The organism is Peptacetobacter sp. AB800 (genome assembly GCF_047807365.1).
Taxonomy (GTDB): domain Bacteria; phylum Bacillota; class Clostridia; order Peptostreptococcales; family Peptostreptococcaceae; genus Peptacetobacter.
Genome location: NZ_JBLOUI010000012.1, coordinates 1 through 52,922, shown reverse-complemented (window position 1 = coordinate 52,922; position 52,922 = coordinate 1). Strand labels below are relative to the sequence as shown.

At 29.7% G+C, this 52,922-nt stretch carries 50 protein-coding genes, 1 pseudogene and 2 other annotated features; of the genes and pseudogenes, 5 read left to right on the top strand and 46 right to left on the bottom strand.

Going from position 1 to position 52,922, the window contains the following annotated elements; all coding sequences use genetic code 11:
* Positions 1–162: 162 nt before the first annotated feature.
* The 18 genes from ACK2WN_RS05550 to ACK2WN_RS05465 all read right to left on the bottom strand — a co-directional run bounded on the left by ACK2WN_RS05550 (position 163) and on the right by ACK2WN_RS05465 (position 17,909).
* Positions 163–966: a Nif3-like dinuclear metal center hexameric protein gene (locus tag ACK2WN_RS05550; RefSeq protein ID WP_330000156.1), complete on the bottom strand. Its 804-nt coding sequence runs from the start codon at positions 964–966 to the stop codon at positions 163–165.
* Positions 967–990: 24 nt separating this feature from the next.
* Positions 991–1,677 (bottom strand): tRNA (adenine(22)-N(1))-methyltransferase, encoded by a 687-nt coding sequence (locus ACK2WN_RS05545; RefSeq protein WP_416155037.1) that lies wholly within the window; start codon positions 1,675–1,677, stop codon positions 991–993.
* Between the two features lie 116 nt (positions 1,678–1,793).
* Positions 1,794–2,960: an RNA polymerase sigma factor RpoD gene (gene rpoD / locus ACK2WN_RS05540; protein ID WP_300527940.1), complete on the bottom strand. Its 1,167-nt coding sequence runs from the start codon at positions 2,958–2,960 to the stop codon at positions 1,794–1,796.
* A gap of 13 nt (positions 2,961–2,973) precedes the next feature.
* Positions 2,974–4,803 carry a DNA primase gene (gene dnaG, locus ACK2WN_RS05535; protein ID WP_416155036.1) on the bottom strand — a complete coding sequence of 610 codons (1,830 nt, stop codon included), beginning with the start codon at positions 4,801–4,803 and terminating at the stop codon, positions 2,974–2,976.
* Positions 4,804–4,918: 115 nt separating this feature from the next.
* Positions 4,919–6,199: a 3-deoxy-7-phosphoheptulonate synthase gene (gene aroF, locus ACK2WN_RS05530; protein ID WP_331683502.1), complete on the bottom strand. Its 1,281-nt coding sequence runs from the start codon at positions 6,197–6,199 to the stop codon at positions 4,919–4,921.
* Positions 6,180–6,557, bottom strand: coding sequence for a dihydroneopterin aldolase (folB, locus tag ACK2WN_RS05525; protein ID WP_300527944.1), 378 nt, complete (start codon positions 6,555–6,557; stop codon positions 6,180–6,182). The genes aroF and folB overlap by 20 nt, the downstream gene beginning before the upstream one ends.
* 24 nt (positions 6,558–6,581) lie before the next feature.
* The gene (folP, locus tag ACK2WN_RS05520; RefSeq protein ID WP_416155035.1) at positions 6,582–7,370 is read right to left on the bottom strand and encodes a dihydropteroate synthase; all 789 of its coding nucleotides are present in this window, start codon (positions 7,368–7,370) and stop codon (positions 6,582–6,584) included.
* Positions 7,371–7,383: 13 nt separating this feature from the next.
* Entirely contained in the window at positions 7,384–7,989 is a 606-nt protein-coding gene (gene folE / locus ACK2WN_RS05515; protein ID WP_300527948.1) for a GTP cyclohydrolase I FolE, read from the bottom strand.
* A 19-nt stretch (positions 7,990–8,008) separates the two neighbouring features.
* Complete coding sequence (locus tag ACK2WN_RS05510) at positions 8,009–8,389, bottom strand: hypothetical protein (protein ID WP_300527950.1); 381 nt, start codon at positions 8,387–8,389, stop codon at positions 8,009–8,011.
* Positions 8,390–8,623: 234 nt separating this feature from the next.
* Complete coding sequence (locus tag ACK2WN_RS05505) at positions 8,624–9,835, bottom strand: hypothetical protein (RefSeq protein WP_330000153.1); 1,212 nt, start codon at positions 9,833–9,835, stop codon at positions 8,624–8,626.
* Between the two features lie 153 nt (positions 9,836–9,988).
* Complete coding sequence (locus ACK2WN_RS05500; protein ID WP_300527955.1) at positions 9,989–10,855, bottom strand: YitT family protein; 867 nt, start codon at positions 10,853–10,855, stop codon at positions 9,989–9,991.
* Between the two features lie 384 nt (positions 10,856–11,239).
* Positions 11,240–11,929 carry an LrgB family protein gene (locus ACK2WN_RS05495; protein WP_330000150.1) on the bottom strand — a complete coding sequence of 230 codons (690 nt, stop codon included), beginning with the start codon at positions 11,927–11,929 and terminating at the stop codon, positions 11,240–11,242.
* Positions 11,922–12,290: a CidA/LrgA family protein gene (locus ACK2WN_RS05490; RefSeq protein WP_300527960.1), complete on the bottom strand. Its 369-nt coding sequence runs from the start codon at positions 12,288–12,290 to the stop codon at positions 11,922–11,924. The genes ACK2WN_RS05495 and ACK2WN_RS05490 overlap by 8 nt, the downstream gene beginning before the upstream one ends.
* A 101-nt stretch (positions 12,291–12,391) precedes the next feature.
* Positions 12,392–13,771 (bottom strand): aldehyde dehydrogenase family protein, encoded by a 1,380-nt coding sequence (locus ACK2WN_RS05485; RefSeq protein ID WP_416155034.1) that lies wholly within the window; start codon positions 13,769–13,771, stop codon positions 12,392–12,394.
* Positions 13,772–13,873: 102 nt separating this feature from the next.
* Positions 13,874–15,349 carry a VanW family protein gene (locus tag ACK2WN_RS05480; RefSeq protein ID WP_416155033.1) on the bottom strand — a complete coding sequence of 492 codons (1,476 nt, stop codon included), beginning with the start codon at positions 15,347–15,349 and terminating at the stop codon, positions 13,874–13,876.
* A gap of 88 nt (positions 15,350–15,437) precedes the next feature.
* Positions 15,438–16,865 (bottom strand): UbiD family decarboxylase, encoded by a 1,428-nt coding sequence (locus ACK2WN_RS05475; protein ID WP_300527967.1) that lies wholly within the window; start codon positions 16,863–16,865, stop codon positions 15,438–15,440.
* Between the two features lie 131 nt (positions 16,866–16,996).
* Positions 16,997–17,332, bottom strand: coding sequence for a hypothetical protein (locus ACK2WN_RS05470; RefSeq protein ID WP_416155032.1), 336 nt, complete (start codon positions 17,330–17,332; stop codon positions 16,997–16,999).
* A 103-nt stretch (positions 17,333–17,435) separates the two neighbouring features.
* Positions 17,436–17,909: a pyridoxamine 5'-phosphate oxidase family protein gene (locus ACK2WN_RS05465; protein WP_330000143.1), complete on the bottom strand. Its 474-nt coding sequence runs from the start codon at positions 17,907–17,909 to the stop codon at positions 17,436–17,438.
* A 206-nt stretch (positions 17,910–18,115) separates the two neighbouring features.
* Positions 18,116–18,372: a binding site (T-box leader), on the top strand.
* 123 nt (positions 18,373–18,495) lie between these two features.
* On the opposite strand from ACK2WN_RS05465, the gene ACK2WN_RS05460 reads away from it, so the two are divergent.
* Entirely contained in the window at positions 18,496–19,062 is a 567-nt protein-coding gene (locus ACK2WN_RS05460; RefSeq protein ID WP_416155031.1) for a tryptophan transporter, read from the top strand.
* A gap of 104 nt (positions 19,063–19,166) precedes the next feature.
* Here ACK2WN_RS05460 and ACK2WN_RS05455 read toward each other — a convergent pair whose 3' ends face one another.
* The 4 genes from ACK2WN_RS05455 to ACK2WN_RS05440 all read right to left on the bottom strand — a co-directional run bounded on the left by ACK2WN_RS05455 (position 19,167) and on the right by ACK2WN_RS05440 (position 22,900).
* Entirely contained in the window at positions 19,167–19,763 is a 597-nt protein-coding gene (locus ACK2WN_RS05455; RefSeq protein WP_416155030.1) for a viroplasmin family protein, read from the bottom strand.
* Positions 19,764–19,911: 148 nt separating this feature from the next.
* Positions 19,912–21,297, bottom strand: a complete 1,386-nt coding sequence (locus ACK2WN_RS05450) for an MATE family efflux transporter (protein WP_416155029.1) — start codon at positions 21,295–21,297, stop codon at positions 19,912–19,914.
* A gap of 79 nt (positions 21,298–21,376) precedes the next feature.
* On the bottom strand, positions 21,377–22,189 hold the full coding sequence (locus ACK2WN_RS05445) for a MerR family transcriptional regulator (RefSeq protein WP_416155028.1): 813 nt from the start codon (positions 22,187–22,189) through the stop codon (positions 21,377–21,379).
* A 42-nt stretch (positions 22,190–22,231) separates the two neighbouring features.
* Positions 22,232–22,900 (bottom strand): diphthine--ammonia ligase, encoded by a 669-nt coding sequence (locus tag ACK2WN_RS05440; protein WP_416155027.1) that lies wholly within the window; start codon positions 22,898–22,900, stop codon positions 22,232–22,234.
* A gap of 187 nt (positions 22,901–23,087) precedes the next feature.
* Between ACK2WN_RS05440 and ACK2WN_RS05435 the strand changes: the two genes are divergently transcribed.
* On the top strand, positions 23,088–24,059 hold the full coding sequence (locus ACK2WN_RS05435) for a TIGR01212 family radical SAM protein (RefSeq protein ID WP_300527986.1): 972 nt from the start codon (positions 23,088–23,090) through the stop codon (positions 24,057–24,059).
* Positions 24,060–24,115: 56 nt separating this feature from the next.
* Here ACK2WN_RS05435 and ACK2WN_RS05430 read toward each other — a convergent pair whose 3' ends face one another.
* The 15 genes from ACK2WN_RS05430 to ACK2WN_RS05360 all read right to left on the bottom strand — a co-directional run bounded on the left by ACK2WN_RS05430 (position 24,116) and on the right by ACK2WN_RS05360 (position 39,394).
* Entirely contained in the window at positions 24,116–24,904 is a 789-nt protein-coding gene (locus ACK2WN_RS05430) for an ABC transporter permease (protein WP_416155026.1), read from the bottom strand.
* Positions 24,898–25,599 carry an ABC transporter ATP-binding protein gene (locus tag ACK2WN_RS05425; protein ID WP_416155025.1) on the bottom strand — a complete coding sequence of 234 codons (702 nt, stop codon included), beginning with the start codon at positions 25,597–25,599 and terminating at the stop codon, positions 24,898–24,900. The genes ACK2WN_RS05430 and ACK2WN_RS05425 overlap by 7 nt, the downstream gene beginning before the upstream one ends.
* A 2-nt stretch (positions 25,600–25,601) precedes the next feature.
* A complete protein-coding gene (locus ACK2WN_RS05420; RefSeq protein WP_006439125.1) occupies positions 25,602–25,967 on the bottom strand; it encodes a GntR family transcriptional regulator in 366 nt (121 codons plus the stop codon).
* A gap of 144 nt (positions 25,968–26,111) precedes the next feature.
* The gene (locus ACK2WN_RS05415; RefSeq protein ID WP_416155024.1) at positions 26,112–28,049 is read right to left on the bottom strand and encodes an ABC transporter permease subunit/CPBP intramembrane protease; all 1,938 of its coding nucleotides are present in this window, start codon (positions 28,047–28,049) and stop codon (positions 26,112–26,114) included.
* Positions 28,039–28,836, bottom strand: a complete 798-nt coding sequence (locus tag ACK2WN_RS05410) for an ABC transporter ATP-binding protein (RefSeq protein WP_330000131.1) — start codon at positions 28,834–28,836, stop codon at positions 28,039–28,041. The genes ACK2WN_RS05415 and ACK2WN_RS05410 overlap by 11 nt, the downstream gene beginning before the upstream one ends.
* Before the next feature lie 45 nt (positions 28,837–28,881).
* Entirely contained in the window at positions 28,882–30,378 is a 1,497-nt protein-coding gene (gene glpK / locus ACK2WN_RS05405) for a glycerol kinase GlpK (protein ID WP_118548439.1), read from the bottom strand.
* Between the two features lie 185 nt (positions 30,379–30,563).
* Positions 30,564–31,316: a copper homeostasis protein CutC gene (locus tag ACK2WN_RS05400; RefSeq protein ID WP_330000129.1), complete on the bottom strand. Its 753-nt coding sequence runs from the start codon at positions 31,314–31,316 to the stop codon at positions 30,564–30,566.
* A 32-nt stretch (positions 31,317–31,348) separates the two neighbouring features.
* Entirely contained in the window at positions 31,349–32,233 is an 885-nt protein-coding gene (locus tag ACK2WN_RS05395) for an alpha/beta hydrolase (protein ID WP_416155023.1), read from the bottom strand.
* 202 nt (positions 32,234–32,435) lie between these two features.
* Positions 32,436–34,286 carry a hypothetical protein gene (locus tag ACK2WN_RS05390; protein WP_416155022.1) on the bottom strand — a complete coding sequence of 617 codons (1,851 nt, stop codon included), beginning with the start codon at positions 34,284–34,286 and terminating at the stop codon, positions 32,436–32,438.
* A gap of 104 nt (positions 34,287–34,390) precedes the next feature.
* Complete coding sequence (locus ACK2WN_RS05385) at positions 34,391–35,140, bottom strand: hypothetical protein (RefSeq protein WP_416155021.1); 750 nt, start codon at positions 35,138–35,140, stop codon at positions 34,391–34,393.
* Positions 35,141–35,145: 5 nt separating this feature from the next.
* Positions 35,146–35,298 (bottom strand): zinc-ribbon domain-containing protein, encoded by a 153-nt coding sequence (locus ACK2WN_RS05380; protein ID WP_416155020.1) that lies wholly within the window; start codon positions 35,296–35,298, stop codon positions 35,146–35,148.
* Between the two features lie 133 nt (positions 35,299–35,431).
* Positions 35,432–36,277, bottom strand: coding sequence for a MurR/RpiR family transcriptional regulator (locus ACK2WN_RS05375; protein WP_416155019.1), 846 nt, complete (start codon positions 36,275–36,277; stop codon positions 35,432–35,434).
* A gap of 64 nt (positions 36,278–36,341) precedes the next feature.
* Positions 36,342–37,007, bottom strand: coding sequence for an N-acetylmannosamine-6-phosphate 2-epimerase (locus tag ACK2WN_RS05370; protein ID WP_118548453.1), 666 nt, complete (start codon positions 37,005–37,007; stop codon positions 36,342–36,344).
* Between the two features lie 226 nt (positions 37,008–37,233).
* The gene (locus ACK2WN_RS05365) at positions 37,234–38,436 is read right to left on the bottom strand and encodes a hypothetical protein (RefSeq protein WP_330000123.1); all 1,203 of its coding nucleotides are present in this window, start codon (positions 38,434–38,436) and stop codon (positions 37,234–37,236) included.
* Positions 38,437–38,506: 70 nt separating this feature from the next.
* Positions 38,507–39,394: a LysR family transcriptional regulator gene (locus tag ACK2WN_RS05360; RefSeq protein WP_416155018.1), complete on the bottom strand. Its 888-nt coding sequence runs from the start codon at positions 39,392–39,394 to the stop codon at positions 38,507–38,509.
* 325 nt (positions 39,395–39,719) lie between these two features.
* On the opposite strand from ACK2WN_RS05360, the gene ACK2WN_RS05355 reads away from it, so the two are divergent.
* Positions 39,720–40,616 (top strand): NAD(P)/FAD-dependent oxidoreductase, encoded by an 897-nt coding sequence (locus ACK2WN_RS05355; RefSeq protein WP_416155017.1) that lies wholly within the window; start codon positions 39,720–39,722, stop codon positions 40,614–40,616.
* Positions 40,617–40,656: 40 nt separating this feature from the next.
* Entirely contained in the window at positions 40,657–41,688 is a 1,032-nt protein-coding gene (locus tag ACK2WN_RS05350) for a YeiH family protein (protein ID WP_416155016.1), read from the top strand.
* A 148-nt stretch (positions 41,689–41,836) separates the two neighbouring features.
* Here the strand turns inward: ACK2WN_RS05350 and asnS are convergent, their stop codons facing one another.
* Positions 41,837–43,234: an asparagine--tRNA ligase gene (gene asnS / locus ACK2WN_RS05345; RefSeq protein ID WP_040410202.1), complete on the bottom strand. Its 1,398-nt coding sequence runs from the start codon at positions 43,232–43,234 to the stop codon at positions 41,837–41,839.
* Between the two features lie 50 nt (positions 43,235–43,284).
* Positions 43,285–43,528, bottom strand: a binding site (T-box leader).
* 252 nt (positions 43,529–43,780) lie between these two features.
* Here asnS and ACK2WN_RS05340 point away from each other — a divergent pair.
* A complete protein-coding gene (locus ACK2WN_RS05340; RefSeq protein ID WP_416155015.1) occupies positions 43,781–44,926 on the top strand; it encodes an AI-2E family transporter in 1,146 nt (381 codons plus the stop codon).
* 49 nt (positions 44,927–44,975) lie between these two features.
* On the opposite strand, the gene ACK2WN_RS05335 is transcribed toward ACK2WN_RS05340, so the two are convergent.
* From ACK2WN_RS05335 to ACK2WN_RS05300, 8 genes and pseudogenes are all read right to left on the bottom strand, one after another.
* Entirely contained in the window at positions 44,976–46,214 is a 1,239-nt protein-coding gene (locus ACK2WN_RS05335) for a hypothetical protein (protein WP_416155014.1), read from the bottom strand.
* Between the two features lie 100 nt (positions 46,215–46,314).
* Complete coding sequence (locus ACK2WN_RS05330) at positions 46,315–46,668, bottom strand: cupin domain-containing protein (RefSeq protein WP_201416937.1); 354 nt, start codon at positions 46,666–46,668, stop codon at positions 46,315–46,317.
* A gap of 88 nt (positions 46,669–46,756) precedes the next feature.
* Positions 46,757–47,824, bottom strand: coding sequence for a peptidylprolyl isomerase (locus ACK2WN_RS05325; RefSeq protein WP_416155013.1), 1,068 nt, complete (start codon positions 47,822–47,824; stop codon positions 46,757–46,759).
* 101 nt (positions 47,825–47,925) lie between these two features.
* Complete coding sequence (locus ACK2WN_RS05320) at positions 47,926–48,504, bottom strand: hypothetical protein (RefSeq protein WP_330000110.1); 579 nt, start codon at positions 48,502–48,504, stop codon at positions 47,926–47,928.
* Positions 48,505–48,531: 27 nt separating this feature from the next.
* A pseudogene (locus ACK2WN_RS05315) lies at positions 48,532–49,928 on the bottom strand (DNA topoisomerase).
* Positions 49,929–50,095: 167 nt separating this feature from the next.
* Positions 50,096–50,275, bottom strand: a complete 180-nt coding sequence (locus ACK2WN_RS05310) for a hypothetical protein (RefSeq protein ID WP_300528057.1) — start codon at positions 50,273–50,275, stop codon at positions 50,096–50,098.
* Positions 50,276–50,648: 373 nt separating this feature from the next.
* Entirely contained in the window at positions 50,649–51,023 is a 375-nt protein-coding gene (locus ACK2WN_RS05305; protein ID WP_416155012.1) for a hypothetical protein, read from the bottom strand.
* A 249-nt stretch (positions 51,024–51,272) separates the two neighbouring features.
* Positions 51,273–52,766, bottom strand: a complete 1,494-nt coding sequence (locus ACK2WN_RS05300; RefSeq protein ID WP_416155011.1) for a phosphomannomutase/phosphoglucomutase — start codon at positions 52,764–52,766, stop codon at positions 51,273–51,275.
* Between the last annotated feature and the right edge of the window lie 156 nt (positions 52,767–52,922).

Here is a 52,922-nt window from a genome sequence, read left to right as displayed (position 1 = left end):
AAAGCGACCACACATTTTTTAATTCTTGTCAACATTTTTATAAAATAAAAAGACCCCATATTATTTCTAATATTGAGGTCTTTATGTTTTTCTACTAACTTAATGACATTGTCAAAAAAACTCTCCTTTTTTTATTTATTAACTTTTAATATAATCTTCTAATTATAATATTTGGAATGGATTTAGATTAGTTTCACTCTTGATTACTTCTACCCCAGCCAATTCATTTGATAAAAAGTTGTACATAACATCTTTAAATATATTTTCACTGTCAAAATGCCCGCAATCCACCAAATTCATTCCCATATCGAATACATCCTGAGCTTCATGGTATTTAACATCTCCAGTTAAAATAACATCTGCGCCTTCTTTGGCAGCTAGTTTTGCAAATTCAGATCCAGAACCAGTTACAACAGCAACCTTAGATATTTCTTTTCCTAAATCTCCAACAACTCTAAGGCACTCTATATTTAATACACTTTTTAACTTTTCACAAAGTTCTTTTAAACTAACATATTCTTCTAATTCGCCAATTCTACCAAGACCATACACTTTTCCTTCACAGTAGTTTTCATCTGAGCTTATTTTATCTAATACTTTTGTATTTTTAAAGTCCATAACTTCCATAAAATAATCATTTAATCCATCAAATGCTATATCAAAATTAGTGTGCATTGAGTAAACTGATATGTCATTTTTTATCAGCTTGTGGATTAATTTTCCTTTAAAATCTCCAGTATTTACTCTATTTATTTTACCAAATATAAACGGATGATGAGTGACTATAAGGTCTACACCTTTTTCTATAGCCTCTTCTACAACAGCTTCATTTGCTTCTATTACTGTCATCACTTTTTTAACATCTGAGTCAAAATCTCCAACTAAAAGTCCTACATTATCCCAATCATATGCTAGACAAGTTGGATATTTATTTTCTATTTTTTTAGTTATATCTTTTAATTTCATTATTATCACCTTTTCAACAAAATTTTATAACATCTTTTCTAATTTTTCTATTTTAGACTCCACTTCTTCTCTTCTTTTTCTTATATTTTCATTGTCTATGCCTTCAAATTTTTCTAAAATAGCTTTATTTGTTCTTATTTTCTTTTCTACAAATTCTGTAAATAATTCATTTTTATTATTTAATAGTTTTTCTCCAACTTCGTAGTATATTTCATCAGAAGGTGTATTATTTTTTCCAATATATCTAGCAGTCATTATTTCATATATTCTAAAGTCCTCGTTCTCTAAAACTTCTTCCATTATTTCATATCCATTGTTTAGTAGATATTTTCTAAGCTCTTCCTGTGCCTGCATTGGCTGAAGTATTAATTTTTCAGCGCTCTGGGCAACTTCTTTTTTAGCTTCTAGTATTTCTGCTATTAAAGCTCCTCCCATTCCTGCTATTATAATTTCATCTACTTCGCCTTTTTCAAGAACTTCTATACCAGAACCAAGTCTTAATTCCGTTTTAGCTTCTAGTCCGTTATGTCTTACTTCTTTTCTAGCATTTTCTAAAGGTCCTTTATTTATATCTGCTAAAATAGCAAATGGTATAGTCCCTTTATTTAATAAATAAACTGGTATATATCCATGGTCTGTCCCTATATCTGCTACTCTTTTTCCTTCAGATACAAAAGAGGCTATTTTGTATAATCTATCTGTTAATTTCATAAATTTATTCCTTTCAATACATTTATAATTTTTTATAATTTCACTTTATTTTAGATAGAAAAAATACGCCTTTTTTCAAGACGTATTCTTTCTGTATTTTATTAATCAAGAAGTTATTAATCAAGATAATCTCTAAGTTTTTTAGATCTACTTGGATGTCTTAATTTTCTAAGTGCTTTAGCTTCTATCTGTCTTATTCTTTCTCTTGTTACATCAAACTCTTTACCAACTTCTTCAAGAGTTCTAGCTCTACCATCTTCAAGACCAAATCTTAATTTAAGAACTTTCTGTTCTCTTTCATTTAATGATCCTAATACCTCTTCTATCTGTTCTTTTAATAATGAGTATGCAGCTGATATATCTGGAGCTGGAGCATCATCATCTGGTATGAAATCTCCTAAATGAGAATCTTCTTCCTCACCTATTGGAGTTTCTAATGATACTGGATCCTGAGCTATCTTCATTATTTCTCTTACTTTTTCTACTGAAAGATCCATTTCTTTAGCTATTTCTTCTGGTTTAGCATCTCTACCTAATTCCTGAAGTAACTGTCTTGAAACTCTCATAAGTTTGTTTATTGTTTCAACCATATGTACAGGTATTCTTATTGTTCTCGCCTGGTCAGCTATAGCACGAGTTATAGCCTGTCTTATCCACCAAGTTGCATATGTACTGAATTTGAATCCTTTTTCGTAGTCGAATTTTTCAACTGCTTTTATAAGACCTAGGTTCCCTTCCTGTATTAAGTCTAGGAATAACATTCCTCTACCTACATATCTTTTAGCTATACTTACAACTAGTCTTAAGTTCGCTTCTACTAGTCTCTGTTTTGCTAATTCGTCACCTTCATGCATTCTCTTTGCATATTCAACTTCTTCATGTGGTTTAAGTAGTGGGATTTTACCTATTTCTTTAAGGTACATTCTAACTGGGTCGTCAATACTTATTCCTTTTGGAAGCGATAAATCTAATGCTTCTGAATCACCATCTTTATCGTCATCATCAGAATCAGGATCGTCTATATGATCAAATCCCATATCGTCATTATTTCCAACTGCAAATGTTGCATTGTTTTTCTTAGATTTTTCATCAACTAGTTCGATTCCTACACTCTGAAGTGTATCGTAAAGGTTATCCATCTGCTCTTTATTCATTTCAACTGTTTCAAAAGCATCACCTATTTCTTCAAATGTAAGAGACCCATTCTTCTTCCCTTTTAATATCAGTGCGTTTGCCTTTTCTTTTAGCTCTTTGTTTTTGTTTTCTGCTTTAACTTTATCCACACTTAAACCCCCTTTATAAATTTCTTAATCGTTTATTTAAATCTACTGATTGTAAGGCTAAATTCATTATTTCTAAATCTAGCTCTTTAGCTGCCTCTTTATCAGATTCAGCTAAAATTTTACTTTTAGCACCTAGTTCTTCTTGCTTAATTCTAAGTTTATCTATAGTTTTCTTTAAAGAGTTTCTTCTGACACTCCTTACAGTTTCTTCTATTTCTTTCATATTTTTTATATTTATACTTTCCAAAGACGTTTTCTTTAAAGACTCGATGTATTTTTCATCTATATCCTCTAATTCATCTGGATTAATAACTTTTTCTGAATCTACCTTTGAAAAATAATTTAATATTTTCTTACTATCTTCCATTAAAAGCTCTTTTTCATCTATTTTTAATAATATTTTTTCTCTAGCTGCTGGGATAGTCATCATTATTTTAATTAACATTATTTCAGTTAATTCTTCGCCATGTTGGATTGCATCCATTTTTTCTATAGGCTTTTCTTCTTTTTTATTAAATTTATTATTGAATTTTCCATTAGATAAATTTTTAGAACTATATGATTTACCGTATATTTCTCTCTTTACCGCATCTTCATCTAGCTGAACTATTTCGCTTAAATATTTTATGTAGTAATCTATCTCTACAGGACTCTTTAGCTGTTTTATAATATTAACCGCTTCCTGAGCAAATTTTATATTATCCTGATCCTTAGATAAGTCGAAAGTTGACTTTAGATTATCTATTTTAAATTTAATCCGAGGTACAGCATCCTTCATTGCATTTCTATACTCATCAGTTCCATATTTTCTAACGTATTCGTCTGGATCCTTTGCATCTTTTAAATCAAGTACCTTAACTGATAATCCAGCCTCTACTAGTATATCAATAGCTCTAAGGCTTGCTTTTGTTCCTGGTCCATCAGAATCGTATGATATTATTACATTATCCGCATATCTTTTTATCAATCTAGCCTGCTGACTAGTAAGGGCTGTTCCCAATGTAGCAACAGCTATTTTTATACCGTATTGATACAGAGATATTAAATCCATATATCCTTCTACAAGTATTACAGTTCTTGAAGAAAGATTTTTTCTAGCAAAATTTAAACCATATAAATTATGTCTTTTATTAAATATCAATGTATCTGGTGAATTTAAATATTTTGGTAGTGAGTCATCCAACACTCTTCCACCAAATCCTATTACATTGCCCCTATAATCAAATATAGGAAACATTACTCTATTTCTAAACTTATCGTAATATTTATCTGTTTTTGTACTTTTTCCTATCAAGCCACATTCTAAAAGCTCTTCTATACTATAACCTTTTTCATCTATTAAATAATCCATTAAGCTACTCCAAGCATCTTGAGAGTATCCTAATCCGAATCTTTTTATGGTTTTATCATCTAGACCTCTATTTCTTAAATAATCGTATCCTCTGTTTTTTGATTTTACGAGATTAGCAAAATAGAATCTAGCCGCTTCCGTATGTATATCTTGATATTTTTTACTTAATTCAATTTTTTGTTTTGTTTCTTCGTCGATGTTAAAATTTATGTCAATTCCGCATCTATTTGCAAGCAGTCTAACTGCATCCATAAAGTCTAGATTTTCCATTTTCATGACAAAATTTATAACATCTCCACCCTCCCCGCAACCAAAACATTTATAAACCTGTTTTGCTGTGCTTATGTGGAAAGACGGTGTTTTTTCGACATGAAAAGGACATAAGGCTTTGTAGTTTTGACCTGAAGGCTGTATCTTTATATAGTCACCTATTACGCTGGCTATATCGCATCTAGCCTTGATTTCCTCTATAATCTCTTTCATATCGTTCATATTAACACATCCCTCTGTTTTTTGTCTTAACATTTCTATTTTACACGAATTTTTATCTTTGTCAATGTTAATAATATAAATAATTCTACTTTTTTTTAGAATATCCTTCTTTTATTTATAAATTTTTATAATTTTTTTTAATTTTTTCCATCAGCTCTTTAAAATTATCAAAATCTAAAGACTGTTCTCCATCAGAAAGAGCTTCATCTGGATTTGGATGAACCTCAACCATTATACCATCGGCTCCACATGCTAAGGCAGCATATGACATTGGAGCTACTAAATCCCTTATACCTGTTCCGTGACTAGGATCTACTATAACTGGTAATCCTGTTTCTTTTTTAATTATAGGCACTGCTGCTAAATCCAATGTGTTTCTAGTGTAATCGTCATAAGTTCTGATTCCTCTTTCACACATTATAATTTTTTCGTTTCCTTCCACAGCTATATATTCAGCTGAGCAAATCCATTCATTTATAGTCGCTGCTAATCCTCTCTTTAACATAACAGGCTTGTCCTGCTTTCCTGCTTCAGATAAAAGCGGGAAATTCTGCATATTTCTAGAGCCAATCTGAATTATATCAGTAGAATCGTATACTTTTTCTAAATCTCTAATATCCATAAGCTCTGTTATAACAGGCATTTTAGTTCTTTTTCTTACTTCCTTTAAAATTTCAAGTCCTTCTTCCTTAAGACCATTAAAAGAAAATGAAGATGTTCTAGGTTTATACGCTCCACCTCTTAAAATATCAGCTCCCTGACTTTTAACAAACTCGGCAGTCTTTAAAAACTGTTCATAGCTTTCTATTGCACAAGGCCCAGCTATTACAATATTATCCTTGCCAAATTCTACTCCCTTTTCTCTATTTACAATAATTTTTTTCTGCTGAGAAAATGGATTTTCTGCATCTATTTCAAATTCTTCTATATTTCTTTTTTCTTCATCTGGTAAATTGTTAAATGCATCTAATATATTTTCGCCATTTATATCTAAATCTTTACCTAAATCCAACAATGGTCTAAGCACAAAGGCTCTTTCTTTCATTAACGGATGTGGAACCTTTAAATCTTCTGTATCTATAACTTCATTATTATAAAGAAGTATATCTACATCTATTGTTCTAGGCCCCCATTTTATTATTCTTTTTCTATTTAATCTTGTTTCTATGTTCTGACAAAATCTAAGCATTTCGTGTGGATTAAAGCTAGTATCCACTTCTAAGCATATATTTAAGAAATCTGGCTGCTCTGTATATCCCCATGCTTTTGTTTCGTATATCTTTGACTTTTTAACAGAAAAAACATATACACTATCTTCTATCATATCGCACGCCCTATTCAGATAGCCAAGTCTATTTCCCATATTTGTTCCAAGACTAAGATAAACTTTGTTCATTCTGATATCTCCTTATTTCTACTCCCATATAATCAAAAATTCCCTTAACAGGAGCTTCTTTTTTTCTTATTCTAACCATAACTGAGTGAGCAATATCAAATCTATTTAACACTTCTGCTGCTATATTTTCAGCTAATGCTTCAATTAAATTAAATCTCTTATCCTCTGTAAACTCTCTAGTTATTTCATAAACTTCTGCATAATTTATAGTTTTTGTAAAATCGTCGTTTATTCCGGCCTCTTTAGTACTTGTTTCTATCTCTATATCTATAAAAAATTTCTGTCCTAAAACACTTTCTTCTTTTAAAAGTCCATGGTATCCGTAAAATGCCATATCCTTTAAAATAATTTTATCCATAACCATCACCTCAAATAAAGTCTACTATCTGTATATAGCATCTGCCATCTTTGCAGCTCTTAGGTTTTCAGTTACATCGTGAACTCTTACTATATCTACACCATCTCTAACTCCAAGCACAGTAGTTGCAACAGTTCCTTCGACTCTATCCTTTGGCTCTAAGTGCAGTACATTTCCTATAACAGATTTTCTTGAAGTCCCTAAAAGTATTGGATACCCTAAATCTCTAAGTTCACCAAGTCTTCTAAGTACTTCCAAATTCTGTTCAAATGTCTTACCAAACCCTATTCCTGGATCTAGTACTATTTTTTCTTTTTTAACACCTGCGTCTAAAGCCATTTTTATACTTTCATTTAAGAAATATTTTATAGCTTCCATTATATCTTTATCATATTCAGTTCCATCCTGATTGTGCATTATGCAAACCTCAGCGTCGTATTTAGCTATTACGTTTGCCATATTTTCATCTCTTCTAAGTCCCCAAACGTCATTTACCATCTCAACACCTAGCTTTAATGCTTCCTCAGCAACATCAGCTTTATATGTATCTATTGACATAGGAAGTGATATTTCTTTCTTTAATGCTTTTATAACTGGTACAACTCTTCTTATTTCTTCTTCACTATCTACATAAGTATGCCCAGGTCTTGTAGATTCTCCACCGATATCTATCATATCAGCTCCCTCTTCAACCATTTCTTTTGCATGTTTTAAAGCCTTCTCTACTGAATCAAAATCTCCACCATCAGAAAAACTATCTGGTGTAACATTTAATATTCCCATTATATAAGTTCTTTTTCCATAATCTAACATCTATCTACTCCTCCTATTTCATAAGTATTAAATTCATCGCTTCTGTTCTAGTAGCTATATCTTTGGCAAATACTCCTCTAACCGCTGAAGTCACTGTTTTTGACCCTGGTTTTTTAACACCTCTCATAGTCATACACATATGTTCAGCTTCTATAACAACCATTACCCCATAAGGTCTTAATTCTTCCATTATTATATCCGCTGTTTCTTTTGCGATTCTCTCTTGTAGCTGTGGTCTTTTAGCTATAGTTTCAACTACTCTAGCCAACTTTGAAAGTCCTGTAAGTCTTCCACCTTTTGGAATATAAACAACATGAGCTTTTCCAAAGAAAGGTACTAGATGATGTTCACAACAAGAATAGAATGGTATATCCTTAACTATAACCATTTCCTCGTGTGATTCCTCTGGGAAAGTAACTTTTAAATGCTCTCTTGGATCCTGGAAAATACCGCAGAATATCTCTTCATACATTCTAGCAACTCTGTCTGGAGTTTCTTTAAGACCTTCTCTATCTGGATCCTCTCCAATAGCTTCTAAAATATCTCTAACCGCTCTTTTTATTTTTTCCTTGTCCATTTTTCCTTCTTTTAATTCCACATTTTCTTTTGAATCTAACATTTAAAACACTTCCTTTTTATTAGTTTTTATTTATTTTTTCATACATTATTTTACATTTTTCAATGATATCCTCAGAAATTTCCTCTCTTTCAAAGACTAATACAGGCTTAGAAATAGCCTTTACAAAGAATTTTTCTCCTTTTTCTATATATTTATACGCACTTTCTATAGAAAAATAATTGATGTCAAATTCTACACCAAAGTAGTTTGGAAATTCTCTTATTTGATCAGAAATCTGATTTTTTCTTATAACAAATAAATCTATATCATTTATAGATAAATTTTCGTCAGATAAGTCCTTATACTTTGCAGAACCTACCAGCATAATAGAGATGTTATTCTCATCACTTTTTAATTTATCTACAACAAAATCAAATGCTTTTTGTTCTTTTTTTCCCATTTTTACACCTCCTAAATTATATTCTATTTTAGGCAGTACTATATACACTTCTATAAAAAATTTTTATTTCCTCTTTTTATTTTCAATTTTTTTATTTTATTTTTGTTTTTTTGCTCTCTTCCAATTTTCTATACTTTTCAAATCAAGAATTATACCTTTAAATAAAAAAATAGGGAACCTATATTTAATAAATTCCCTATTTCTTTTATTATTTAACATTTTTATTTTTCTTTATTATTCTCTGCTTGAGAAAACTTCTTCAAAAGACATTCCAAAAATTACTGGCTTGTCATTTTCCCAAGTTCCACTGTATAGTATATCTCCATCCTCATCATAGAAAGTTCCTTCTCCATGTTTTCTTCCATCTTTGAAATCTCCCTCATAGCTCTTTCCATCTTCCCAGATAAATCTTCCTTTTCCATTTATCACGTTATTTACCCATTGACCTTCATACACTAGTTTTCCATTTCTATCAAAGCAGCTTCCTCTTCCATTGAATTTTCCCTGTTTAAACTCACCTATGTACATATCTCCATCTTTCCACTGATAGAAACCATATCCATCTTTTCTGCTGTCTTTCCATTCACCAAGATACTCGGAACCACTATTGTATATCATTCTACCTATACCATTTGCCATTTCTCTTTTGAAATTACCTGTATACTCATCGCCATTAGAGAATTTATAAACACCTTTACCTTCTCTATTGTTGTTTTTAAACTCTCCAACATATTCATTTTTTGTTTCTCTTTCAGAATAGAAAATATAATTTCCCATTCCATGCATTTTATTATTTATCATCTTTCCTATGTATATATCACCATTGGTAAACTCGTAAATTCTTTCCACAGGTTTTACATTTTTTCCATCTGGATTAGGTGTATATGCATCGACTTCCATATCCATTCCATATTCTCTTTCCGGCTCTAATTCATCGTCATAATCATCGTATTCTTCATATTCTTCATCGCCAATATTTTCTATATTATTATCTAAATCATCTAAATAAAGAAGATCATCATCTAAAAGTTCTTCATCGTATTCTATATCTTCATCTGAACTATTGTCTAATATATCTATATCATCCCAGAACTCATCCTGCGTTTCGTCCTTTAAAAGACTCAAAGCTTTTACTACATCCTCAGCGTTCATTCCATAGTCATCATCTACATCTATATCTACTTCTTCATATACACTTTCTTCAACCTCATCTGCTTTATCTATATAAAACTCAGATTTTTTGAAATATTCTTTTTCTATTTCCTCTTCTTCCTCATAAGTTCTTCTCCGTGTTTCTATTTCATTGACTTCAAATTCAGTTGCGTATTCTTCTCTTCTTATTAGCTTTTCTCTTTTTATTTCAAAATTTCTAACTTTCTTTTCAACTATTGCTATCTCTCTATTATATCTATTAAATATTTCTTTATATCTTCTAGGCAGATTCATAACTTTTCCCTCCAAAGTAAAATGTCTTTATTATATTATTTAAATTACTTTCTTATATTATTATAATACTAAATTCTTATATATAAAAGCAAAAAAATAAATCCTCACGCTTTTAACATGAGGATTTTATTTCCTAAAATATGTATTTTAATTTTAAAGATCTTTTGCTTTGAATCCTCGACCTTTTACCTCTGTAATATCATTTACAGAAATAAACGCCTTATTATCGCAGCTAAGAGAAATTTCTTTTATCTGAGGAATTTCACTTGTAGAAACTATAGTGTATATTATTTTTTTCTTCTGATGAGTATATGCACCTTCCGCTTCAAGGAATGTAACACCTCTTACTAATTTTTTCATTATTATCTCAGAGATTTCTTCAGCTTTATCAGATACAACCATAACAGCTTTCTGTGAGTTCATCGCATCTTTTACGAAGTTCATAGCTGTTGCATTCATAAATATATCTATTAGTGTATAAAGCGCTAAGTCTAATCCAAATAAGAAACTTCCTATAAATACTATTACTGCATTTATCGCCATAGCAGTATCTTTTATCTCTATATTCTTTTTAACCTTTAAAATAGCTGCTATTATATCAGTTCCTCCAGTAGATGCTCTTGCTCTAAACACAAGTCCAACACCTGCTCCTGATAATAATCCCCCGTATATAGCCTGAAGAATTATATCATTTATTGATATAAACTGTGATATATCAGATGTTACACCTAATAAAAATGAAAATATCGCCATATTGATAAGACTCAATATACAGAATTCTTTTTCAAGATATATAAAACCTAGTATAAACACCGGTATGTTTACTACAAATGTTAAGAACCCTATATTCATCCCTGTAAGGTAGTTTATCGCAGTTGATATCCCTGTAGCTCCTCCACTTAGAAGTCCTGCAGGTCTTAAAAATCCATTTACTCCTATAGATGTTATCAACATTCCTACTATCATTGTTAAAAGTCTTAAACTAGGATGCTCTTTTAGAGTATCTTTTACTTCACTCATTTTTTTCTCCCTTCAATTCCCTCAATTTAATAATTTTCTACTAATACTTTACTATAAATCAGTCTTTCCTGACTTCACATATATATTATAATCAAATTTTTATTATTGTCTAGTCTAAAAAATCTATACTTTTTTAGCAATAAGAGCATTTTTTACTTTGTTTATTACATAATTTATATTTTTTTATTAAATTAATGAATTTTATTTTTCACATCTTGCAATTTTTTGCCCTTATTTTTGTCGTTATACAGTTTTATTGAAATTATTTCTAGTAGCTTTTCAATTTTATAAATTGAAGGTAAATTTAATTATCTTAAAAATTTTTTATTTTTCTTCCTAAAAAAATTTTTATTTTTCTATTTTACAGTAATACTCATACAAATTTTATAAGAATTTTATTAAAATAGGAATCAATATGACTGTTAGTGTTCCCGATATTCCTATTGATAATCCACTCATAGCACCTTCAACCTCACCCATTTCTATGGCTTTTGTTGTTCCAAGCGCATGTGATGCTGTACCAAGAGCTATTCCTCTGGCTATAGGATGCTTGATTCCACCTATTTTAAATACTAGTGGAGATATTATAGCACCTAATATTCCTGTACAAATTATCGCAACAACTGTTATCGCTTCTACACCACCAAGAGAATTTGTAAGAGATATACCCATTGGAGTAGTTATAGATTTTGGTATAAGTGAGTTTAAAAGAGATGAATCCGCATTTAAAGCTCCTCCAAGTATTTTTATAGATATAAAAGATACTAAAACCCCTGCTGTTATACCAATTATTATCTCCATCATATTTTCTTTGAACAGTTCAAACTGTTTATAAAGTGGTACTGCTAGTACGACTGTTACTGGAGATAAAAAAAAGTTTATACTATCTCCACCTATCTTATACGCCTCATAAGGTATTTTTGTAATACTTAAAAACGCTATTATACATATGATTGCTATTAATAGCGGATTAAATATAGGATTTCCTGTTTTACGCTGAATATATCTTCCAAGATTATAAAAAATTATAGTCAATAGAAGTCCAAATATCGGCGTCTGTGTTATATCATACATTAGATTTCTTTTCCTTTCTTTTCATCATTATTTCCACCACAATTCCTGTAAACCACATAACTATTGCTGTAGTTACAAATATTGCTAAAACTAAAAGTATTATATTTTGCTTTATAAGATCCATAGATTTTATAAGCGATACTCCAGCTGGTACGAAAAATAATGCCATATTATCTAAAAAGAAACCAGATATGCTATCTATGCTCTCTATGCTTATAATTTTAAACTGAAGCATTAAAAATAACAGAATCATACCAATTATACTTCCTGGAATTAAGACAAAACTAGATATCATAGAACTTATATACTCTCCTACTGCCCAAATTCCAAGAATGATTGCTAACTGATTAAATACTTTCATTAATCATTCCTCCTTTCCCCTCAACTAAAATACCATATATTGTATACAATAGTCAAAGATATATTAATTACAACATTGTATTCTTTTTCTTTTGCTAAATGTTACAATATATTAAACACTTTTTTTATTAAGTTTAGTTTCTTTTTATTAAACGGTGGATATTTCATACTTATATCCGCAAATTTTTTAGATTTTACAACAGATTTCTTATGACTAAATGCATCAAAGCTAGCTTTTCCATGATAATTACCAAGACCACTCATTCCTATTCCACCAAATGGAAGTCCCTCAGATGTACAATGGATTATAGTATCGTTTACACATCCTCCACCAAAAGATACCTTTTCTATTATTTCTTTTTCAAATGAGCTATCATCGGTAAATAGATACAATGCTAAAGGATTTTTATTTTTATATATTATTTCAAATATCTCACTTTTACTTTTGTAGACAATTATAGGAATTATAGGTCCAAATATTTCTTCTTGCATTATTTTTTCATCCATACTAGATACTTCTAATATCGTTGGCTCTATCTTTAAACTATCATCATCGTATTTTCCACCAAATATAAGTCTTTTCCCCTCGATTAAATTTAGTATTCTATCAAAATTCTTTTTATTTATTATCTTAGGATAGTCATCTGACTCAATTGGATTTTCTCCATAAAATTCCTTTATATAGTGTATTAACTTATCTCTAAGTTCTAAAAATACAAGTCTATCCGCTATTATATAGTCTGGTGCAACACATGTTTGTCCAGCATTCATAAATTTTCCCCACACTATTTTTTTAGCTGCATTATCTAAATCTGCCTTCCTATCAATTATACAAGGGCTTTTCCCACCAAGTTCTAACACACAAGGTATCAATCTTCTACCAGCTGATTCTGCAACAGATGCACCTATTTTAGGATTTCCTGTATAGAATATAAAATCTATATCAGATTCAATTAAATTTATTGCCTCATCTGCTTCCCCAGAAAATACCGCAATATACTCCTCATCAAATATTTCTTCTATTATTTCCCTAACTATGCCAGATGTAAATGAAGATATTTCTGAAAGTTTTAATATGCTAGTATTTCCCGCTGCTATACTTCCTATAAGCGGCATAAGAGCAAGCTGAAACGGATAATTCCAAGGAGATAGTATTAAGCAAACTCCATATGGTTGATTGTAGATTCTATTATCTGAAAATGGATTCATAATAGATGCTCTAACTTTTTTAGGTTTTGACCACTTTTCTAGATTTTTTATAGTATTTTTTAACTCACTTTTTACTATTCCTAATTCTGTTTCATATCCCTCAAATTCCGATTTTCCTAGGTCTAGCTTTAATGCATATAAAATCTTTTCTTCATACTTATCAACAGTATCTCTCAATTTTATTAAAGCTTTTTTTCTATAATTTATATCAATAGGCTTTCCAGTTTTAAAGAATCCCTTCTGCTTCTCGACAACTTCTTTATATCTTTTCATTTCCTCACCTCTAAATTAACTTCTTAATACTATTATTATATTTATTCAAACAAAAAGAAAGGGGTTGCTGATTTTTTTCAACAACCCCTATTGATTTTTTATTTAGTTTTTATTATTTTCTTTTGGTGTTGCTTCTGGCTTTTGAGTTTCTCCACCTGAATTTCCTGTATTTCCTGCATTTCCGTCTGGTTTTTGAGTTTCTCCTCCACCATTATTTTCTGAGTTATTTTCTCCAGGATTCTGTGGTTCTGCTGGTTTTTCCTCTACAGGAGCAGTTCCTACAAATATAACACCATTCTGCTTTGGATAACTTGATGTTGCAATTTTTTCCTTTTTAATCTGTTTTCCATTTTTGTCCTTGTATATTCTATATGTTTCAACAACATATCCATTTCTACTAGCCTTGTCTACTTCTTCTTTACCTGCTGGTAAATCACTTTTTTCTATCTTCTGAAGTGTAGCCTGTGAAACAGATACAGTCTTAGTCTGTATTTCTATGTTCTGTTCATCTGCCTTGCTTCCAAATACCTGACATACTATTGATCCACCTGTTACATAGTTCTGAATATAGACATTATGTTTATATGGATTCTTAAATACAAAATCTGTTCCACTATCTGTAACAGTAGCATCTCTACCCATTCCAGCATAAGAAGAAGGTATTGTATGGTTTTTAACATTTACAATTTCCATTCCTGATTTAAGTGCTGCATTGTATAAAGTCGATGATACCTGACATACTCCACCACCTAGATCTTCCTGCATTTCTCCCTGTACTATAACAGGCGCACTTTTATATCCATTGGCCTTATTTCTTTTTCCAACTATAGTATTGAAAGAGTATTCCTGACCTGGTTTTAAAATTACACCACTAGACGCATTTGTAGCTATTTTTATATTCTCTGTTCTATTATAGTTGTTCTTAAATGTAGTTACAGATGTTCCTAGAGCTTTATCCATACCTTCAAGGTCTGATTTTTTTATCTTAGGCTCATCAAGCTTAACAACAGCTTCAGTCTTAAATTTATTTGCAGATAACCGCTTTTCAATAGCCTTATTTGTTTCAGCTTCATTAAGGACTACTCCATTCTTTTCTGGAACTATAGTTATCTTGTCATTATCTGTGTTTATTTTTGCATTTTCTTTTTCTCTATCGACATCTTTTCTAATTTTATCAAGTTCTTCTTTTGCCTTAGCTTTATCGTATTCTATTGCCACACGTACATTAGTTTCGTGTCCCATCATAGATTTAGCCATATCGAACATATTAGAAAATATATTTCCACTTCTATCAACTTTGTATGCATTTTCAACTGTCTTATTTATGTCATATTCAAAGTTTAGCTCATCTAAATTAAGTTTCCAACTTCTTTCCTCGCTGCTTAGTGTAAACTCATTAGTATCAAATACCTTTATTTTATTTTTTGCCTCTTCTTTTGTCATTCCTCCAACATTTATCCCATTTACTATTACGTTTTCAGCTATTTTATCGCTTTTTACTTTTGAAAACATAAATCCTACTGTTCCCAGAACAACAACCAATAAGGCTATTAATGCTACTTTTATTTTTTTCGACATTAAATCTCTCCTTTTTGTTTATTTTCAGAGTACATCCCTTTACCTCTGAATTAGTTAAATACCTATTTTACTAGTTCTAATCTCCCTATTATATACGAACTAGTTTATTATTTTCGAAAGAATATACTGCACCACTATACATATCTACACAGTACAAGTCTTTACCTCTTAAGAACCCTTTATTACCTATAAAGAAGAAATATGTATTCTCCTTCTTATTTAGCATTTCACTTATTTTCTTATCACATTTAGAATATCTTTCTGCCTTATCAGAGTCAATTTCTTCCACTTTTTTATATACCCTTTTCTTCTTTTCTAATTCATTTTTTAGATTTTCTGTTGCGTCTTTTTTAGAAATAGCAAATTCAATTTCTCCATTTGTATTTAGTCTAAAGAAATTGGCATTATCAATATCTTTATATGATCTTTCTCCATCCTTGTATAAATATAGCTTTTTATTTTCTGCATTTATAAGAACTTCATTTATTCTTTTACCATCTTTAAGTATTTCTGCATAATAGTATTTTTCTCCATTTACCATCTGTGGTAGAGGACTTACTGTTATTCCTTCTGGCTCTATATCAGCTGCCTTACAGTATATATTTTTTATATCATCCGATCCTAAAGTGTACTCATCTAATTTTTTCTGATAATCCTTTAGAATTTTTTCGACTTTTTCATCATCAGGATAGTATTTTTTTACATATTCCATATATTCTGTTGCAACTTGGTAATTTCCACCCTTTGCTGCCAAAGCAGCTTCCTGGATATAATAATCATACATTTTTTCTATACATTCTTTTTTATTCTCTTCAGCCTTTTTATAGTACTTTTTATCCTTTTCAAGCACTTTTTCATAGTTTTCAATAGCCTGAGAATACTGGAATTTCTTTTGATATTCGTATCCCTGTTCATATAACATTCTAGAATCGTATATAAACTCTATGTCTTGTCTATATTCTTCTGTTCCAACTTCCATTCCCTGTAATGCTGAAATAGTATCCACAAATGATTTGGCTGTTTCATAATCTATACTTCCATCACTATACATATCAGCTGCCTTTTTACACTGCTCTAACAATTTTTCGCTTTTAACAGTTATTCTATCTAAAGAATTGACCATATTGACAAATCCAGTAAATTTTTCTTTTGATATACTTCCTTTGAAAAAATCATCTCCGGTATTTTCTAAGAATTTATTTATTTTTCTAGAAAGCTTAGCATTAAATCTATCCATTTTTCCCTCTGAAAACTCTTTTTCTAGAGAAGAATAGTAATCTATTGCTATGGCATATTGTCTTGATTCTATATAATCCATCATATGATTTATTTCTGAATAGTATCTAAAATGATTCCATATAGCAAACACTAATAATATAGCTACAACTATTTTTATGATGCTAAATTTGCTTAGATTTTCAAACTTGGGTAGATTCCTCTTTTTCTTTTGTTTTTTCCTTTTTTTATAATCCGGCTCTTTCTCACCGAAATCATTCACCCATCCATCAATTTTCATAAAACTTCCCCTTTTATAAACAATCTATAAAAAAAATAAAACACAGTAACAACTGTGTTTATTTTTATATATACAATTGCATTTTTATCGAGCAAATAAATATCTGGTATTTATAAAATATATATTTAATACTATGATACCTTTCTTCTGTATTCTCTTTCTGGTGTAGATACTGCAGGAGCGCTCTTTCTGCGAACTTTTTGTTTCGCAACTGCTTTCTTTTTAGTAGGTTTTCTAAATACTTTATCAGCATTTGCTAATACCATAAGTACACTTAATCCAAGTGCTACTAAAGTTGCTGGTATAAAATACCACCAAAAGTCTGGAGTATTAGCACCTAAAAAAGCATTAATTACTCTTAATACAATAGCTGAAGCATAACATATTATGAATGACATAGCTGTATATTTTAGTATTTTTTTTAAACTTCTTTTTATTGTCTTAACTATTGAACCTGACTTTTTCAAGAACTCACCTCCATTGTATTTACTACATATATTTTAATTTACATAACATAGTTTAACTATATCAAAAAAAACGACTATTTGCAATAACTTTCACAATATTCTTCTATTCTTTAGATGCTTTTCCTGATATTTTTTCTGGTACAACTTTTATTATATCTGTTATTTTGAAAAGTTTTTCTATATATTTATTTCCATCTTCTATATAATCTGTTGAATATGTTTTTATTACTTCTTTTAATACCTTTCTTTTCTCTTCCTCATCTTCAACTATAGACGCATTTCCAAATACTACTACGCTTTTGTATCCAACAGTAAATTTATCTGGTACAAATTCGTAATATGAAACTGCACTTACACAAACTTTGCTATTTTCATTTATGTTGTCGATTTTATGTCCTTTTTTTGAACAATGATAGTATATATTTCCATCTAAGAATACGTGGTTCATCGGAACTGCATACGGATACCCATTATCTACAGATATTGTAGATAAAAAACTCACATCTGAATTTTTTAATATTTCTATTCCTGCTAAACTTCCTTTATCTCTATCAACTCTTCTCATATCTCTGAACATCGAAGACCACTCCTTTTTTCATTTAATATTTTTTAGTTTTTATTTTATTACTCAGTTATATATATTCTATATATTTTGTATTTTTCCTTTTTTAAAAAGAATTATTTCTCTTTTTTGTATCATATTTCAAAAAATTCAAAAATAATTATTGACAGAATCTTTTTTTTAGATTATGATTAATACAAGTTAAAAATAATAAATTTTCAGTAAATTCTTTGACGAGGAAGAGTAACTGTTTTTAGGTTCAATACAGAGAGTTGACGTTGGTGAGAGTCAGCAAGAAGGGAAATAGTGAATGGGCCTTAGAGAACCGGATTGAAATATTTTTAAAGTAGACTCCGGCGTTTGGTGTACGTTACAACACACAGAATATGTTAGTATTCTTGCAGAGATGTATTTCTTGTATAATTTTACAAGATATACGAATTTAGGTGGCAACGCGAATTAATACTTCGTCCTATATATAGGGCGAAGTTTTTTTATTTTACGGGAAAGGAGGTGTAAACTATGGTATGAACTTTACTAGAAGATAATATCGAATCAGAATGGCGAAATAATAAATTTAAAATACTTGGAGGGAAATACAATGAAAGCAATAGCAAAAACAACAACAAATACAACAACAAAAGTGAATACAAGAAAAATGGTTCTAAACTCAATACTTCTTGCAATAGGTCTTATACTTCATCAGATTACACCTGCTCTAGGACTTCCTATGCAGCCAGACTTCGCACTACTTACAATGTTTATAGTAGTTTTAATAAATAGAAATGATTATAAAAGCTGCTTATTAGCAGGAATAGTTACTGGTGTATTTACAGCACTTACAACTAAATTCCCTGGTGGACAGCTTCCTAATGTTATAGATAAAATAATATCTGTAAACTTTGCATACTTACTAGTTTACATAATGTATAGCATACCATTCTTAAGAAAAATGGATATGAAAAAAGCAGGTAAAATAGTTTCTATATTCTTATTCCCACTAGGTACACTTGTAAGTGGATCTATCTTCCTACTTGCTGCTCAGTATATAGTTGGACTACCTGCAGGATTTAGCGTTCTTTTCATATCAGTTGTTATACCAGCAGTAGTTATTAACTTTGTTGCAGGTTTAGTACTTTACAATGTAATACTTCGTTGCATAAAATAATTTAGTTTAATAAGATATCAACTATTTTAAGTTTGAAATCCTCAATATAAAAAAGGATGTAAATAATGTCTTTTAATACAGATATTATTTACATCCTTTTTGTTTTACTTATTTAATCCGTCTTTGGCAAGTTGATCCGCCATCTCATTATATTTGTCGCCAGTATGAGCTGCTACTTTTACGAAACTAACATCTAATCTATCTTTTATAGCGTTGTAATAATCTCTATACTCTATCGTTCCTTTTTTATTAGCTTTCCATTCTCCTGTGCACCACTTTTCTATTCCCTGATAATCAAAATATATTACCAACTTTGGAATATTATTTTCTATACAGTAGTTCATAGCGTACTCAGAAGCTTTAATTTCCCCTGCTACATTCCTCATACTTAGATATTCTTCATCGTTTCCACCAAAGCTTTCTGTATGTATAACTTCTCTATTTTTTAGTACAACTACACCAGAGCCATACTTTTTAATTGAATGCTCATAGCTTCCATCGACATATGCTTCTATTGTATTTTCATCAACTTTTATTTCTTTTTTTATTCCGTTGACAAAGTTTTCAGCTTCTTCCATAGTTGGAAAGCTTTTAAACTCCGCCCCTTTAAATCCACTTATCTGTTTGCTACATTCAGTCCAAGTTAAAAACACACCTGTTTTATAACCTTTTCTTACCGCATAAAATTTCTTTTTAGCCAAACAAACACCTCCCATATTTTGTAATGGTTTTAAAATTATTAATAATTTGGTCTTTATACTTTTTCTATTCTAACAGTTTTTTGTTTTTATGTCATTGGTTATTTTTTTAGGAGGTGTTTGCTGACTTAACTTGATTTCTTAATTTTATTTAATAACATTCATTTAATTTTTCTTTTTTTGCTTTAGGTGATTTCATATCATTGTAAACTGCCTTTATTTTTGTCTTGTATAGAACTATTGCTGTTATCATACAAGTTCCTTCTGCTAATATTGCAGAATACCATATTCCTTCTCCACCAAGTATAGCTATCATTAAGTATAATGCTGCTAATATCAAGAAGAATCCTCTTCCTAAAGATACTACTGCTGCTATTCCTGGTCTTTCAACTGATACGAAGAATGCTGATACTATTACGTTTATTCCCATGAATGCAAATGCATAAGAATAAATCTGAAGTACTCTTATAGCTTCTGTGAATATCGCTGTTTCTGTTGGATCTATAAATAATCCTACTATAAAGTCTGGTATAATGTGACATATTACAACAAATGCTGCTGATGCTATTACACCTGCTATAGCAGACATTTTAAACAGTTTTTTCATATTAGTAGAGTTTTCCGCTCCAAAGTAGTAGCTTACTAGTGGCTGCATACCCTGTGCTATACCCATCATTGTCATAAGTACCAATGTGTTTACATAGTTTATAATACTGTAATAAACTACACCCTGTTCACCTATGTATTTTATTATATTTAAGTTAAAAAGCATTACTACTATACCGCAACTAAGTTCTGTTGTTGAGTCTGGTATACCTATAAATGCTATTTTCTTCAATTCTGGGAAATCAAACTTAAATCTTGAGAAATTAAGTGTTGAATTTTTTCTAAAGAAGTGAACTAAGAAGAACACTGTTGAAAATACCTGTGATAATCCTGTTGCAATCGCTGCTCCCATTACGCCCCAATGGAATACCATTATGAATAAGTAATCAAGTACAACATTACTAAGTGCTGATATTATAACTCCACAAGTTGCTAAAACTGGAAATCCATCTGTTTTTATAATTACTTCAAGTGAATAAGACACCATAAAGAATCCATTGAATAGTACTATTATTCCAAGATAGTGTTTTACATAATCCATAGTTGAAGCAGTAGCACCTAACATCGTAGCTACTTTTTCTAAATTTAATAAAACTCCTCCCATTATTAATAATGAGAATATTATTATTACTACTGTATTCATAGTAAATATTTTATCAGCTGATTCTATATCTTTTTTACCAAGATATACAGCTATTATTGTAGATGCCCCTGTTGAGAACATCAGTGATAATGCGAATATAAAGTTTACAAAAGGCATTGAAATATTTACAGCAGCAAGTGCTGTTTCACCTACTCCTCTTGCAACGAATATACCGTCTACCATTGTATAAAGTGAGAAAACCCACATAGATACAACTGAAGGTATCATATACCTTAAAAATTTTGCCTTTAAGCTCATATTTTCATTTGATAACAATTTCGAATCCATTTTATATACTCTCCTCTCTTCTTATCTAAAATGATAAACTATGGTATTATACCATAGTCAAGAGGTTTTATGAAATTTTCTACATTTTTTTGACAGGAATTTGTATTTCTGTAACAAATTCTTCTGGATTTCCCGTTTCATGTATATCAATTTTATATATTTCCAGAGGCCCACCAACTGCTTCTAAATTGTTTTCTTTTATATATTCTTCTAGTTTTTTTAAATGCTCGTGATTGTATATATAATCGCCTTTATAAGTAAATGTTACATAGTATCCTTCTTCAAGAGTTATGTTATAAGTTTCTTCATCGTCATCTATTAGGCAAAATACTGATTTAAATACATTATTTAAACCTTTTTTTAAAGCTTCTTCTGAGAAAAACGATCCTATATTATTATTTCCTAAAATATCAAATCTTCCCTCATACTCGTTTTGAAGCCTCTGCACACAGAAGTCAAACTCCTCATCTCTAGTTATATTTGCATTTAATTCTATAGCTTTTCTCTTTTCTATATATTTTAATTCTATGTTTTCAAAATCTGTTATTTCTTTAGATTCAGCTATAGCACTTAGTCTATTTATGATATTACTTCTCTGAGAGTTTAACTCTTTGATCTTAGTTTCCGTCAAAATAAGCTCTTCATTCAAAATTTCTTCTGTAGTTCTTAGATTTCTATTTTCTAGATATTCTTTTATCTTTTTCATAGAGAATCCAAGTGTTCTTAGCTCTTTTATAAGATTTAAACGGTATAAATCCTGTATGCTATACATCCTATATCCATTTGTATCTCTGTCTGGTTTTAAAATTCCTAAATCCTCATAGTACATAAGAGAGTCCTTGCTGAATCCGTATATTTTCGAAATCTCTCCTATTTTATAGTAATCCTTCATATTTTCCTCCTCATATAATATTTTCGTCTAAATTTACATACCTTAAACTATATTTACTTCTATTATTGCACTTTGATATTCCTTTTTTATTTCCCCTAAATTATAATTTAATTTTCTATTAAATATCGGCCCATCAAACACAACTGTGTGATATTCTCCATTTTCACCGCATAAATCTATTTCTATATTTTTTTCTTTAGCATATCTTTTGATATCCTCAATAGTTTCTCTATTTAATTCTCTTCCTAAAAAACTTTCATTCAAATAATTTAAATTAACCTTTTTAATAATCGCCTTAAATCCAGAGTCTATAAATCTTTCAACTGCTTCCTCTCTATTTATTTTTTCTAGTGGCATTATACATTCCATACCTACATTTTTACATCTTGTCCTATTCCAATTTAAGTGCTGCTCTATATCTATATCTCCAAATACGCAGATATTCACATCGCTTTCTTCTTTTATTCTTTTTAATGTCTTTTCAAATTCCTCTTCATAATTGTCTATTCTACAAAATACTGGATATACTTTTAATCCCAATACTTTTTCGTATTCTTCTATCATTTTTAAATTTATCCCATGAGTCCAAGAGTTCGTTTCTTTTACAGTTATAATTATTGAATCCGGAATGAATCCTTTTTCTTTCATCATATACAAAGACATCGCACAATCTTTTCCACCGCTAAACGATGTAACAAATTTTTTATCCATTTATAATCTCCTTCAATTATATTTTCATACTTTTAAATTTTGCTCTTGTTCATTTTTTATTATATAATATCAATCTCAATACTAACAACTTCATTTGTACCTCGATATATGTTATTATTGATTATATAAATTTTGAAAATATACTATTAAAAATCAATAAATCAAAAATTTTAGAAAGGAAATTACTATGGAAAAATTCAAATACGCTTTTGATAAAAATAAAAGATACCATACATGGAACTACTATTTAAGACAGACTTTTGGAGAAAAGATTTTTAAAGTTTCTCTAAATGCTGGATTTACTTGCCCTAATGTAGATGGAACTTTAGGATATGGTGGATGTATATACTGTAGTAGAGAGGGATCTGGGGATTTTGCAGGTAATCCAAACGATAACCTAAAAAAACAGTTTGAAGAAATAAAGGCTATGATGCTAAAAAAATGGCCAAACGCAAAATATATAGGATACTTCCAGGCATTTACAAATACTTATGCACCTCTAGAAGTATTAAAAGAAAGATATGAAACTGTGCTAGGATTTGAAGATGTTATAGGTCTTTCGATATCTACTAGACCTGACTGCTTGCCAGATGATGTTGTGGATTATTTAGCTGAATTAAACGAAAGAACTAATCTTTGGGTAGAGCTTGGACTTCAGACTATACACGATGAAACATCTGATATAATAAACAGAGGACATACATATCAAGATTTCTTAGATGGTTTTAAAAAATTAAAAGATAGAAATATAAAAACTGTTGTACATATAATAAATGGACTTCCTGGTGAGGATAAAGAAATGATGATGCAAACTGCAAAAGCTGTTGCAGATATGGGTGCAGATGGTATAAAAATACACCTTCTTCATATAATAAAAGATACTCCTCTGCGGGATTTCTTAAATAACGGAAAGATAACTCCTATGGAACAAGAAGAGTATATAAATTTAGTTTGTGATCAGCTTGAAATTTTACCAGAAGAAATGGTTATCCACAGACTTACTGGAGATGGTAAAAGAGATGAACTTCTAGCACCTCTTTGGAGTCTAAAAAAATGGGAAGTTCTTAACCGGATTGACGATGAAATGAAAAGAAGAGGAACTTTCCAGGGAAGTAAATATGTAAAACCAGATTACGATATATTTAAAAACTGCAAATAAAAATCAAAGGACAAGAGCATAAACACTCTTGTCCTAATTTTATTTATATATTATTTCTATTCTAAGTTTAATTTCTTTTCAAGTATGTAAGAAGTTATCATAAATAATACTACAGAAACTACACCGTAGAATACTAATGTGTATATTGATGATGCACTTAACATTGACATACTCTGTGGAGCTGTTAGTATATTCATACTTTCTAATAGATTTGAAAGTACATCACTTATAACTGATACTATCATATTTATTATGAAGAATGCTATTATCGCAACAGGAGTTCTGTGTTTATTAAATGGTTTTAACTGTCCTACTGATAATGAAGTGTATATTACTAGTATGAAAGATACATAATCTACTATACCTATTATAAGTGTTATGATAATGTTTAGTATTATATCTCTAGCACTTAATAGATTCATAACCATGTAGTTCCAAACATTTCCCATAGACTGTATAAATTCTTCCATTGTAGCCATACCAGAAGGAAGCATTATTACAACAAATACTAAAAATACTACTATAGTGCTTAAGATTAGATAAACAACAGATGTTATTATTTTAGATGCTACTATTTTCTTTGCACTTACAGGAAGTGTCATCATCAAATAACCTTCATCGCCAAGTAAGTTTTTGCTAAATCTTTTTATAATAACAGTTATTGTTAAAACACCAAGTGTAATCATTAAAGCTACCATTATTAACATACCTAAACTCATGCCTACCTCTACATTTGCAAACATAAATATTCCTATTAATACACCAGTAAGTATTAAACTAGCATATATTGCTAAGAAGCTTCTCATTGTAGCTTTAAATTCATATTTTATAAGTTTACCTAACATCTAAATTCCTCCCTAAATAAGGCATCTATTGATTTACCTTTTTCTTCTCTTATTTCATCTACATTACCCTGTAGTTTTATTTCTCCGTATGATAAGAATATTATCTCATCACATATATTTTCTATTTCACTTATTAAGTGTGTTGCTATTATAAGTGTACTCTCTTCAGAGAAATTCTGAAGTATTGTTCTCATAATAAATGATCTCGCTGCTGGGTCAACCCCACCTATTGGCTCATCTAGTATGTAGACATCAGCATTTCTAGACATTACTAGTATTAACTGTACTTTTTCCTTAGTACCTTTAGACATATCTTTTATCTTTTCATCTACATTTATATTTAATGCTTCTATCATTTCCTCAGCTTTTTCTAAGTCGAAGTCTTCATAAAAATCGCTGAAGAATTTTAAAAGGTCTTTCATCTTCATCCATTCACTTAAATAAGTTCTTTCTGGTAAGTATGATACTATTTTTTTAGTTTCTATAGAAGGTTTCATACCTGCTATTTCTATACTTCCTTCATCTGGATGTAGTAGTCCATTTAATAGTTTTATCATTGTACTCTTACCACTTCCATTAGGTCCAAGTAAACCTACTATCTTACCTTTTGGAATATCAAGGTTTATACCTTTTAATGCTTCTTTTTTACCATATCTTTTTACTACATTTTCTAATTTTATTATAGTATTTTCCATAATTATTCTCCTTTCACATTCTCGGCTATTAGAGAGATTATCTCATCCGGGCTATATCCTAGCTGTACAAGAAATTCCTTTAAGCCGTCTATTCTTTCATTTGCCATATCTTTTTTCATTTTATTTATTTTATCTATATCATCAGTTACAAATCTGCCTTTTGTTCTTTGACTATACATAAGCTCTTCCCTTTCTAACTCAGATAATGCTCTCTGCATTGTATTTGGATTTACTTCAGCTTCTGCAGCTAAAGCTCTAACTGTTAGCATTTTTGATCCCGGTTGAAACTCTCCGGATACAATCTTCATCTTTAGAGTGTCAACTAGTTGAATATAGATAGGCTTGCTATTATCGAATTCCCAGCTCATAACTTTCCCTCCTTTTTATTATTGTATTAAGTTGTTAATACAATAATACTATGGTACAACCTACATTGCAATATATTTTTAAAATTTTTTCAAAAAAATAAAAGAGATTATCAAAATATGCTCTTGATAATCTCTTAATTTCAATTATATAAGTAGTAGCATTGCATGTACTCCAAAGTTTACTGATAAAACTGACAGTAAATTATTGAAGAAATGTATTCCAACCGATGTAAATATAGATTTTGATTTATAAACATTGTACGCCATTACCATTCCTAATATCGATGTAGGTATTATTCTTATAAAATCTAAGTGCATTATACCGAATAATATACCACTTACCACAATAGCAAATACTATATGTTTTTCATTTTTCTGTCCAAAAGTTTTTTTATCTCTAAATGCAGATAATACAAATCCTCTAAACAATATTTCTTCACATATCGCAGGCACTAATGCAAATAATATTATCTGAGTGAATAATCCTCCACTAGATTTTATAATCTCATTTAATTGTTCAGATACCTTCATTTGATTTGGGAATAGCTTTAATAATATCATCACAAATACGGACATTATTAAACTTCCTACAAACCAAGTCACAGCTGCTCTTATTATATCTTTTATTTTTATTTTCTTTATACTAAATAATTTTTTGAAGTCCGCTTTTATGTATACGGCAACTAATATTGGAATTAACGCCATTATAAACTGATTTATAGTATTTCCCATTATTCCAAGTTTCATGTTTAGTATAGGAGATACATATATTAAACTTATAAATGCAAGTACATAAACCATAAATCCGTCGCTTATTCCTGGCATACTTCCCTCTTTTATACTACTTCTACTCTGTATTAGCTTAAAGTTTCTTTTTTCGCCAAATAAAATATCTTCAGAGTTGAATATTTTTGAAAGCAATACTAAAGAAATTAGTACGAATATTAGATTTACAATAAGTACTAAGCTCACCATTTTCATATTTGCTCTCAATGAGATTACACTTTTTATTAGAAGTGAAATATTTACAACTGGTATTGTTGCAGTTATTCTGCTAAGAGAAATATTTGGTATCATTGAAATATACGCTGGCACCATTATTATAAGCATAAGAGGTGTTATATAGTTTTGAGCCTCTTTAAACGTCTTAGCAAATGAGCAAACACACATAGCAAGTGCCGATACAACTTGTGCAAATAAAATAACACTAACTACTGTGATAAGTACAGCACCACCTAATACAGAATAATTTATATGCATCATAGATGGGTTGTATATAGATTCAGCTTTCATAAAATATCCCAATGTGCAGCTCATAGAAATTATGTTTAATAAAGACGTCAAGATAGCACTTGCAGATACTGCCATATACTTACCTATTACAAGCTCCATATTAGATATTGGAAGTGAGAACAATGTTTCAAGAGTTCCTCTTTCCTTCTCACCAGCCATAACATCTATTGCTGGATAAATAGATCCAAAGAGCACACCTATTATAAGTATAAATGGTATTACCTGTCCTAATAACATTCCCGCTTTTTTAGCACTATTTGTTATATCTACTTTTTCATATTTTATAGGCTCTAATATCTGCTTAGAATTTAGTCCATGTTTTTCTATCTCTCTTTCAGACATTTTTCTTTTATATTTATTCATTACATCAAATATTGCATCTGATTTTATACCTGATTCATCAGATGCTGAATTTATTATTACTTTGTAGTCATTATCCTTTATAGAATTATCTATATAGGCATCAATTTCACCTTTTTCCAATTCACTTTTATAATCTTTTATGTTTGTTTTTATTTCTATATTTCCTAGTGTATCTTCTTTTTCTCTAATTGCATTTTCACTATCTACTATTTCTACAAACTCCGCATTTGGAGCCGAAGATAATCCAAGTGTTATAGTTTCTGATGTCATTTTATTTATTGATGAATTCATTATTCCCATCAATAACACCATTATTATAGGATATAAAAGTATTGGAACAACAATCATCATGAATATACTTTTTCTATCTCTTACTATATCCAAAATTTCCTTTTTAAAAATCTCTTTTATTATCTTAATCCTCATTCAAACCCACCTCTTTATCCGCTAGTTTTATGAACACCTGTCTTAAAGATTTTGAGTTTGTTTCTCTCATAAGATCTATAGGTTTCCCCTCTGCTATAATCTTACCTTCATATATTAAAATTATCCTATCACATAGTGTTTCTGCTTCTTTCATATAATGAGTAGAATATAGGACAGTTTTTCCATTTTCTTTTTCATGTAGCATAAAGTCTATAATCGCTCTACTGCTCAAAATATCCAAGCCTAAAGTTGGCTCGTCAAATATATATACGCTTGGCGAATGTATAAGACATCTGGCAATAGATGTTCTCTGAGTTTGACCTGTTGATAAATTTTCTATTCTGTTGTCTATAAAATCTTCCATACTCATTATTTCAGATATTCTATCTATGGATTTTTTTATACTTTCTTCGTCCATTTCATACATTTTTCCAAATATAGTCATTATTTCTCTCGGGGAAAATCTTCCATATAATCTAGTATTCCCTGATAAATAGCCTATTTCCCTTTTTGCGAGATTCTTCTCTTCTTCATAGTTATATCCACAAATTTCAACGCTACCAGATGTAGGTGTCAAAATTCCAGCTAACATTCTAAGAAGCGTCGTTTTTCCTGCTCCATTTGGTCCAAGTATACCTACTATTTCCCCTTTTTCGGCTTTAAATGAAATATGGTCTACAGCAAGAAACTCCTCTTCCTTGACTTTTACCTTCTTGCCAAATCTTTTTTTCTCTCCATCACTAATAATTCTTGTAAATATTTTACATAAGTCGTTAACTTCTATCATAGTACCCCTCCATTTGAGCTAAATAGAATTAAATTTATATTCTATTTATTCTTCCCAAGCAAGAGATCTTTCTACAGCTCTTTTCCAATCCTTGTAAGATTTTTCTCTAACTTCTTCGCTCATTTTAGGTTCAAATTCTCTATCACAAACCCATCTTTTCTTTATATCTTCTTTGCTCTTGAAGAATCCAACTGCAAGTCCAGCTAAATATGCTGCACCTAGTGCTGTTGTTTCAACTATTTTAGGTCTATCTATTTTTACATTTAATATATCTGACTGGAACTGCATTAAGAAGTTATTATTACTAGCACCACCATCTACTTTTAATGATTTTAGTTCTATTCCTGAATCATTTTGCATTGCTTCTAGTACGTCTTTTGTCTGATATGCTATAGATTCTAGAGTAGCTCTTATTAGATGTTCTTTCTTTGCTCCTCTTGTAAGTCCGACAATTGTTCCTCTAGCATACATATCCCAATAAGGAGCTCCAAGTCCTGTAAATGCAGGCACTACATATACTCCATTAGTATTTTCAACTCTCATAGCATATTTTTCACTGTCAGCTGCACTTTTTATCATTCTAAGCTCATCTCTAAGCCACTGAATAGATGCGCCGCCCATAAATATACTTCCTTCTAATGCATATTCTACTTTACCATCAACACCCCAAGATATAGTTGTAAGAAGTCCATTTTCTGATTTTACAGGTTTTTCTCCTGTATTCATAAGTAGGAAACATCCTGTTCCATAAGTATTTTTAGCAGTTCCCTCTTCAAAGCAATTCTGTCCAAATAGAGCTGACTGCTGATCTCCAGCACATCCTGCTATAGGTATTTTTATATCTGCAAATAATCCGGAGTCAGTGTATCCATATACACAGCTAGATTCTTTTACTTCAGGTAACATTATTTCTGGTATATCAAGTTCTTTTAATATGTCCTTATCCCATTCTAATGTGTTTATATTGTACATCATTGTTCTAGACGCATTTGAATAATCTGTTACATGTACTCTTCCACCTGTTAATTTCCATATTAACCAAGTATCTATAGTTCCGAAAAGTAATTCTCCTTTTTCAGCTCTTTCTCTAGCACCTTCTACATTATCTAGTATCCATTTTACTTTTGTTGCAGAGAAATACGCGTCTATTATAAGTCCTGTTTTTTCTCTTATACATTCAGTTAGACCTTTTTCTTTTAATTCATCGCATATTTCTGAAGTTCTTCTACACTGCCAAACTATTGCATTGTATATAGGTTTGCCAGTTTTTTTATCCCATACTACAGTAGTTTCTCTTTGGTTTGTTATACCTATAGCAGCTATTTCTTCAGGATTTATTCCTGCTGTATCTACCGCTTCTCTCATAACCCCACTCTGTGAACCCCATATTTCCATTGCATCGTGTTCTACCCAACCTGGTTTTGGATATATCTGTTCAAACTCTTTCTGAGCAACTTTTATTATGTTTCCATCTTTATCAAATATTATACATCTTGAGCTAGTAGTTCCCCGGTCAAGTGCCATTATATATTTCTTTTCCATTATTAATTTCCTCCAACAATTTCTTTATGAAAATTTACTTTGAAAACGTAATTCGTTATATTAAATATTATAACCATTTTTATAGTAGCTGTGTTAATACAATACAACTTTTTTTAATTAAATACAAAAAAATCCGCAGATTTTAAATCTACGGATTATAAATTTCAATTATTTTTTTAAGATAATTATTTTCTTGCGTTATCTAATACTTCTCTAGCTTCTCTTATTTTTTCTGAACTAGTCTGACATATTTCATATTCGCTCATCATAGGGAGTCCCATACTTACGCCTTCTTTTCTATATTCCATTTTGCTATCTAGGTTAACTTTTCCAGACATATGGAATGAAGTAGCATTTGTATCTGCTAAGAATTCTTTTATAACATTAGCATTAACTCCGCTTCCTACTAATATTTCTATATCGTTTCCAGCTTTTTCTACTAATTCTTTTATTAAATCTTTTCCATCTAAAGCATTATTTTTATGCCCTGATGTAAGTATTGTTTTTATTCCTAATTTTTTAGCCTGCTCTAATGTTTCAAATGGATCTCTAGTCATATCAAAAGCTCTATGTAATGTTACATGCATATCTCCAGCTTCTTTAACTAATTCTTCCATTTTTTCTACATCTAATGTTCCGTCTACATTTAAGCATCCAACAACTACACCATCTGCCCCAGCATCTCTAAACATGGCAACTTCTTCTTTTAATATTTTAAATTCATTTTCTGTATAATGGAAATCTCCAAATCTTGGTCTTAACAGTACAAATATTTTTATATCTGACTGTCTTCTTATTTCATTGTATAATGCTATACTTGGTGAAGTACCTCCTATTATTAAGTTGGCAGCAAGCTCTATTCTATCTGCCCCACCTTTATCAGCTTCTAAAGCTGATTCTACTGAATCCACACAACATTCTAGTACAAAATCCTTCATGATTTCCTCCTGATTATTTATAATATTATATTTTAATTTATTTTATCGCTTATAAAATTACAGATACTTTCTACAGTTATATCTAGCTGTTTATTTTCAGGTATTATAGATTTTGTATCTCCCTTTTGAAGTCCATAATCTCCAAATGCAGAGTGATTTCCACCTTCTATTTCTACATATTCTGTATCTTTCGGTAAATCTTCCTTAGCCTTTATCATATTGTCAAAGTTTATTACTCCGTCTTTACTTCCCCAAATTGACAATACTTTTGCTCCACTATCTTTTATTTTATCTCCTGATGGATAAGATGCTAAGTATACTATTCCTTTAATCTTATTATTTGTAGATATTGCATTTGTCGCCATAGCTCCACCTAATGAATGACCTACTATAACCCAATTTTCAATATCTTTATTCTCTTCAATTACTTTATCAGCTTTATGTGATGAGAATATTGCCATATTAAATGGCATATCTACTGCAAATACTTTATATCCATTCTGTGCTAGTCTATTTGCAAGTGGTGCATATGCTTTGACATCAATTCTAGCTCCAGGATATATTATCACACCGGTATTAGATACAACATCTTTAGGTATAAATTCTGTTATATCTCCTTCTACTACTTCTACATCACTACTTGAAACTAAATTTTCTCTAGCTACATCCTGTGGTTCGTAGGCATTTAGAAGCCATGCTAATGAGCTCACAAGAGCTATAATAACTACAACTGCTACTGCTTTGAATATATTTTTATTTATTTTTCTTTTTTTCTGTCTTTGTTTTTCTTCGTTTTGTTTTTGTAATTCTTCCTCAGTTATTAAAGGTTTGTTTAGTTCCATAGTCAAGCTAAAAGTATCATATTTTTTTTCGTTGTTCTTTTTTCTTCTGATTTTTGAGCTTTTATCGCTATGCATAACTTTTTCCTCCATATTTTGTGTTCATTATTATAGTTTAACTTAATGTGTTTTTTTTTTCAATATTATTGGAGGTTTTCACATTAAATACATATATCGTTCTTTTCTAAAAAAGAAGATAAAGTTTTTTATATTAATTTAAATTTGGATATAAAAATACACAATACCAATCTATCAGTATTGTGTATTTAATATATTTATTTTAGAAGTAATCTCTATAATTTGTAAAATCGAAGTCATCTTTATCTGGATCGTATGATTGTTTATATACTATTTCCCAATCTGTATAATTGTCTATTTCCCACGCAGATCTATGATAATTAAAGTTTACAGTCATTTTCTGTGTTTCTATCTGTATTCTGTTTCCATCTACAATAAATACTGTATCTAAGTTAAATGTTGCTACATCATAATCATAATTCATTTCAAAATTATATATGCTAAAGTGTTTTACATATACACTTTTATGTTTATATGTTGGTATAGATTTTCTTAATTCTTTTGCTAACTGCCCATTGTCAACTAAGTCATCCCGCACATATGAATAATCTGCACTTGATACAGCTTTTTCGTAATTTTTATAGTACTCAGTCAATAAGTTTTCAATCTGCATAAAGTATGTTTGTGTATTTGAATCATAATCTCCGTATTCACTATTTCTTGCTGGTAATGATTTTTTTACAGTTGGTTGGTTTTCACTTTTTTGATTTTCGTTATTGGATTCTTTTTTCTGTTCTTTCGGTTTATTATTAACATCTTCTGTTTTTACTAATTCTTCTTGCTGCGTATCATTTGGTTTTGAATTGCTACTTTGTTTCTTTTCCCTTAAAATATATACTCCTACTGTTGTGATTAATAGAATTAATGAAATTAAAAATAATATTTTTATAATGAAATTACTTGATTTTTCTTCTTTTTTTCTTCTCTTAATCTCTTCTTTTATTCTTTTTTCTTCTTCAGCCTTTCTTTGTTGTTCTATTCTCCTTCTTTCTCTAAGAACTTTTTCTTCTTCGGCTTTTCTTTCTTGATCTATTCTTCTTTCTTCTCTTATTTTCCTATCTTCTTCGGCTCTTTTTTCTTGTTCTTTTTTTCTAATAATTTTATTTCTATTTGCTCTTATTTCTTCTGTTTTAGCTATATCTTTTTCTTCGTCAGACATTCCATATATTTCAATTTCTTTTTCATATATTTCCAATAAATAATCTTCTTCAAAATTATTTTTTGCTGATATTTCTGCTTTTCTAAGTATGTTTAATACATAATCATATTCTGTTGTTACATCATTTCCATCTATGATCATTTTATTGATTTTAGCTAACTCTATGCTTGCTATCTCTAAGTAGAACACTTCTTTATATTTATAATTCGAAGATAAAAATTCTTTCAATTTTTCTTTTGTAGCATTAGTATCATTTTTAAAGAGTTTTACATACTCATTAATAATATTTTTTTCTATTATTAAATCACTATCCATTAAAATTTCAAGTACTTTATCCGCTAACTCTAATTTTAAATCATCATCATTTTCAGAACTTCTTATATTGGAAATTATTTCTTTATATGTAAGCCCTTGCTCAACCATATATGTTATAAAGTTTCTTACATCTTTTTCATTTAAAAGCTTATTCGTTAATTCTAAATAAAAAATCCCATCTTTTTTAGAAACATCAAAATAACTTATTAAAAGACGCGATAATTTATCATTTTTATATAGTTTATTTTCTATTATAGCTTCTAAATCTCTTTTATTAACTCTTTTTACTATATCTTTTCTTTTTTTAAACATATAGTAATCTATTATTCTATCATCTTCTATATAGTCTATATATTCAAAAAATAATTCTATATCTGTATCTATATCTTTGTTAGAAAAAATATACTCTATAAAATTAACTTTTTCTTCATAGCTACATTTTTCTAAAATAACAGGAATTAAATCGTCTAATTTTATTTCCTCCAATAATTTCGAAAAATCTTTATTTATTATTTCAAAAATTTGACTACTATTTAATTTTTTTATTTCTTCAATAGAATATTTTTTATTTTCTTCCACTAGTATCCCTCTTTCTTAATTATCAAATTTCTATTTTAATAAAATTTTATTCTATAAAAAAGCAATCTCTAAATCATTAAAGATTGCTTTTTCGTTCTTATTTTCTAATTTTGCATTAATGATGTTAGATTCTCTAATGAATTTTCATATTGCTCTCTTTGAAGCACTAATACATTTATCTCATCAAAATAATCAATTAATATTATACAATCTAAGTTTGATTTCCATCCTTTTACAAAGTTTATATTTCTACTAAAATATATAGATTTTATAAACATATCTTCATATGGTTCATACTTTTTATCTAAAGAAGTTACAATTTTTTCTCTTATTGCATCTTTATTAGTACTATCTTCTTCTAATAATTTAAACATTAAACCACTAGAACCACCTGTAGAACCATCTATAGCCCGGTATGAAAGTTTATCAACTCTAAGATTCTTTAATCCTGAAGAAATTTTAGTATTATAATAAATCTTATCTGCCAAACTGCCATCTATAAAATATGAAAATGACTCCATAATGTCATCAGTACCATTATTATATATTTCTAAAAACATTTTTGCTCTATCTGACATAGAAACTTCTTCTTCATTTGTACTAGCTTTTGTTAATTTCGCTTCTATTTTTTCAGTTGGTGTATTAGTACTTACTTTTGCAAAGTTTATAGACTTCGAACCAAATAGAGTAACTATTAAAATAATGCCAAATAATAATATAAGTGATGGTATTCCTATTTTTTTTATTAATCCTTTATCTAACTTAATATGTTCTTTTTTTACATCTAATTCTCTTTTTTTATCTTTTACGTAATCATAAAACTCATCAGTTTTATATTTTATATTTTCTTTCATATTGTTTATATCATTCTGATATGTATCCGTATTATCACTTTTTTTCTGCTAAAAAGCTCTTTATCTACGCTATAATCAATTTCACAGCCACATTCTGGACAATATCTAGCTTTTTCTGAAATACTATGTCCACATTCTGGACATTTTTTTAAACCCATAATATCCCTCCATTTTATAAAATTTATCAATTATTATTATTATAATAAATTTCATTATTTTTATCAATATCAACTTCTTGTTTATAACAAATAAAAAATGCTACAATAAAATTTGTAGCATTTAATAAAATCCTTACTCATTATACAATTTTATCGCATCAGTCGTCTTAATCTTTCTCTCAACAACCTCAGCATACCTCTCCTTAACAACCTGAGTATACACAAGATCTATAACAAAAAACTGTGCCAACTTTGAAGAAATCGAACCTGTCTCAAGAATACTCTCACCAGAAAAATACCTCAAACTGACATCAGAAACATCTCTAAGCCTAGAGCTTCTATCCTCTGTAACAGAAATAACTCTAGCTCCATTTGCCTTTGCAATACTCACAGCCTTAACAGTCTCGTCAGTTTCACCAGAATGAGAAATAGCGACAACAACATCATCTTCATCCATAAGTGCTGCCATCATAATCATATCATGGCTACTGCCAATAGCCATACAATTAAATCCTATCCTAGAAAACTTATAATTTGAATCCTCTGCAGTCATACCAGAATATCCTATCCCAATAAAGAAAACTTTCTTTGCATTTATAATCATATCTGTTGCTTTTTCGATATCATTGCCATCTATTATATTAAAAGTATTTTCTAATATTCTAATATTAGAATCAAACAACTTCCTAGCACTTTCCATAACACCTTCATCATTTTCTATACTTTTATTTATAATATTTCTATTTTTTAATCCCGATATTTCCCGAGATAGAGTAACTTTAAAATCATGAAGTCCACTATACCCCATTTTCTTAGAAAATCTCGTTATAGTTGCTTCTCCTATTCCACTTTCCTTCGATATCTGAGAAATCGGCTTATATACAACATCCTCTATATTCTCTTTTATATATTCAATTAATACTCTATCAGATTTAGTTGCTTTAAAATTTGGTTCTTCAAGTTGCTTCAATATACTCATTTGTCCCTCCAAATATTTCTAAATTTAAAGGGACTGATACAAACATTGCAACAGTCCCTCACAATTATTTTATTGCATCTGCAAATTTAGCTGTTATTAACTGTGGTCTTGTTATCGCTGATCCAACTACTGCAGAAAATACATTGTGTGCATATACTTCTTTTAAATCTTCAGGAGTATTTATTTTCCCTTCTGCTATAACTGGTACTTTTAAGTCGCTAACAAGTCTATCTATTAATTCAAAATCAGGTCCTACTTTATTTACTGAGTAAGATGTGTATCCTGCAAGTGTTGTAGAAACACAATCTACACCTAATTTTTCAGCTTCCATAGCTTCTTCATAAGTAGATATATCTGCCATAACTAGTACATTATTTTCTTTTATATATTTTATTAACTCAGCAAGATTTTCATCTCCTGGTCTTTTTCTATCTGTACAATCAAGAGCTATCATTTCACATCCTGTTGTTAAAAGCTCGTCTATTTCTTTTTTTGTAGGTGTTATATATATTTCTGAATCATCGTAATTTCTTTTTATTATTCCTATAACAGGAAGTCCTGTTACTCTTTTTATTTCTTTTATATCTTCAACACCCTGTGCTCTTATCCCAGCTGCTCCACCTTCTTTTGCTGCATTTGCCATTCTTCCCATTATAAATGAACTGTGTAGAGGTTCATCTGGTAATGCCTGACAAGATACTATTAACTTTCCTTTTACTAAATCTAACATAATAACCTCTCCTTTTTTGAAAATTTATTTCATTTTTTATTTTATATCATCTTTATAACAATTAGATTTTACCACTTCAATTATTTTTTTGCAATATTATTTCATTATCTTGCTCACTTTTTGAAATAAAATTTCTTTTATATTTATATCCTATTAATAATTCATAAAAAAATCACCACAGCTTTTATTTTGTGGTGATTTTATAAACTATTTTTAATTTTTATATCTATCTAAATAAATCATCTACATGAGGTGCTATTCTATATCCTATTTCTGTAAATATCACAGTAGATATAATAGCGATAACAAAGGTTGTAAATGTTCCAGCTCTAACTGCCAAATCCATAGATGACATATTTTGCATTACTGATCCTGATAGTGAAATAGAGCTAAACTTAGCTACTAAACCAACTAAAAATCCAAATGCTATACTGAAATGTAGAACTGTTTTTCTATTTTCAAATCTATAATTTCTATATATATTTGCTCCAACAAAAATCATAGCTATAGCAAATACACAGAATATAATCCGTATAAATAGTTTTGTATCAGTAAATGTCGAACTGTTGAATATACTGAATATAGACATAGATGATGAATCACCTATATGTACTATTCCACCTGTAGCTATTGTAATTAAATATGCCGCCATCTGCACAATATACGCTACTACAGCTCCACCCTTTGAATAATCTGAAAGTCCAAAGTCATAAAGTGTCGAATTCTTTGTAAATACAACTATCACAGTTATAACTAGTATTATTAAAGATAATTTTAAAAACTCTTTAACAGCGTCAGATATTATATCTGTTGTGTAGTATTCTCCATGGAACTCTTTTCTATAATTTAAAATAGCAGATGTTAAAAATGCTATTAAAAATCCATTTCCAAAGGCTGGGAAGAACTTATATCCTATAGCTATATAGCTATTTCCAAATCCGAACATATTTCCCATTCCAAGATTTATTCTTGTTGTACTAAATATTGATGTTATAGCCAATAATAATCCATACATAAAACCTACTTTTAGAGCTTCAACAACACATCTATCTATAGTTTCTATTTTTCTTCTATAGATAAATATATTTGCAACTACTAAAGCTAATATAGGTATCAATAACAGAATTATTATTCCTATATTTATTGTAGATGAAGAGAACATCATCATTCCATTGCTTCTTATTCTAACGCCTACAAGATTTAGACCTAAAAGTATGCTAAACATATTAATATTTCCCATACCATCTAAAAACTGTCTCCGCACAGAACTTGCTATCACAGAAACAATAAGAAGTATAACAAAGGCTATACCAGCTACTTTTAAAGCTTGCTTTCCTTCTCTTTTTAGATTTATTTTTTCCTTAAAACCTCTCATATTTTCTTTTATATTATCAAAATTAGGTTTCTTAAATTCAAATTTTGTGTCCATATTTCTCCACTCCTATTTCATTTTATAGAAATATAATACAACACAAAGCTTAATTAAAACTTAAAAGAATTTATTTTAATGAACTCTTAAAAATCTCAAATACTTTTTCATAGTCTTCTGAGAACGCACTATCCTTATTCCATAAGAATGTAAAATCATGACTAACTTTAAAATCATCTAATTTGATTTCTTTAAGTGTTCCATTTTCTATTTCTTTTTCAACAGCAGATTTATATAAGAATGAAATTCCACAATCCCGACATAGTAAATCTACTATAGTATGAATATTTTCTATCTCTATTGTTCTTTGAAAATCTTCTACATTAAGGTTTTTAACAGCCAAGCTCTTAGTAAGTATTGCTCTTGTTCCTGAGCCGTTTTCTCTTATAAGAAGTCTTTCATTTGTAAGATCTTTTAAAACTTTTATATCCTTTTGGAATTTGTGGTCTTTAGCAGCTACAGCTATGTAATCCTCTGTTTTAAATACTCTTGTATTATAGTTGTCTGCTTTAAAGTAGCCTTCAACTATTGCAAAATCTATACTTCCTTCATGAAGATAAGAAAGAAGCATTTGAGTATTTCCGTATCTAACCTGAAAATCCATATCTGGGTTTGCCTTTATAAAGTCTATTAACGAAGGAATAACGGTATATCCACCAATAGTCATAGTCACCCCAAAAGTTAGGATTTTCTTTCCTATCATACTCTCCTTCATTCTATTTTTCATTGTAGTTTCATCGTTTCTCATAGTTTCTAAAGTAGATCTAAGTATTTCTCCAGCTGGTGTAAGAGTTAATTTTTTCTTATCTCTTATAAATAGTGGTGTTTCATATTTTTCCTCAAGATACTTTATATGCTGGGATACAGCTGGCTGAGTCATACAAAGTGCTTCTGCAGCGTGAGTAAAATTCATATACTCACATACCTTTAAAAAAGTTTCAATTCTAAAATCTAGCATATCTTTCCTCCAAAATTTTGTGCTTTCCTCTAACACATCTTATTTTTAAAAAATCCTTTTTGCCTTATATAACATACTTTCCTATTATCCTATTTCGCTATTACATTATTTTAGCTTATAAATTTATTTTATATTAATATTGATTTTTCTACCATATGGAAAGCTAATTTTTATACCATAAGTTATATTTATCTATATATTATTATACATAATTTTACAAAATAGTTATTAAGGTTTATAGTTAAAGCATAGCAAAGAACAAACGCAAAACAAAAGCTAATTAAAAAATTTAAACACTTTAATTTTTAAAAGGAGGAACGAAATTATGTACGATATAGTAATAATAGGAGCAGGACCAGCTGGTGTAAGTGCTGGAATATATGCTAAAAGTAGAGGAAAAAAAGTACTTATAATAGAAAAAGAAAAAATCGGTGGACTTATAGGAAAAGTTTCTACAGTAACTCACTACGCAGGAATAGTAACTGGGGAGACAGGAGTTAGTTTCTCTGAAAGATTAAAAGAACAGGCGGAAAACGCAGGAATAGAAATAGTTTACGAAGATGTAAACAATGTAGATTTTAAAGGTGATGTTAAATTAGTCTTCACTAATAACAATACTTATGAAACAAAGAAAATAATAATAGCCAACGGTACTAGAGCAAGAAAACTTGGTATAGAAGGCGAATTAGAATTAGCTGGAAAAGGAATAGGTCTTAATGCAGCTAAAGATGGAAAAGACTATATAGGAAAAAATGTATATGTTGTAGGTGGTGCAGATGGTGCTGTAAAAGAAGCTCTTTATCTTTCACAGTTCGCTAAGAGTGTTACAATAATACACTTTGAAGATTCTCTTGGATGTATAGCAGAGTTTAGAGAAAAAATCAAAAAAACTAGCAATATAAATGTAAGATTAGAATCAAGACTTCACGCTGTTTACGGAAAAGAAAGGGTTGAATCTCTTGATATATCAGATGAAAAAACTGGTAGTATAGAAACAATATCTGATCCAGGATGCGGTGTATTTGTATACGCAGGTACTGTTCCTAATACAGAGCTATACACTGATTTAAAATTGGAAAATGGTTTTATACCAGTTGATGAAAAAATGGAAACAGAAATAAAAGGTGTTTATGCAGTTGGAGATATAAGAGTAAAACCAGTTAGACAGGTTGCAACTGCTGTAGCAGATGGAACAATTGCTGCAATAAACGCATCAATGTAAACTCAACTTATTAATATAAGCTTTAGGAGGATTAATTTATATGAACTTTATAAAAGAAAAATGGAAGGGTCTTTTAATGTGCTTAGCCATTTCTATCCCTTCAGTACTACTTGGAAAAAAATTTCCGATAATAGGAGGTCCAGTGTTCGCAATACTTATCGGTATGGTTCTTACAACGTTTATAAAAAATAAAGAACCATACGAACCTGGAATTAAATATACATCTAAAAAAATATTACAATATGCTGTAGTCCTTTTAGGATTTGGTATGAATCTTGAAGTAGTTATGGAAACAGGTAAACAGTCTTTACCTATAATAATCTGCACAATATCTACTTCACTTATAATTGCATATCTACTTCATAGAAAATTAGATATGCCTGAAAAAATATCTACACTTATCGGTGTCGGATCTTCTATTTGCGGTGGTTCTGCAATAGCTGCCACTGCACCAGTTATAGATGCCAACGAAGAGGAAGTAGCTCAAGCAATATCAGTCATCTTCTTATTCAACGTACTAGCTGCTTTATTATTCCCTAGTTTAGGTGCTCTTCTTGGTTTCTCTACAACATCTGGTGAAGCATTTGGAGTATTTGCTGGAACTGCAGTTAACGATACTTCTTCAGTAACAGCAGCTGCATCTACTTGGGATAGTATATATCAGTTAGGAAGCCGGACACTTGATAAAGCAGTAACTGTAAAATTAACTAGAACATTAGCAATCATACCAATAACTCTATTCTTAGCTTTCAGAAGAGCTAGAAAAGCAGAGATGGAAAATGGTAATAATATACCACTAAAACAGGTATTCCCTTTCTTTATACTGTTCTTCATAGGAGCAAGTATAATAACTACAGTAGCTACATCTGCTGGTGTATCACCAGAATTCTTCCTACCATTCAAAGAATTATCTAAATTCTTTATAATAATGGCTATGGCTGCAATAGGATTCAATACAGATATAGTTAAACTAGTTAAAAGTGGTGGTAAACCAATACTTCTTGGAATGTCTTGCTGGATAGGTATAACAGCTGTTACATTAACATTACAGCACTTTATGCATATCTGGTAAATAGAATTTGCCTCTAACCCCAATTTATTTTATTATACATATTTTAGGAAAAGCTGTCGTATGAATATTAATCGACAGCTTTTTCTCTTGAAATTAAGTATAAAAAATGGCTACCGCAAAATATTGCGATAGCCTATTTTTTAAGTTATTAGAATTCTGCATTTTTAGGAGTTCTTGGGAATGGTATTACGTCTCTTATGTTTGACATACCAGTCATGTACATTATTATTCTTTCAAATCCTAGACCGAAACCAGAGTGAGTAGCTGTTCCGTATTTTCTAAGTTCCAGATACCACCAGTAATCTTCTTCGTTTAAGTTCATTTCCTGCATTCTTGCACGAAGTACATCTTCTCTTTCTTCCCTCTGAGATCCTCCAACTATTTCTCCAACTCCTGGAACTAATAAGTCCATAGCTCTTACTGTTTTACCATCTTCATTCATTCTCATGTAGAATGCTTTTATATCTTTTGGATAGTCAGTAACAAATACTGGAGCTTTGTATATTTCTTCTGTTATATATCTTTCGTGTTCAGTCTGAAGGTCGCATCCCCATTCTACTGGGTTTTCGAATTCATGTCCTGATTCAAGTAGTAATTCTATAGCTTTTGTGTAAGTTATTCTTACGAAGTCAGAGTTTACTACGTTGTTTAATCTTTCTAATAATCCTTTGTCTATGAAACTATTGAAGAACTGCATTTCTTCTGGAGCATTTTCCATTACATAGTTTATTATGTATTTTATCATATCTTCTGCTAATTCCATGTTGTCTTCAAGGTCAGCGAATACTATTTCAGGTTCTATCATCCAGAATTCAGATGCATGTCTACCAGTGTATGAGTTTTCTGCTCTGAATGTTGGACCAAATGTATAAACATTTCTGAAAGCAAGAGCCATTATTTCAGCATTTAACTGTCCAGAAACAGTAAGGTTAGCTTCTTTACCGAAGAAATCTTTAGAGTAGTCTATTTTTCCTTCTTCTGTTCTTGGAAGGTTTTCCATATCTAAAGTAGTTAATCTGAACATTTCTCCAGCACCTTCACAGTCACTTCCTGTTATGATTGGAGAGTGAGCGTATACGAAGTTTCTTTCCTGGAAGAATTTATGTATAGCATAAGCTGCTAAAGATCTAACTCTGAATACTGCAGAGAAAGTATTACTTCTAGGTCTTAAATGTGCTATTGTTCTTAAGTATTCTAATGTATGTCTTTTTTTCTGAAGTGGGTATGAGCTATCTGACATACCTTCTACTTCTACTTTTGTAGCATGTATTTCTACTGGCTGTTTAGCACCTTCTGTAGATACTAATTCACCTTCTACTAGTATTGAAGATGATATAGGTAATTTACCTATTTCTTTGAAGTTTTCTAATTTTTCATCTAATACTATCTGCATATTTTTGAAGAAACTTCCATCATTTAATTCTATGAATCCGAAGTTTTTTGACATTCTTGATGTTCTTATCCATCCAGCAACTTTTACAGTCTGCCCAACGTGAGCTTCTTTGTTTCTATAAAGCTCTTTTATTTCTAAAAATTCTTTCTGCATATTTTCTCCACCTTTTCTTTTTTTAAAATAAAAAAACCTTTCAATCCCATAATAGGGACGAAAGGTATAATAATCAATTCGCGGTACCACCCTGATTGCTGATAATCTCAGCCACTCATAAAGCTTTTGCTTATAGAATATAACGGTTCCTGCCGTCTGAGCCTACTAACAAAATGCTTTCGGTCAGCTGCTCCAAGATGTTCTTCAGTATAGACAATTAGCAATCGGACTCTCAGCAACGCCGACTCTCTGTAACTATTAGAAAATACCTACTCTTCTTTTCACTGCATTTAATATAAATATATACAATTCTTATTTTTAAAAATTGTGTTATCTATTTGCAATTATATCAGTAGTTTTTAATTAAGTCAAGAATTTTGCAATTTTTGATTCTTTCACTTCAATTTATTTTTTTTATTTGATTTTTTCTTTATTTTTTCTTAATATTTAATCCCTTGTATAAAGCAATTAAAAAATGTATAATCTTTTTTATAGATTTTTAAAAATTATTTAAAACTTAAAATTTTTTGAAAGGAGTTAAAAATATTGAGTGTTAAACGTAAAAAAAAGAAAGTTTACTTAAATGTAGTTTTCACACTAGTTTTAACGTATTTAATCATAAAACTTATCGATAACTACCAGTATTTCTTTGGAATGCTCGATTTCCTTATAGGCTTACTTATGCCTTTCGTTATAGCTTTTGTTTTGGCGTATATATTCAATCCAATTATAAAGTTTTTCGAAAATAAGTTTAAAGCTAAAAGAGGCGCTTCTCTATTTATAGCTTATGGTGGGCTTATTGCAGTATTACTTGCTATACTTTTTATGACCTTACCTGTGATAATAGAGAGTATTATAGACATAGTAAATCACGCTCCAACATACTTTGCTGAAACAGAAAAATTCTTAATAAACTTCTCAAGACACTTAGAAAATATAGATGCAGCTACTATGCAGGAAATATGGGATAAAATTTCTAACATGCTTCCTAATTTAAGTAGTTTATTTGTAGGATCTATAGGAGAAATATTTAAAAAGACATTCTCATTTGGTAAGTTTATATTCAATCTTGTACTCGCATTTATCATTTGCTTCTACATACTTCTTGAAAAAGAAAAGATATTTGATTTTTTAAAGAAGGTTGTATATGTAGCTTTAGGTGATAAAAAAGCTAGTTTTGTGTTGACAGTTTCAAGAGATCTTAATGAAAATGTAGGTAAATATTTTACTGGAAAGATATTCGACTCTATCATCGTAGGAGTACTTTCTGGTATAGGTCTTTTTGTATTGAAGTCTAAATATGCGTTATTATTTGGTACTTTAATGGGACTTATGAATATGATTCCTTATTTTGGACCTGCAATAGGTATGGCTCCTGTTATTTTAATAAATCTATTCTCAGATCCTAAGATAGCATTATTCTCTTTAATATATCTTCTTGTTGTTCAGCAGGTAGAAGTTGCATTTATAGAGCCTAAGGTTGTCGGTGGTCAGCTTGGTTTAAGTCCATTCCTTACAATACTTGCGGTAACTGTAGGTGGAGGATTCTTTGGAATACCAGGTATGATTCTATCTACTCCAATAATGGGGGTTTTAAAAGTATATATTACAGAATACGTAGAAACTAAATCTCAAGAAATAAATATGAGCAATTTTGATAATCCAAAAGATCAAAATAATAATCAAGAATAAAAAATATGGGTATCTCAATTAATTAACTGAGATACCCTCTTTTATTTTCTTAATATTTGATTATAATTTTTTCACTCGGCTTTGTAGATTCATTTTCACCTACTCCAACTATATATATTTCTAAAGTCTTTTCCTTATTTTCACCTTCAGTTTCCTCTTCATTAGATGATTCAATTTCTATAGTTGTATTAATCTTACCTTCTTTTTCTTCAGACTGTGGAATTGATTTTAATACTTCATATCCTTCATCATCGTATTTTTTAGCATAAATCTCATAAGATTTTATTCCATCCAAAGAATCCCAACTTATTTCTATCTTTACTTTTCCTTCTTCAATATTGTATGAATAATTGATATTCTTTATAGAACTATTTTTAATACTTCTTTTCTTTACCGTTATTTTTACAGTTGCCTTCTTTTCACCACAAGACACTATAACTTTTTCAGTACCTTCTCTTACCGCTGATATTTCACCTTTTTCAGATACATAAGCAGCTCTTTCATCCTTTTTCTTTTTAGTTGAATAGTTATACTCTACATTTGGAGCTTTTAGGCCTTTAGGAGAAGTAGTTATCTTCGCTTTTATCGTTGCACTTTGACCTTCTTCTAGTACAAATTCATTTGGAACTTCTAGTTTAGCAACTTTTGCCTCTATTTCCAGTGGTATCTCTACAGTTTTCCCACCACATTCGCCACTTATAGTCGCACTTCCTACTCCTACAGCTTCTACATTATCTCCTTCTATCTTCAATACAGATTCGTTGCTGCTTATATATTTTGTTTTATATGTATCCGTAAACTTCTTATAACTCGATATAGCAACTGAGCTTGTTATAGTTGCCTTATCACCTACATATTTTAAGCTATCACTTAAATCAAGGTCTAAACTCTCAACATCAGGGTTAACTATTTTTATCATAGCCTTTTTAAGTACCCTAGTCCCCTTCATAACCGCTACAGAAGTATACCCTTCTTTTAGTGCAGTCATCTTGTTGCCTTTAATCTCTGCAATACCGGTATCATCTAATACATTGAACCAAAGCTCTGGATCCTTTGCATATCTAGGTATTTTTACATAATTTCCTGCAGATATTTCAACCTCATCGCCTAGTTTTATAATATATTTATCCAGGTCTTTTATATAATTTCCTCCGATAATCTTTATTTCTACGCCTTTTACTAGCGGAGTTATTATCCCTTTTGAAAACATAAAATACTGTCCTACTAGGAGAAGTGGTACAATAATTATTAATAATATTATTTTTTTATTTTCATTAAAATCTTTCATTTTATATCTCCTCCTTTACTTTATATTTTCAAAATAATACCTAAAAGTAATATATCATTTTTTTAATAATTTTTCAAACAATTCTGTATAATGCAGTATATTATTTTTCATCAAAAAGAACTACTGCTAAGAAATCTAACGGCTCATCTCCTATATTTTCTATTGAATGTTTTGCACCATCTGCTGTGTATATAACATCGCCTTCTTCTACAACAATTTCTTTTCCATTGTCATTAACTAGTCCTTTTCCACTTAGTATATAATATACTTCAAAATCTTTAGTATGATCGTGTTCACCTATTGAAGCACCTGGTTCTAATACTATTCTATTGAATAGTCTACCATGTCCTCTTAATTCTTCTGGAGTTACTAATACTGTAAAATCTCCCTTTCCTTTTCCACCCTGAACATGTTCTCTAACCTGTGTAGTTGTTTCTGATTTTTTTCTTATCATAAAAAAAACACTCCTTCTCTTTGTAGATATATTTTTTCTATATTATATTATTCTTTTTAAATTTTTCAATTCCTTCTAATTTTTATATTTATATCAAAAATTTAAAAAGGTGCAACAAATCTGCTGCACCTAGTTTTATCTTATATTTATCTTTTATTTCAACATTGTACTCTTTCATCAATTCTTCCATAAGTTTGATTTGTTTTTTATAAGAAAGCATACTTTTTATTTCCTCTTTTACTTTGTCAAAAGATTCTTCCTCAGTACCAATTCTTTTTATAATGTGGTATCCATAAATACTTTTTAGAGGTTTTTCTATATATTCTCCTTCTTTTAAAGTCGAAATTTTTTTTCTCAAATTCTTATCTGTAAAACTCATTTCAAGATCCCCTAGTCCACCTGGTATAGTACCACCTATATCCTCAGAGTACTTTTCTTCTAAGTCTTCAAACTTATATCCTTCTTCTAGTTTTTTATAGATTGCATTTGCCCTCTTTTCAGCATCAGCTATTTCTTCATCGCTAAGCTTTTTACCTGAGTTATCTACAGTACTTATAAATATATCTCTATATACTCCTTCTCTAAATTTATCCTTATTAGCGTCATAATATGCTCTAGCTTCCGAATCACTAACCTGCGTTTTTTTATCTAGATACTTGTACGCTTTTATAGTCTTTCCCATGCTTTTTACTAATTTATTTTTGTCGTCAGCATACTTACTTTTAAACTCATCTTCATCCAACCCAATCTTACCTGTTATAAATTTTTCTAGGTTATCATAAGTATCCTCTATTTCTTGTCTTGTTACATGTACATTCTCTTCCTTTGCTTTTCTATAAAGAATATCTTCGTATACAACATACTTGATTAGTTCTCGTTTATAATTATCAGAACCTATATTTTCTATTATATTATTTTTATCTATATAGAATGCTTCTTCGGCTCTTTTTTCTACTTCATTGAATCTTAGTTTTTCTCCGTCTATGTATGCAACTACTTCTTTAGAATCATTTTTTAAGTTACTATCTACAGGTCTTATATATACATAGAGCATAGTCAAAAATATCAATACTAATGCAATTACTATTAATAATTTTGAATCGAGTAATTTTGATATATATTTTTTTATCTTCGAAAAAATATTTTTATTACCCATTCTATTCCTCCAAATAATCAATATCTTTTATTTATAATATAAATTATCGCTATGTATATAATATGAAACATTTATGAAAATGATTTGAATTGACTAGATTCTTAATTTTTTTTATTTCTAATTTTTTTCAATGCATATGGAATTGATACTAAACATCCTACAAAAGCATCAATCATATCCATTACTGTATCTGTAAGTCCACCTACTTGAGTATGAGTATGTATTATATGGTCCATACTAAACTCTCCTATTTCCCATAATGAAGCAATTCCCATACTAAACATAAACATAAACATCGCTATAAATATAATATTCATCTTGCTTATTTGTTCATCTGTATTGAAAAATTTGATGAATGTATATGCTGCTGTAACTGTCAATAATCCAGAAGTCACATGTAGAAAATCATCATAGTGAGGTATATCATAGAATCCATATCCAGATCCTAAAACAGATGCTATACACGCATACCACATGAATACACTATACAATCCATCACTAAGCAGTTTAGGTAATCTTTTATTTACCTGATAAAGCACTACTGTAAGTATCAAGCAAAATACAGATACTGATATACCCATACTATCTTTTGTGTATAGGAAATATCCTAAAGAGCCTATAAAGAATATAGTTAAAATTATTGTTGTTAGTTTTTTCAATCCAAATTTTTTACTATTCATTTTATTGCCTCCTAGTTTTATTAGCACCTATTTTTTTAACTTAACCAATGCGTCGGCAAAAGGATTATTAAAGTTTTCATTTTCTTTTTTATTTTGATTCTTTAAGTACTTATTAATATCCTTCTTAGATGCCTTATTTTTTTCTTCTTTTTTTCTATTATTGAAAGAAGATAGCTTTTCTCTGTACCCACAAGAACATACAAATATTTTATTTTCCCCTTCTCCTCTTAACTCCAATCTCTTATGACATTCTGGACATCTTGCGTTTGTTGTTTGAGATAACATCTTTCTAGTATTACATTCTCTATTTTCACAAACTAGCATTTTCCCTCTTTTTGTTTTTACTTCTAGCATATAGTGCCCACACTCCGGACATTTGTTTCTAGTTAGATTGTCGTGTTTAAACTGACTATCGCTATTTTTTATATCGTCTATAGCTTTTTTAGAACTATATCACTAGAAATATATCTTGAATCTGTTCTAGGATATGTAAGCAGCTTATGTCTTTCGTACAAGCTCTGAACTGTAGATAAAGTTTTCTTTGCAGAATATCCATAGATTTTATTTGCATCTCTTTGTATTTCATTCAAATCGTATAACTGAGGTGAATAGTTCTTTTTAGTTTTTACAGAGTATTTTTTTACTTCTGCATCATTTCCTTTTATTTTATTTATAATCTTATCTACTATTTCCTCGTTGAATACTGATGTATTTCCTTTATTATTTTTCCAATTTAATTTTATGACACTTCCTGCTTTATTTACCTTTACTTCTATTCCATAGAATTTTTTAGGTTCAAAAGCTTTTATTTCCTCTTCTCTTTTCATAACCATGTTTAAAGTAGGTGTCTGTACTCTACCACAAGATAGCTGTGCATTGTATTTAACTGTAAGTGCTCTAGTTGCATTTATTCCTATTATCCAATCTGCTTCAGCTCTTGCAAGTGCTGAGTCGTATAATCTATCGTATTTTTTAGATGGCTGTAGTTTTTCAAATCCTTCTTTTATTGCCTTATCTGTGTTTGAAGATATCCACAGTCTTTTCATAGGCTTTTTAACTCCAGATTTCTCTATAATCCATCTGGCAACTAGCTCTCCCTCTCTACCAGCATCTGTAGCTATTACTATCTCAGATACGTCGTTTCTTTCTAATAAAGTTTTTACCTTTTGATACTGTTTACCACTTTTTTTGATGACAACTGTTTTCAAGTACTTTGGAATTATAGGTAAATCTTCCATTTTCCATTCTTTATATTTTTGATTGTATCCTTCAGGATCTGCAAGTGTAACTAGATGACCTAGTGCCCACGTTACTATATATTTATCGCCTTCTATATATCCATTTTTTTCGTTTTTGCATTTAAGTACATTAGCTATATCTTTTCCAACAGATGGTTTCTCTGCAAGTACTAATATTTTTCCCATAAAAATTACCTCTCATAAATTTACTTTGTACAGAATATTATAATACTTTTATATCTAATAAGCGATACAAGTTTTTAATTTATAAGAGGTTTTCTCTAATTTATCTTTTATTATTTAATTTTTTACGGAAAATTTTATCATTTTTTTATTTTAAATTCACTTTAATTCTACATTAGTTTGTAAAGCAATGCATTGGATAGAGCCATCACTATTATAGACATTATTAAATTATTTTGAAATACTAGCATACAAACTATCATTCCTATTATTTGAATTACTGCAAATATTATTGCTATAGCTATTATATTTGCTGCTGTCTCCCTTTTGTTTTCTTTATTATTATACATATCAGTCACCATTTTTATATTCGCTATAAGTAATTTTAAATCTGCCTATAATAATTTTATAAATTACATAGCTCTCCCTTCTTTTAAATTTTACAATCAATTTTATTTACAATTTATTCTCTCGTTTTATTATTTATAATTATAGAGCAATATACTAAAGATAAAGTTCATTAAAACTAAATTTTTTCTAAATTTTATCTTTTATTTGTATAAATATTAATTCTTTTGTATTTTATTTTCAATACAATTTGTATGAAAGGTAGCTTTTAGTGTATGAAATGTATTTAAAAATAAAAAAAGAAAGGAATACCTATAAGATATCCCTTCTCTCTGATATGATTTATATATTGATTGTAAAATTGAGAGGACTAATTTATTTTATTCTTTCCATGTATCCACTTGGATGGAAGAAGAACACCTGACCATTTTTGCTATTTACAAAGTATCCCATATCTCCTTCTTCATCTGGTAAGAATACGAAACCTTTTAATTTTTTAGCCTGTAAAGCATCAAAATCTTTTTCAGTTCCCATGTAGATATATTCTACACTGTTATCCATTTTGTTTAATATATTTAAAGCCTGTTCCTGACTTAATAGCTTTTTAGTACTTTTTTTCTTAACTACTGTTGTAGCTACTTTAGTTGGTTTTGATGCAGCTGATACAGGGTTAACTGCTGGTGCTACCACTCCTCCTACTAATACTGCACATAGTGTAGCTATCATTATTGTTCTTGTAGTTTTTTTCATATTGATCACTCCTTCGTTTGTGACATCTATCTATAATTGCATTTCTATTATTCGCTTTTATAATTCTGTCTTCTAAGATTTTTTAATTTGTTTTTATTTATCTTGTTGTATATATTGTACCATTAAAAAGCATAAAAAAAGATTACACCTCTGTCATTTTGAGTTACATATTTGTAACGCTTTTTGACATAAATGTAATCTTTTGTAATTTATTATTTTATGAATTTTTTATTAGTTGTAATTTGTATCTTATAATCCTTTTAAATCATAGTTTTCTAAGAATGATTTAAGTGTTGCATATATTTTATCTGTTCCACCTATTTCATTTGATTCTATGTTTAATGCTAGTAGAGGCTCGTGAAGAGATATTCTTATTAGGAACCATCCGTCTTCTCCTTCACCTGTACAGTTAGCTCTTATTCCTTCGTAGTTTTTAGGAACTAATGACCAATTTTCACTTTCTTCAACAAATACACTTAGTTCTGATAGTATCTGTTCTGCGTATGGTCTGAAGTCTTCTTTATTTATTCCTATTCTTACTTCTTTTTCTTCTGCTGCTTCTTTTAAATCAGCTATTAATGATTCTATAGTTTTTCCTTCTTTAGCTATTTTAGCAGCTTTTATAAGTATTTTAGCTATTAAATAAGCTCCGTCATCAAGGAAGTAGTTTTCTTTTATTGCAGCATGTCCAGAAGTTTCTATTGCTAAGTGACATTCTTCTCCCTCGTTGTTTAATCTTATAGCTTCATTTATTACATTTTTGTATCCTCTTTTAAATCTGTGGTGTTTTCCACCGTGATTTTCTATGAATTCAGCTAATCCTACAGATGTTATTGAGTCTGTTACTATTGTAGTGTTAGGATTTTCTTCTAATAATATTTCAGATATTACAGCTATAAGAGCATTTTTATTTATGAAAGATCCATCTTTTCCAACTAAAGCCGCTCTATCTACGTCTGTATCGAATATTATACCTAAATCAGCTTTATTATCTACAACAGCTTTACTTATACTAGCCATAGCTTCTTTGTTTTCTGGGTTTGGTATGTGGTTAGGGAACATTCCATCTGGTTCTAAGAACTGGCTTCCTTCTGTATCAGCACCTAATTTTTCAAGTACTTTTTCAGCAAAGAATCCACCAGCACCATTACCAGCATCCACTATTATTTTCATTCCATCAAATGGTTTTTCGTAGCAAGATTCAGAGTTAACACCTTTTCTTATTTTATCAACTAATACTTCAGCGTAATCGTCTATAAGGTTTCTTTCACATATAGAACCTTTTTCAGCAGATTCTACTGTTTTTCCTTCACATACTATATCAAGCATAGCTTTTATATCAGCTTTTTCAAGACCACCATTTTCTGTAAAGAATTTTAATCCATTGTAGAAGAATGGTAGATGACTTGCAGTTATCATTATTGATCCATCGCATTTGTATCCGTCCATAACTGTTGTCATAAACATTGATGGAGTTGTTGATAATTTACAATTTACTACATCACATCCCTGAGATGTTAATGCTTCTATTATTGTATTTCTAAATTCTTCTCCTGTTATTCTAGAGTCATTTCCTACTGCTACAACTATTTTATCTTTTCCAGTTTTTTCTTTTAGCCATATATGGAATGCTCTAGCTATTTTTTCTACTTCTACCTTTGTAAGAGTTACTTCTTTTTCATCGTTAGGGTATGCAACCCCTCTTATGTCTGTTCCATTCTGTAATTTATATATTTTTTCCATAATAAATTCTCCTACCTCTATTTTACGCTCTGTTAACTTATTTAGTATTGAATCTCGACCCCGGTAGGGTTTACAATGATTTCACCCAAAAACACATTCCCCCTACGGAAAGGAGTCGAGAAAATTGAAACCTTACATAAAATGCCCTGATTGTTT

Bases quoted from the DNA above. Each gene is read 5' to 3' on its own strand.
- ACK2WN_RS05550 (WP_330000156.1), bottom strand. From the start codon at position 966: ATGAAATTAAAAGATATAACTAAAAAAATAGAAAATAAATATCCAACT.
- ACK2WN_RS05545 (WP_416155037.1), bottom strand. From the start codon at position 1,677: ATGAAATTAACAGATAGATTATACAAAATAGCCTCTTTTGTATCTGAA.
- dnaG (WP_416155036.1), bottom strand. From the start codon at position 4,803: ATGAACGATATGAAAGAGATTATAGAGGAAATCAAGGCTAGATGCGAT.
- aroF (WP_331683502.1), bottom strand. From the start codon at position 6,199: ATGAACAAAGTTTATCTTAGTCTTGGAACAAATATGGGAAATAGACTT.
- folB (WP_300527944.1), bottom strand. From the start codon at position 6,557: ATGGATAAAATTATTTTAAAGGATATGGCATTTTACGGATACCATGGA.
- folP (WP_416155035.1), bottom strand. From the start codon at position 7,370: ATGTTAGATTATGGAAAAAGAACTTATATAATGGGAATATTAAATGTT.
- folE (WP_300527948.1), bottom strand. From the start codon at position 7,989: ATGTTAGATTCAAAAGAAAATGTGGAATTAAAAGAAGGAAAAATGGAC.
- ACK2WN_RS05510 (WP_300527950.1), bottom strand. From the start codon at position 8,389: ATGGGAAAAAAAGAACAAAAAGCATTTGATTTTGTTGTAGATAAATTA.
- ACK2WN_RS05505 (WP_330000153.1), bottom strand. From the start codon at position 9,835: ATGAATCTGCCTAGAAGATATAAAGAAATATTTAATAGATATAATAGA.
- ACK2WN_RS05500 (WP_300527955.1), bottom strand. From the start codon at position 10,855: ATGAGTGAAGTAAAAGATACTCTAAAAGAGCATCCTAGTTTAAGACTT.
- ACK2WN_RS05495 (WP_330000150.1), bottom strand. From the start codon at position 11,929: ATGTATGATATAACACAGACGCCGATATTTGGACTTCTATTGACTATA.
- ACK2WN_RS05490 (WP_300527960.1), bottom strand. From the start codon at position 12,290: ATGAAAGTATTTAATCAGTTAGCAATCATTCTTGGAATTTGGGCAGTA.
- ACK2WN_RS05485 (WP_416155034.1), bottom strand. From the start codon at position 13,771: ATGAAAAGATATAAAGAAGTTGTCGAGAAGCAGAAGGGATTCTTTAAA.
- ACK2WN_RS05480 (WP_416155033.1), bottom strand. From the start codon at position 15,349: ATGTCGAAAAAAATAAAAGTAGCATTAATAGCCTTATTGGTTGTTGTT.
- ACK2WN_RS05475 (WP_300527967.1), bottom strand. From the start codon at position 16,865: ATGAAAATTGATGGATGGGTGAATGATTTCGGTGAGAAAGAGCCGGAT.
- ACK2WN_RS05465 (WP_330000143.1), bottom strand. From the start codon at position 17,909: ATGTTCAGAGATATGAGAAGAGTTGATAGAGATAAAGGAAGTTTAGCA.
- ACK2WN_RS05460 (WP_416155031.1), top strand. From the start codon at position 18,496: ATGAAAGCAATAGCAAAAACAACAACAAATACAACAACAAAAGTGAAT.
- ACK2WN_RS05450 (WP_416155029.1), bottom strand. From the start codon at position 21,297: ATGGATTCGAAATTGTTATCAAATGAAAATATGAGCTTAAAGGCAAAA.
- ACK2WN_RS05445 (WP_416155028.1), bottom strand. From the start codon at position 22,189: ATGAAGGATTACTATAAAATAGGAGAGATTTCGAAAATATACGGATTC.
- ACK2WN_RS05440 (WP_416155027.1), bottom strand. From the start codon at position 22,900: ATGGATAAAAAATTTGTTACATCGTTTAGCGGTGGAAAAGATTGTGCG.
- ACK2WN_RS05435 (WP_300527986.1), top strand. From the start codon at position 23,088: ATGGAAAAATTCAAATACGCTTTTGATAAAAATAAAAGATACCATACA.
- ACK2WN_RS05430 (WP_416155026.1), bottom strand. From the start codon at position 24,904: ATGTTAGGTAAACTTATAAAATATGAATTTAAAGCTACAATGAGAAGC.
- ACK2WN_RS05425 (WP_416155025.1), bottom strand. From the start codon at position 25,599: ATGGAAAATACTATAATAAAATTAGAAAATGTAGTAAAAAGATATGGT.
- ACK2WN_RS05420 (WP_006439125.1), bottom strand. From the start codon at position 25,967: ATGAGCTGGGAATTCGATAATAGCAAGCCTATCTATATTCAACTAGTT.
- ACK2WN_RS05415 (WP_416155024.1), bottom strand. From the start codon at position 28,049: ATGAGGATTAAGATAATAAAAGAGATTTTTAAAAAGGAAATTTTGGAT.
- ACK2WN_RS05410 (WP_330000131.1), bottom strand. From the start codon at position 28,836: ATGATAGAAGTTAACGACTTATGTAAAATATTTACAAGAATTATTAGT.
- glpK (WP_118548439.1), bottom strand. From the start codon at position 30,378: ATGGAAAAGAAATATATAATGGCACTTGACCGGGGAACTACTAGCTCA.
- ACK2WN_RS05400 (WP_330000129.1), bottom strand. From the start codon at position 31,316: ATGAAGGATTTTGTACTAGAATGTTGTGTGGATTCAGTAGAATCAGCT.
- ACK2WN_RS05395 (WP_416155023.1), bottom strand. From the start codon at position 32,233: ATGCATAGCGATAAAAGCTCAAAAATCAGAAGAAAAAAGAACAACGAA.
- ACK2WN_RS05385 (WP_416155021.1), bottom strand. From the start codon at position 35,140: ATGAAAGAAAATATAAAATATAAAACTGATGAGTTTTATGATTACGTA.
- ACK2WN_RS05380 (WP_416155020.1), bottom strand. From the start codon at position 35,298: ATGGGTTTAAAAAAATGTCCAGAATGTGGACATAGTATTTCAGAAAAA.
- ACK2WN_RS05375 (WP_416155019.1), bottom strand. From the start codon at position 36,277: ATGAGTATATTGAAGCAACTTGAAGAACCAAATTTTAAAGCAACTAAA.
- ACK2WN_RS05370 (WP_118548453.1), bottom strand. From the start codon at position 37,007: ATGTTAGATTTAGTAAAAGGAAAGTTAATAGTATCTTGTCAGGCATTA.
- ACK2WN_RS05365 (WP_330000123.1), bottom strand. From the start codon at position 38,436: ATGGACACAAAATTTGAATTTAAGAAACCTAATTTTGATAATATAAAA.
- ACK2WN_RS05360 (WP_416155018.1), bottom strand. From the start codon at position 39,394: ATGCTAGATTTTAGAATTGAAACTTTTTTAAAGGTATGTGAGTATATG.
- ACK2WN_RS05355 (WP_416155017.1), top strand. From the start codon at position 39,720: ATGTACGATATAGTAATAATAGGAGCAGGACCAGCTGGTGTAAGTGCT.
- ACK2WN_RS05350 (WP_416155016.1), top strand. From the start codon at position 40,657: ATGAACTTTATAAAAGAAAAATGGAAGGGTCTTTTAATGTGCTTAGCC.
- asnS (WP_040410202.1), bottom strand. From the start codon at position 43,234: ATGCAGAAAGAATTTTTAGAAATAAAAGAGCTTTATAGAAACAAAGAA.
- ACK2WN_RS05335 (WP_416155014.1), bottom strand. From the start codon at position 46,214: ATGAAAGATTTTAATGAAAATAAAAAAATAATATTATTAATAATTATT.
- ACK2WN_RS05330 (WP_201416937.1), bottom strand. From the start codon at position 46,668: ATGATAAGAAAAAAATCAGAAACAACTACACAGGTTAGAGAACATGTT.
- ACK2WN_RS05325 (WP_416155013.1), bottom strand. From the start codon at position 47,824: ATGGGTAATAAAAATATTTTTTCGAAGATAAAAAAATATATATCAAAA.
- ACK2WN_RS05320 (WP_330000110.1), bottom strand. From the start codon at position 48,504: ATGAATAGTAAAAAATTTGGATTGAAAAAACTAACAACAATAATTTTA.
- ACK2WN_RS05310 (WP_300528057.1), bottom strand. From the start codon at position 50,275: ATGTATAATAATAAAGAAAACAAAAGGGAGACAGCAGCAAATATAATA.
- ACK2WN_RS05305 (WP_416155012.1), bottom strand. From the start codon at position 51,023: ATGAAAAAAACTACAAGAACAATAATGATAGCTACACTATGTGCAGTA.
- ACK2WN_RS05300 (WP_416155011.1), bottom strand. From the start codon at position 52,766: ATGGAAAAAATATATAAATTACAGAATGGAACAGACATAAGAGGGGTT.